Source organism: Alkalicoccus chagannorensis DSM 18086 (assembly GCF_000429725.1).
Lineage (GTDB): Bacteria > Bacillota > Bacilli > Bacillales > Salisediminibacteriaceae > Alkalicoccus > Alkalicoccus chagannorensis.
On record NZ_AUCK01000026.1, the window covers coordinates 1 to 55,043 of the forward strand.

At 49.4% G+C, this 55,043-nt stretch carries 56 protein-coding genes and 1 pseudogene; 39 read left to right on the plus strand and 18 right to left on the minus strand.

The features are described 5' to 3' along the window. Positions 1-264: pseudogene (locus G477_RS21465) on the plus strand (IS1634 family transposase); the annotation flags it as partial. Positions 265-449: 185 nt separating this feature from the next. Here G477_RS21465 and nfsA read toward each other — a convergent pair. The 3 genes from nfsA to G477_RS0111910 form a co-directional block, all read right to left on the minus strand. Further along, entirely contained in the window at positions 450-1,196 is a 747-nt protein-coding gene (gene nfsA / locus G477_RS0111890) for an oxygen-insensitive NADPH nitroreductase (protein ID WP_026698134.1), read from the minus strand. 817 nt (positions 1,197-2,013) lie between these two features. Beyond that, positions 2,014-2,697: an ATP-binding cassette domain-containing protein gene (locus tag G477_RS0111905; RefSeq protein ID WP_026698137.1), complete on the minus strand. Its 684-nt coding sequence runs from the start codon at positions 2,695-2,697 to the stop codon at positions 2,014-2,016. A gap of 13 nt (positions 2,698-2,710) precedes the next feature. Next, positions 2,711-3,367: a potassium channel family protein gene (locus G477_RS0111910; RefSeq protein ID WP_026698138.1), complete on the minus strand. Its 657-nt coding sequence runs from the start codon at positions 3,365-3,367 to the stop codon at positions 2,711-2,713. 199 nt (positions 3,368-3,566) lie between these two features. On the opposite strand from G477_RS0111910, the gene G477_RS0111915 reads away from it, so the two are divergent. From G477_RS0111915 to G477_RS0111930, 4 genes are all read left to right on the plus strand, one after another. Continuing rightward, complete coding sequence (locus G477_RS0111915) at positions 3,567-4,706, plus strand: mechanosensitive ion channel family protein (RefSeq protein WP_051287982.1); 1,140 nt, start codon at positions 3,567-3,569, stop codon at positions 4,704-4,706. After that, complete coding sequence (locus G477_RS0111920) at positions 4,657-5,703, plus strand: HD-GYP domain-containing protein (RefSeq protein WP_026698140.1); 1,047 nt, start codon at positions 4,657-4,659, stop codon at positions 5,701-5,703. Before G477_RS0111915 ends, G477_RS0111920 begins: the two co-directional genes overlap by 50 nt. Before the next feature lie 79 nt (positions 5,704-5,782). Further along, positions 5,783-6,496 carry a 2,3,4,5-tetrahydropyridine-2,6-dicarboxylate N-acetyltransferase gene (dapD, locus tag G477_RS0111925; protein ID WP_026698141.1) on the plus strand — a complete coding sequence of 238 codons (714 nt, stop codon included), beginning with the start codon at positions 5,783-5,785 and terminating at the stop codon, positions 6,494-6,496. A gap of 1 nt (position 6,497) precedes the next feature. Beyond that, on the plus strand, positions 6,498-7,652 hold the full coding sequence (locus G477_RS0111930; RefSeq protein WP_026698142.1) for an N-acetyldiaminopimelate deacetylase: 1,155 nt from the start codon (positions 6,498-6,500) through the stop codon (positions 7,650-7,652). A gap of 309 nt (positions 7,653-7,961) precedes the next feature. Here the strand turns inward: G477_RS0111930 and G477_RS0111940 are convergent, their stop codons facing one another. Then, a complete protein-coding gene (locus G477_RS0111940; protein WP_026698144.1) occupies positions 7,962-8,807 on the minus strand; it encodes a mechanosensitive ion channel family protein in 846 nt (281 codons plus the stop codon). 152 nt (positions 8,808-8,959) lie between these two features. Here G477_RS0111940 and G477_RS0111945 point away from each other — a divergent pair, with 152 nt between their 5' ends. Beyond that, positions 8,960-9,631, plus strand: a complete 672-nt coding sequence (locus tag G477_RS0111945; RefSeq protein ID WP_026698145.1) for a potassium channel family protein — start codon at positions 8,960-8,962, stop codon at positions 9,629-9,631. Between the two features lie 574 nt (positions 9,632-10,205). Here G477_RS0111945 and rnjA read toward each other — a convergent pair. The 3 genes from rnjA to def all read right to left on the minus strand — a co-directional run bounded on the left by rnjA (position 10,206) and on the right by def (position 12,995). Next, on the minus strand, positions 10,206-11,870 hold the full coding sequence (rnjA, locus tag G477_RS0111950) for a ribonuclease J1 (protein WP_026698146.1): 1,665 nt from the start codon (positions 11,868-11,870) through the stop codon (positions 10,206-10,208). After that, on the minus strand, positions 11,867-12,085 hold the full coding sequence (locus G477_RS0111955) for a DNA-dependent RNA polymerase subunit epsilon (protein WP_026698147.1): 219 nt from the start codon (positions 12,083-12,085) through the stop codon (positions 11,867-11,869). The genes rnjA and G477_RS0111955 overlap by 4 nt, the downstream gene beginning before the upstream one ends. A gap of 328 nt (positions 12,086-12,413) precedes the next feature. Beyond that, positions 12,414-12,995 (minus strand): peptide deformylase, encoded by a 582-nt coding sequence (def, locus tag G477_RS0111960; RefSeq protein ID WP_026698148.1) that lies wholly within the window; start codon positions 12,993-12,995, stop codon positions 12,414-12,416. A 168-nt stretch (positions 12,996-13,163) separates the two neighbouring features. Between def and G477_RS0111965 the strand changes: the two genes are divergently transcribed. The 9 genes from G477_RS0111965 to G477_RS19525 all read left to right on the plus strand — a co-directional run bounded on the left by G477_RS0111965 (position 13,164) and on the right by G477_RS19525 (position 23,372). Then, positions 13,164-13,805: a YkyA family protein gene (locus G477_RS0111965; protein ID WP_051287984.1), complete on the plus strand. Its 642-nt coding sequence runs from the start codon at positions 13,164-13,166 to the stop codon at positions 13,803-13,805. An 807-nt stretch (positions 13,806-14,612) separates the two neighbouring features. Then, entirely contained in the window at positions 14,613-15,704 is a 1,092-nt protein-coding gene (pdhA, locus tag G477_RS0111970; protein WP_026698150.1) for a pyruvate dehydrogenase (acetyl-transferring) E1 component subunit alpha, read from the plus strand. Between the two features lie 3 nt (positions 15,705-15,707). After that, positions 15,708-16,685: an alpha-ketoacid dehydrogenase subunit beta gene (locus G477_RS0111975; protein WP_026698151.1), complete on the plus strand. Its 978-nt coding sequence runs from the start codon at positions 15,708-15,710 to the stop codon at positions 16,683-16,685. Positions 16,686-16,748: 63 nt separating this feature from the next. After that, entirely contained in the window at positions 16,749-18,056 is a 1,308-nt protein-coding gene (locus G477_RS0111980) for a dihydrolipoamide acetyltransferase family protein (RefSeq protein ID WP_026698152.1), read from the plus strand. A gap of 3 nt (positions 18,057-18,059) precedes the next feature. Further along, positions 18,060-19,472 carry a dihydrolipoyl dehydrogenase gene (lpdA, locus tag G477_RS0111985; protein ID WP_026698153.1) on the plus strand — a complete coding sequence of 471 codons (1,413 nt, stop codon included), beginning with the start codon at positions 18,060-18,062 and terminating at the stop codon, positions 19,470-19,472. A gap of 248 nt (positions 19,473-19,720) precedes the next feature. Continuing rightward, on the plus strand, positions 19,721-20,632 hold the full coding sequence (locus G477_RS0111990) for a polysaccharide deacetylase family protein (protein ID WP_245575492.1): 912 nt from the start codon (positions 19,721-19,723) through the stop codon (positions 20,630-20,632). A gap of 110 nt (positions 20,633-20,742) precedes the next feature. Beyond that, complete coding sequence (locus G477_RS0111995) at positions 20,743-21,855, plus strand: M23 family metallopeptidase (protein WP_026698155.1); 1,113 nt, start codon at positions 20,743-20,745, stop codon at positions 21,853-21,855. 188 nt (positions 21,856-22,043) lie between these two features. Then, the gene (locus G477_RS0112000) at positions 22,044-22,487 is read left to right on the plus strand and encodes a hypothetical protein (protein ID WP_026698156.1); all 444 of its coding nucleotides are present in this window, start codon (positions 22,044-22,046) and stop codon (positions 22,485-22,487) included. Between the two features lie 558 nt (positions 22,488-23,045). After that, on the plus strand, positions 23,046-23,372 hold the full coding sequence (locus tag G477_RS19525) for a DUF3055 domain-containing protein (protein ID WP_051287985.1): 327 nt from the start codon (positions 23,046-23,048) through the stop codon (positions 23,370-23,372). 190 nt (positions 23,373-23,562) lie between these two features. On the opposite strand, the gene G477_RS0112010 is transcribed toward G477_RS19525, so the two are convergent. Next, positions 23,563-25,047, minus strand: coding sequence for an aminotransferase class I/II-fold pyridoxal phosphate-dependent enzyme (locus tag G477_RS0112010; protein WP_026698157.1), 1,485 nt, complete (start codon positions 25,045-25,047; stop codon positions 23,563-23,565). Positions 25,048-25,157: 110 nt separating this feature from the next. On the opposite strand from G477_RS0112010, the gene G477_RS0112015 reads away from it, so the two are divergent. Then, the gene (locus G477_RS0112015) at positions 25,158-25,433 is read left to right on the plus strand and encodes a UPF0223 family protein (protein ID WP_026698158.1); all 276 of its coding nucleotides are present in this window, start codon (positions 25,158-25,160) and stop codon (positions 25,431-25,433) included. 684 nt (positions 25,434-26,117) lie between these two features. On the opposite strand, the gene G477_RS0112020 is transcribed toward G477_RS0112015, so the two are convergent. Further along, a complete protein-coding gene (locus G477_RS0112020) occupies positions 26,118-26,762 on the minus strand; it encodes a YktB family protein (protein WP_026698159.1) in 645 nt (214 codons plus the stop codon). A 237-nt stretch (positions 26,763-26,999) separates the two neighbouring features. Here G477_RS0112020 and G477_RS0112025 point away from each other — a divergent pair, with 237 nt between their 5' ends. Together G477_RS0112025 and G477_RS0112030 are read left to right on the plus strand one after the other, a co-directional pair. Then, positions 27,000-27,188 (plus strand): hypothetical protein, encoded by a 189-nt coding sequence (locus G477_RS0112025; RefSeq protein WP_026698160.1) that lies wholly within the window; start codon positions 27,000-27,002, stop codon positions 27,186-27,188. 330 nt (positions 27,189-27,518) lie between these two features. Continuing rightward, entirely contained in the window at positions 27,519-28,295 is a 777-nt protein-coding gene (locus tag G477_RS0112030) for an inositol monophosphatase family protein (protein WP_026698161.1), read from the plus strand. A gap of 69 nt (positions 28,296-28,364) precedes the next feature. Here the strand turns inward: G477_RS0112030 and G477_RS0112035 are convergent, their stop codons facing one another. Beyond that, positions 28,365-28,556, minus strand: coding sequence for a DUF5325 family protein (locus tag G477_RS0112035; protein ID WP_026698162.1), 192 nt, complete (start codon positions 28,554-28,556; stop codon positions 28,365-28,367). Positions 28,557-28,749: 193 nt separating this feature from the next. On the opposite strand from G477_RS0112035, the gene G477_RS0112040 reads away from it, so the two are divergent. After that, a complete protein-coding gene (locus tag G477_RS0112040) occupies positions 28,750-29,094 on the plus strand; it encodes a YlaH-like family protein (protein ID WP_026698163.1) in 345 nt (114 codons plus the stop codon). A gap of 183 nt (positions 29,095-29,277) precedes the next feature. Here the strand turns inward: G477_RS0112040 and G477_RS0112045 are convergent, their stop codons facing one another. Further along, positions 29,278-29,490, minus strand: coding sequence for a YlaI family protein (locus G477_RS0112045; protein ID WP_035211965.1), 213 nt, complete (start codon positions 29,488-29,490; stop codon positions 29,278-29,280). Between the two features lie 682 nt (positions 29,491-30,172). On the opposite strand from G477_RS0112045, the gene G477_RS0112050 reads away from it, so the two are divergent. Continuing rightward, complete coding sequence (locus tag G477_RS0112050; protein WP_026698165.1) at positions 30,173-30,625, plus strand: pyridoxamine 5'-phosphate oxidase family protein; 453 nt, start codon at positions 30,173-30,175, stop codon at positions 30,623-30,625. Positions 30,626-30,649: 24 nt separating this feature from the next. After that, complete coding sequence (locus G477_RS0112055; RefSeq protein ID WP_026698166.1) at positions 30,650-31,969, plus strand: PhoH family protein; 1,320 nt, start codon at positions 30,650-30,652, stop codon at positions 31,967-31,969. 422 nt (positions 31,970-32,391) lie between these two features. On the opposite strand, the gene G477_RS0112065 is transcribed toward G477_RS0112055, so the two are convergent. Next, positions 32,392-32,898: a hypothetical protein gene (locus G477_RS0112065; protein WP_026698167.1), complete on the minus strand. Its 507-nt coding sequence runs from the start codon at positions 32,896-32,898 to the stop codon at positions 32,392-32,394. Positions 32,899-33,041: 143 nt separating this feature from the next. Between G477_RS0112065 and G477_RS0112070 the strand changes: the two genes are divergently transcribed. Both G477_RS0112070 and G477_RS0112080 read left to right on the plus strand, forming a co-directional pair. Next, positions 33,042-33,341 (plus strand): Fpa/YlaN family protein, encoded by a 300-nt coding sequence (locus G477_RS0112070; RefSeq protein ID WP_026698168.1) that lies wholly within the window; start codon positions 33,042-33,044, stop codon positions 33,339-33,341. A 643-nt stretch (positions 33,342-33,984) separates the two neighbouring features. After that, the gene (locus tag G477_RS0112080; protein WP_026698169.1) at positions 33,985-34,434 is read left to right on the plus strand and encodes a Dps family protein; all 450 of its coding nucleotides are present in this window, start codon (positions 33,985-33,987) and stop codon (positions 34,432-34,434) included. Between the two features lie 122 nt (positions 34,435-34,556). Here G477_RS0112080 and G477_RS0112085 read toward each other — a convergent pair whose 3' ends face one another. Next, complete coding sequence (locus tag G477_RS0112085) at positions 34,557-35,474, minus strand: COX15/CtaA family protein (RefSeq protein ID WP_026698170.1); 918 nt, start codon at positions 35,472-35,474, stop codon at positions 34,557-34,559. A gap of 349 nt (positions 35,475-35,823) precedes the next feature. On the opposite strand from G477_RS0112085, the gene cyoE reads away from it, so the two are divergent. From cyoE to G477_RS0112110, 5 genes are read left to right on the plus strand one after another with little or no spacing between them, the layout of a single operon-like run. Beyond that, a complete protein-coding gene (gene cyoE, locus G477_RS0112090; protein WP_026698171.1) occupies positions 35,824-36,762 on the plus strand; it encodes a heme o synthase in 939 nt (312 codons plus the stop codon). 32 nt (positions 36,763-36,794) lie between these two features. Continuing rightward, entirely contained in the window at positions 36,795-37,838 is a 1,044-nt protein-coding gene (gene coxB / locus G477_RS0112095) for a cytochrome c oxidase subunit II (RefSeq protein WP_026698172.1), read from the plus strand. Positions 37,839-37,864: 26 nt separating this feature from the next. Beyond that, complete coding sequence (gene ctaD, locus G477_RS0112100) at positions 37,865-39,700, plus strand: cytochrome c oxidase subunit I (RefSeq protein ID WP_026698173.1); 1,836 nt, start codon at positions 37,865-37,867, stop codon at positions 39,698-39,700. After that, on the plus strand, positions 39,700-40,320 hold the full coding sequence (locus tag G477_RS0112105) for a cytochrome (ubi)quinol oxidase subunit III (RefSeq protein WP_035211967.1): 621 nt from the start codon (positions 39,700-39,702) through the stop codon (positions 40,318-40,320). Before ctaD ends, G477_RS0112105 begins: the two co-directional genes overlap by 1 nt. Before the next feature lie 4 nt (positions 40,321-40,324). Then, positions 40,325-40,669, plus strand: a complete 345-nt coding sequence (locus G477_RS0112110) for a cytochrome C oxidase subunit IV family protein (protein WP_051287987.1) — start codon at positions 40,325-40,327, stop codon at positions 40,667-40,669. A 428-nt stretch (positions 40,670-41,097) separates the two neighbouring features. Here the strand turns inward: G477_RS0112110 and ytvI are convergent, their stop codons facing one another. Together ytvI and G477_RS0112120 are read right to left on the minus strand one after the other, a co-directional pair. Beyond that, entirely contained in the window at positions 41,098-42,153 is a 1,056-nt protein-coding gene (gene ytvI, locus G477_RS0112115; protein WP_026698176.1) for a sporulation integral membrane protein YtvI, read from the minus strand. Positions 42,154-42,238: 85 nt separating this feature from the next. After that, positions 42,239-42,595 carry a YugN family protein gene (locus tag G477_RS0112120; RefSeq protein WP_026698177.1) on the minus strand — a complete coding sequence of 119 codons (357 nt, stop codon included), beginning with the start codon at positions 42,593-42,595 and terminating at the stop codon, positions 42,239-42,241. A 230-nt stretch (positions 42,596-42,825) separates the two neighbouring features. Here G477_RS0112120 and G477_RS0112125 point away from each other — a divergent pair, with 230 nt between their 5' ends. From G477_RS0112125 to G477_RS0112145, 5 genes are all read left to right on the plus strand, one after another. Continuing rightward, entirely contained in the window at positions 42,826-43,269 is a 444-nt protein-coding gene (locus G477_RS0112125) for a YlbF/YmcA family competence regulator (protein WP_026698178.1), read from the plus strand. Positions 43,270-43,284: 15 nt separating this feature from the next. After that, positions 43,285-43,563, plus strand: a complete 279-nt coding sequence (locus tag G477_RS0112130; RefSeq protein ID WP_026698179.1) for a YlbG family protein — start codon at positions 43,285-43,287, stop codon at positions 43,561-43,563. Between the two features lie 175 nt (positions 43,564-43,738). Further along, entirely contained in the window at positions 43,739-44,284 is a 546-nt protein-coding gene (gene rsmD / locus G477_RS0112135; protein WP_026698180.1) for a 16S rRNA (guanine(966)-N(2))-methyltransferase RsmD, read from the plus strand. After that, on the plus strand, positions 44,277-44,762 hold the full coding sequence (gene coaD / locus G477_RS0112140) for a pantetheine-phosphate adenylyltransferase (RefSeq protein WP_026698181.1): 486 nt from the start codon (positions 44,277-44,279) through the stop codon (positions 44,760-44,762). The genes rsmD and coaD overlap by 8 nt, the downstream gene beginning before the upstream one ends. A gap of 85 nt (positions 44,763-44,847) precedes the next feature. Continuing rightward, positions 44,848-45,870, plus strand: a complete 1,023-nt coding sequence (locus G477_RS0112145) for a SepM family pheromone-processing serine protease (protein WP_245575502.1) — start codon at positions 44,848-44,850, stop codon at positions 45,868-45,870. A 932-nt stretch (positions 45,871-46,802) separates the two neighbouring features. Here G477_RS0112145 and G477_RS0112155 read toward each other — a convergent pair. Beyond that, the gene (locus G477_RS0112155) at positions 46,803-47,993 is read right to left on the minus strand and encodes a nucleotidyltransferase (protein WP_026698184.1); all 1,191 of its coding nucleotides are present in this window, start codon (positions 47,991-47,993) and stop codon (positions 46,803-46,805) included. A 155-nt stretch (positions 47,994-48,148) separates the two neighbouring features. Here G477_RS0112155 and G477_RS0112160 point away from each other — a divergent pair, with 155 nt between their 5' ends. From G477_RS0112160 to G477_RS19530, 3 genes are all read left to right on the plus strand, one after another. Continuing rightward, positions 48,149-48,661 carry a YceD family protein gene (locus G477_RS0112160; protein WP_026698185.1) on the plus strand — a complete coding sequence of 171 codons (513 nt, stop codon included), beginning with the start codon at positions 48,149-48,151 and terminating at the stop codon, positions 48,659-48,661. A gap of 20 nt (positions 48,662-48,681) precedes the next feature. Then, a complete protein-coding gene (rpmF, locus tag G477_RS20965) occupies positions 48,682-48,855 on the plus strand; it encodes a 50S ribosomal protein L32 (RefSeq protein WP_156897346.1) in 174 nt (57 codons plus the stop codon). 549 nt (positions 48,856-49,404) lie between these two features. Then, positions 49,405-50,139 carry an enoyl-CoA hydratase/isomerase family protein gene (locus G477_RS19530; protein ID WP_051287990.1) on the plus strand — a complete coding sequence of 245 codons (735 nt, stop codon included), beginning with the start codon at positions 49,405-49,407 and terminating at the stop codon, positions 50,137-50,139. A gap of 70 nt (positions 50,140-50,209) precedes the next feature. Here the strand turns inward: G477_RS19530 and G477_RS0112175 are convergent, their stop codons facing one another. Then, the gene (locus tag G477_RS0112175; protein ID WP_026698187.1) at positions 50,210-50,683 is read right to left on the minus strand and encodes an N-acetyltransferase; all 474 of its coding nucleotides are present in this window, start codon (positions 50,681-50,683) and stop codon (positions 50,210-50,212) included. 181 nt (positions 50,684-50,864) lie between these two features. Between G477_RS0112175 and G477_RS0112180 the strand changes: the two genes are divergently transcribed. The 3 genes from G477_RS0112180 to bshC all read left to right on the plus strand — a co-directional run bounded on the left by G477_RS0112180 (position 50,865) and on the right by bshC (position 53,769). Beyond that, positions 50,865-51,722 carry a 2-dehydropantoate 2-reductase gene (locus G477_RS0112180; RefSeq protein ID WP_026698188.1) on the plus strand — a complete coding sequence of 286 codons (858 nt, stop codon included), beginning with the start codon at positions 50,865-50,867 and terminating at the stop codon, positions 51,720-51,722. Further along, positions 51,715-52,086, plus strand: coding sequence for a DUF3397 domain-containing protein (locus tag G477_RS0112185; RefSeq protein WP_026698189.1), 372 nt, complete (start codon positions 51,715-51,717; stop codon positions 52,084-52,086). Before G477_RS0112180 ends, G477_RS0112185 begins: the two co-directional genes overlap by 8 nt. 72 nt (positions 52,087-52,158) lie before the next feature. After that, positions 52,159-53,769 carry a bacillithiol biosynthesis cysteine-adding enzyme BshC gene (gene bshC, locus G477_RS0112190; RefSeq protein ID WP_026698190.1) on the plus strand — a complete coding sequence of 537 codons (1,611 nt, stop codon included), beginning with the start codon at positions 52,159-52,161 and terminating at the stop codon, positions 53,767-53,769. A gap of 902 nt (positions 53,770-54,671) precedes the next feature. On the opposite strand, the gene G477_RS19535 is transcribed toward bshC, so the two are convergent. Beyond that, positions 54,672-55,043, minus strand: a 372-nt coding sequence (locus tag G477_RS19535) for a transposase (protein WP_245575499.1), incomplete at its 5' end; no start/stop codon positions are given.

Here is a 55,043-nt window from a genome sequence, read left to right on the forward strand (position 1 = left end):
GTGTGCTACCTGGCCCTCGTATTACAACGACTGCTGGAACATCGATTGAAACAAGCGGGTGTGGAGGATTCCACCGCAAGCATTCAAGAAGCAGTTCGAAGTGCAACCTTTTCCCAACTCTCGATGAACAACAGCGAAATGTATATTAAACATGAGCCAGATCCCTTATTTCATCAAGCATGTAACGTTCTTGGCCTTCCTACACTTCCGACCTACGGTCGAGTAAACCAAAAATCGCATGCATATATACAACCGAAAAAATAAAATGATCTCCTCAATCGCTTGTCTACCAAGGGTTTGAGGAGATTTTTGCCGTTTGAAACTGCTAAAGTCAGGAAAAAAAGTCGTGCATACAACGAAGCCTGTCAGGCAGATCACTGCCTGGCAGGCTTCGTATGTGTACAGCGCTCAGGTGAAAGACAGGGTTCCGCCTATATGGCCTGCGTTCATTAAAGGTTGATGAAGCCTCTTTCTTCCAGGTATGACTTCATGTGCTCTCGTTTCACAGAGGAGAGCATGCCGGTGATCTGGGAAGTCCACGTATCCGCCCGGCTGCCGCCGGTGCGCTGTTCATAATAAGCTGAGACGACAGCATTGTATTCCTTCAGTGATGCTCTGTGCGCATCATCTTCCGGATAGCCGTTTTCGAAATAGATCCCCCCTTTTGGAAGGCGCGGCTTCTTGTCCGAATGATTTTCCGGATAGCCGACACACAGACCGAATACAGGCATAACATGGTCGGGCAGTCCTAACACATCACTGACGGCCTGGATGTTGTTACGAATGCCGCCTATGTAACAAATGCCCAGTCCCATGGATTCGGCAGCGAGCGCGCAGTTTTGAGCTGCAAGCGTAGCGTCGGTCAGTCCGACAATGAATTTTTCCGTCGAACGGACGGCGTCATCGACAGAAACGTCCTCTATTTCACCGGCGATTTTGTGCCGGTGGAAATCAGCGCAGAAGACAAAAAAATGGCCGTTTTCTGCGACGTACGGTTGGTTACCTGCAAGCGCGGCCAGTTCCTGTTTCATCGCATCGTCGGTAACCCCGATGATGGAATACGCCTGGACGTAGCTGGAGGTAGAGGCAGCCTGGGCTGCTTCGACGAGCGTGGTGATGGTCTCCTCGTTTAGTGGTTCGCTGCTGAAACTCCGGATGGAGCGGTGCTCGAGCATGGTTTTAATCGTTTCATTCATCAATGACAACCCCTTTCCAAAACATATTATACCAGAGGAAGTGTCCGTTCTGTTACACTTGCGCATTGTTCTTTCAATATCGGAAGCTCCTTGTCATAATGAGAGTAAGAGAAAGTAAAGGAAGGAGAGATCGTGGGTGTTAAAGAAGACGATTTTATCGATTCTGCTCGTGATGACTGCCGGACTGGTTGTTACTTTCAGCGTTTTGTCAGTCCTTGCCGTGATCGAAGCGCTTTAGAAGATGAAAGGAAAAGCCGATGATGCCGAAAAAGAAAGTGGAAACGTGTCGCGGCTCTTCGTCCGCCGATGTCTGCTCATAGAAGCATAGAGGATCGATTGGAGGAATCCAGGCTGCAGCTCTTGAGCCGGCTCCGATTTTAGACCCGCTGCCGGGAGAATCAGGCGCGGGTTTTTTGAGGTATAGGAATGGATAAGTTTTCATGCAGGAAGACCGCAGCTTCATGCGCTGCGCGGAAAGAAAACCTCTTTCTTCCCTCGAAAAGCTAGCGGCGCACGCCGTTCCGACCAAAAGGCGCTTGACGCTTTTTGGTCGGTGGCAGAGGGGCAGCCGGTTTATCATCGCAGACGTACGAAGAGCCTGCTCTTACAGGAAGAGCAGGCTCTTCGGCTTTCGGAAGACGCTATGCTTTCTTTTTCTTCTAAGAATGAAGGGAAGGGAGTACATAAGCTGGTAAAGGTTCTCAGCATGTGAGCCATGGTTGTTAACAGCACGGAGCATGGTATTTCGTTCAGCCGTTTCATCCTTGCGGTGCTGCCTCGTACCGGCGCTCGAACGTGCTGGAGATCAGGGGGGGGATCACTCCCCCTCTTCCTGAAATACCTTTCCTGATTCCACGATCCGTTGTTCTTTTATTTCCAACAGCCTGTCCATCAGTCCGGCACAGGAAGCATCGTTCGAGGCGAAGACAAGTGCGGCATCATGATGCCTGGCAGCGGCAATAATGTGTTCAATCAAAAACCGACGCTGCTCTGGTGTCAGGTCGCTGCCTGGGGCATCCAGCAGCATGAGCCGGGGTTCTTCCAGCAGAATTTTCGCCGCAACTGCACGGAGTTGAGCCTCCCGGTCGAGTCCGGCAATCTCGTCGGTTCGTTCGTCGCCGGTAAAATGCAGGTCATCCAGGACTCGTTCAATTCGGGAAGCATCTGGAGCGGATGGACCGAAGCTCAAGTTCTCACGCACGGACATTTCCGTATTTAAAGCGGCTTCATCATTCACAAAGCCGATGTGATTCCTTCTCCAGGATGCTCGATCCGCCAATTGCATTGTATCCTCACCAAGGACCGTCACACTGCCTTTGTTCGGCGGCGTCATGGCGGCGGTCATGCGCAGTGCAGTCGATCTGCCGCTGCGGACTGGGCCCGACAGCTGCACGATTTCACCTTGATTCACCCGCCAGTCAGCCTGATAAAATAACGTGCGCATGCCATCTTCGGTTTTGAATTTCTTTTCTACGTTGAGCCAGTGTACAGCATAGACCACGTAAAAAACCTCCTTACAGTTCGGATTCTCTGAACCTGCGCAGATCTTTTTTATTGCCAATCATGATAAGGATATCTCCTTCTTTAATGGGTTCAGAAGGATCGGGGGTCACGTCGACTTTGCCGAGCTGTTTAATCGCAATAATGGTACAGTCGTACTTGGACCGCGGGTCGAGCGTAATTAAGGTTTCTCCGGCCACTTTTTTCGTCGCAAGCATCTCTATGATGCTGTAGTCAGCAGACAGATCGATATAATCAAGGACGGTATCCGAAGTCAAATAGGCAGCAATTCTGCTTCCCATTTCTTTTTCCGGATGGAAAACACGATCTGCGCCAATTTTATCAAGTACTTTATGATGGTAGTTGTTCTGTGCCTTTACCCAGACGTTCGGTACGTTATGGTCTTTGATGTGAAGCGTTGTGAGGATACTAGCCTGAATATCGTCCCCTATAGCGATAATAACGTGGTCAAAGTTCCGTATGCCAATTTGTTCGAGCAGTGCTTCGTCCGTGCCATTGCCGCAGAATGTCTGCGTTGCAAATTCTTTTACTGCAGCGAGTTTTTTTTCATCGACATCCACTGCCGCAACTTCGTGTCCCATGTGGTACAATTCTTTACATATGCTTGAGCCGAACCGGCCGAGTCCTATAATTGCAAATTGTTTTTTCATAGTCAGTACCTTTCTTCCTCTCTTCCTCCTGGAAGGTTGTCCGCAAAAGTATAGCATTAGTGCTGAACATCAATCAAGACAGCAGATGGTTTACGGGGAGAAGCTGACGGTAACAATGAAAACAGCAGGGGGGCGCAGTCCGGAAGCTGCATCGAAAGAGAAACTCTCTGCTTGATTGAGAAGATAGGTGGTGTGACGAATGATTGAAGAAGTACCTGACATTATCGACGACATACAAGAGACCGTGACATGGGCGGATATCGGTATCGGCATCGGGATCTTTCTTGTCTTCCTGGTATTCAGAAAACTGTTTACGAACTATGTGTTTAAATTTATTTTAGCGTTGTCCCGGAAAGCACCTGTAGATACGCTGACGAATGTGCTGCTCGCGTTTGAGCGGCCGCTCCGATCGTTCTTTGTTTTTCTCGGGTTGTTCATTGCCTTTGTTTATTTTCCGATGGATGGCCTCTATCAGGAAACGGCAACGAGAATTTTCCGGACGCTGGTCATCTTCCATGCAGCCTGGGGGCTTTTTAACTTATCCGCAGCAACTTCTGCTGTCTTTACGCAGCTCGGAAGAAAATTCAGTATTGAATTTGATGATATTCTTCTTCCGTTCGTCTCCAAGCTCGTCCGCTTTGCGATTGTCGTCATGGCACTGAGTATCATCGCTTCCGAGTGGGATTACAATGTCAGCGGCTTTGTCGCCGGACTCGGGCTCGGCGGGCTTGCCTTTGCACTTGCAGCCCAGGAATCATTGAGCAATTTCTTCGGCGGCGTCGTCATTATCACGGAAAAGCCGTTTACTCTCGGAGATTGGATTCAGACCCCATCCGTAGAAGGGTTTGTCGAGGATATCTCGTTTCGTTCGACGAAAGTCCGCACTTTCGCGGATTCCGTTGTAATTGTCCCGAACTCCACGCTGGCAAATGAGCCAATTGAAAACTGGACAAAGATGGAGAAGAGGCAGATCAGCTTTAACCTTGCTCTGGAGTATGGAACGCCGAGACAGAAGCTTCAGCGCTGTGTCGAGCAGTTAAATGCAGAACTCACTTCAGATGACCGGATCGATCAGGATCTGATCATCGTCAGGTTCAGTGAATTCAACAGCAGCAGCCTCGATATCTTTCTGTATTTCTTCACCATTCCGACAGGCTGGGTGGAATACATGAAAATCAAAGAAGAGTTTAACTTCCGGGTGCTGGAGATCCTGGAAGAGGAAGGGGTGAACATGGCGTTTCCAACGCAGACGATTCATCTATCCAAGCAGGAGAGAGGTGGTGACGCGGATGATCTACAAAGCAGTGAAAAACCTCGAGCAGGGGCAGAAACTCGGTAAAAGCATCTTTGCCGAAGATGGAAGAATCTTACTCAACAAAGGAGTCACGCTGACGATTGGGATGCTGACTAAGCTGCGGAGTATGGGTGTGACGGCTGTATTCATCGAAGACGGCGCTTTTGACGACATCGTCATGGAAGAAGTGGTGTCGGATACGACGAAGCGGCAGACGATGAAGAGTGTTGCGAATGCCGTTCAATACATCCAGCAGGACAAGCCGATCAATGGACAGGAAATCGGCGGGGCAGTTGATATGATTATCGAAGAGGTGCTCGGCAGCTCCGATGTTCTCTACAACATGACAGATATCCGAACGGAAGATAATGAACTTTTTGTTCATTTGACTCAGGTATGCATCCTCTCCACCCTGATCGGTGTGCAGCTGCGTATTTCAAGAGAGCGTGTGAAAGATCTTGCAGTCGGTGCGCTGCTTCATGATGCCGGCAAAGTCATCCACTCTGGAGCCCAGCGGAATCTTCCCGCGGGATACAAAGGCGATGAAGAGGAACTGCAGCACCATGCCTGGAAAGGATTTAATCTTCTCCGCAGATCCGCGGATATCAGTACGCTCTCGGCGCACATCGCTCTTGCCCACCACGAAGCTGTCGATGGCAGCGGGAGTCCCCGTGGCATGAAAGGGGACGATATTCACGCACTCGCTAAAATTGTAGCTGTCACCAATGAGTACGACCGGCTGGTGTCCGGCCACAGGGAAGAGACGATGTTTCCCCATGAAGCCTGCGAATACATTATGAGCCGGACGAACTCGAAATACGATCATCACATCGTCTGGCAGTTCCTCCGCTGTGTCGCCTTTTATCCAAACGGTACCCAGGTCAGGCTTTCCGACGGCAGGATTGGGGTGGTGACCGGGCAGCACAAAGGACTTCCACAGCGGCCGATTGTCCGTTGTTACGAGTCGGACGAAAATGCTTCCTTCCAGGAAGTAGATCTGGCCGAGGCAACGACGACCTTTATCAGCCGAGTATTTGACTGAGCGTAACCGTTGCATTTTCGTTCCCGCAATTCTATGATAAAATAGGCAATTGAGCGAACAATTTAGGAGGTAATTACACATGAAACAGATGGACGCAAACGAAATAATCCAGTACATTTCCGACGCAGAAAAATCAACACCGGTAAAAGTACATATCAAAGGAGACCTGGACGGGATCGACTTTGGTGAAAATACAAAATCATTCATTCAAAACGGCACGGGCGTTTTGTTTGGCGAATGGGCAGACATTGAACCGGTGCTTGAGCAGCACGCGGACCGGATCAACGACCATGTCGTGGAAAACGACCGGCGCAATTCAGCGATTCCGCTTCTCGATATGAAAAACATCCGAGCGCGCATTGAGCCGGGTGCCTTGATCCGCGAGCAGGTGGAAATTGGAGATTCGGCCGTTATTATGATGGGTGCCTCCATCAATATCGGCTCTGTCGTAGGAGACGGAACGATGATTGACATGAACGCAGTACTAGGCGGTCGTGCTACCGTCGGGAAGAACTGCCACATTGGAGCAGGTGCTGTTCTCGCTGGTGTCATTGAGCCGCCGTCTGCTAAGCCGGTGACCGTGGAAGACGGCGTTGTGATTGGCGCGAACGCTGTTGTGCTCGAAGGCGTAACTGTAGGCGAAGGTGCAGTTATCGCAGCTGGAGCGATCGTGACGGAAGACGTCCCTGCCAATTCCGTAGCAGCAGGAACGCCGGCACGTGTCATCAAGCAAATTGATGACCAGACAAAAGGGAAAACGGAAATCAAGCAGGAACTTCGGAAGCTGAAGTAAGATGAATACGACAATCAACGGGAAGCGCCTGGTGGATATCCGCCGGGCGCTTCATCAAATACCCGAGTCGGGATTTACAGAGCATAAAACTCAGGCTTTTCTGCTTGAGGAGATCCGGGCGCTGAACTCGTCGTTCGTGGAAATCCAGACATGGAAAACTGGGATTCTCGTCCTTGTCCGTGGACGGACAGGGGAAAAAACAATCGGCTGGCGCAGCGATATGGACGGTCTGCCGATGAAAGAGGAGACAGGTCTGCCGTTTTCCTCCGGCCACGAAGGGATGATGCATGCCTGCGGTCACGACCTGCATATGACACTAGGACTTGCAGCGCTGACCCACTTCGCCGCCCATCAGCCGGAACAAAACCTGCTGTTTCTCTTTCAGCCGGCGGAAGAAGGGCCTGGAGGGGCGGAGCCGATGCTGCAGTCGGAAGCATTCCGCCAGTGGCGTCCTGATGAGATATATGCGCTTCATATCGCACCGGAACTGCCAGTCGGCACAGCAGCAACGAAGCCGGGAATTCTTTTTGCAAACACGAGTGAACTGTTTGTCGACTTCTACGGGAAGGGCGGGCATGCTGCTTATCCGCATAAGACGGAGGACATGGTCGTCGCTGTCAGCCATTTCGTGAATCAGCTGCAGACCATCACTGCGAGAAATGTTCCGCCGCTGGATGCCGCTGTAGTGACCATCGGAAAACTGGAAGCTGGAACGAAGCAGAATGTGATCGCTGGACATGCGAGAGCGGAAGGAACGATCCGTACGTTGTCCACAGCTTCCATGCAGGAAATAAAAACAAGAATTGAAAAGATGACCAAGGGCATCGAATCTTCGTTTTCCTGTCGAGCTGAGATCGATTATGGCGCCAACTACTGTCAGGTGTATAACAATGAGCAGCTGACGTCCGCCTTTACTGAATCGGCCCGTCAATCGCAGCATGTGACATTTCAGGCATGCGATAAAGCGATGACCGGAGAAGATTTCGGGTATTTTCTGGAGGGAATTCCCGGCCTCATGTTCTGGCTTGGGGTAGGGAGTGAAGCCGGACTTCACTCGCCGGAACTGCAGCCGGATGAAGGGGCGCTGGAACCCGGTGTTGCTTTTCTGATTGAATGGCTGAGCGGGCGGAGTCGATCAGCTTCTGAAGAAGCATAGACGGCTGCGCCGGGCGAGGAATGAGAGGCCGTTCCTGCAGTTCGTTCTGGTCACGATCCGGGACGCATGCGTCCAGCAGCAGGAAAAACGAGGCTGGAACACCATAGCCGTAAATGAACGAGACCCTCACCAACAGCATGGTGAGGGTCTTCTGCATCGTAGCAGGATACCTTCCCGCGTTACGTGAGGTCGGCGACGTCCTGACAAAACCGGAGGCATCCTTTCGATTGTTCGAGAAATCATTGATCGCGACTCTACTTCATTGGAACGTTTTTGTCTCCTTTTTCCTGCGGGAGGAATGAGGAAAGATCAGGCTTCTACATTTTTGGTCATATAAACTTGATGCGGGTAAGGAATTTCAATTCCGTTTGCATCAAGAGCTTCTTTAATCGCCTTGCGGAATTCCCGTTCGACGCTCCACTGCTCCATGTTCTCGGTCTGGGCCAGCACACGGATAACGACATCGCTGTCCCCGAATGCCTGGACGCCGACGACATCCGGCCCTTCTTTAATTTTCGTGCCAAAGTTTTCTGCGGCACCGCTGCATGCATCCTGGATGACTTTCACTGCTTCATCAATGTTTTCATCATAGGAGATGCCGATGTCCACCAGAGCCCTCATGTTGGAGCGTGAGTGGTTGCTGAGACTGCCGATCTCCCGGTTCGGAATATAATGGACCGTTCCGTCAAATCCTCTCAGGCGGGTAGTGCGGAGACCGACCTCTTCCACGATGCCGTCCATACCGGCAGCCGTGATGTATTCATCGACATCCATTTGTTTCTCGAGAAGAATAAAGAATCCTGTAACGACATCGCTCACCAGTCCCTGTGCACCGAAACCAACGGCGAGACCGATGATGCCGGCACCAGCGATGAGCGCCGAGACGTTATAGTTGAAAATTCCTGCGATAAAGGTGATCAGGATAAAAATAAGCAGGTAGGAAAAAATGTTGGTTGCCAGCTTTTCCAATGTTTTGGTTCTGCTGGGTGCCATGTTCTTCTGTTCTCCCATTTTCCGAAAACTGGAGGAGATGAATTTCTTCCCAATCGCGCGGGCAATAAAGAAAACGATGAAAATTCCAATGAGTTGTGTGATAATGGTGACCGCGTTCGTGGCGATAACCGACCAGTTGATTGGTGCGATCCATTCTGGCATGACTGTCAAAACCCCTTCCACAAAAGTGTACGCTACGTATTCTATCACAAAGGCGTTTGGAATTGGAACAACAGGAATTGAAACATAGCAGTTCTTTCGATATGATAGGTTTGGTTAGGAAAGGGGGCAGGCAGCCTCGCTGCTGAATATACATGAAAAAACAATTTGCGGTTATTGGACTCGGCCGTTTTGGCGGCAGTATCTGCCGAGAGCTGAATGAACTTGGTATGGAAGTGCTGGCTATCGATATACATGAAGAAAAAGTGAATGAGTATGCGTCGGTGGCCACTCATGCGGCCGTCGCTGACACGACGGATGAAAACACGCTTCGGAGTCTCGGCATCCGTAATTTCGACCACGTGATTGTCGCAATCGGCGATAACATTCAGGCCAGCATTTTAACGACACTGATGCTTGGAGAAGTGGGCGTTCCGCATATAACAGTGAAAGCTCAGAATGACTATCATGAGAAGGTACTGAATAAAATTGGGGCTCACAAGGTTGTACATCCGGAGCGGGATATGGGGATCCGCATTGCGCACAACATCGTGTCGAAAAACGTGCTCGACTATCTGGAGCTTTCAGACGAATACAGCATCGTGGAGCTGATTGCAGGAAGAAGAGTCGATGGGCATTCCCTCATTGATCTGGATATTCGTGCACAGTACGGCTGTAATATCATGGCTGTTAAACGGGAAGAAGAAATCGATGTATCCCCGAAAGCAGATGAAAGTCTGCAGTCAGGCGACATTTTGATTGTCATCGGCGCAGACCGGGATATCACGCGCATGGAACAGGAACTATTCAACGATGACTCGGATTAACGCCGCGGCTGCTGCCGCAGCATCCTCCCGCGGACAAATACGAGGATGAACCAGAAGAAATAATCAGAAAGACGGTGCCCGCGCAGTCAGCTGTCGGGCACCGCTTTTATGTGATAAGGATGGATATGTTCTCATCAAGGGAAACGGCGGTACACGCCGTCCCGAACAAAAGGCGCTCTGGAGAAATCAAGACCGTACGCTCTCTGTCAGGGGTTGATCCTCAATAGACAAGCCCGTGGGAAAAGCAGGGGCTGAAGATGCCCCGTCGCTGTAGTTGCGACGATTAGCTGAAGCCTTGCCCGCGGCAAGCGGTTGTTCATTGGAAGAATCAACCCCCCTCATACAGAAAGCCCTCACCGACATGGTAAGGGCTTCTTTCTATACTGGTTTTTGTCCCAGCCTCCTCTTTCGGTTCTTCTTGATGACACGAGAACAGAGAAAGCTGTCAAGAAGGAACAGCGCGTGTAAGACGCAGAGAAGGACAGGACCTTCTCTGCAGGCGGCAGCACGTCATGCACCGCTCCGGACCGTGTGTCCGGTGAAAATGCAGCCTGGCTGCTCCTGTAAAGAGACGTTACACTTCCATGATAATCGGAAGGATCATTGGCTTCCGCTTCGTTTTTTCGTAGAGAAACGGTCCGAGTGTATCAGAAATGGAATTCTTAATTTCTGACCACTGCGTCGTTTTAGAGCCCATCATCTGCTGAAGGTGGCCGTGCAGCTTCCGCTGTGCTTCGTTGATCAGGTCGCTAGATTCTCTCATATAGACGAAACCTCGTGAGATGATATCCGGACCGGACGCCACTTTGTATTCTTTCAGGTTCAGACTCACGACGACAACAACCAGACCTTCTTCGGAAAGGATACGGCGGTCGCGGAGCACGATGTTTCCGATATCACCGATACCACTGCCGTCCACATATACCGATCCACCAGGCACTTTACCGGCTGGAGCAGCTTCTTCTTTGTCCATCGCAAGAACGTCGCCGATATCCATGACGAAGCAGTTTTCTTCCGGGACACCGCATTCCTGTGCCATGTCTGCGTGCATTTTCAACATGCGGTATTCCCCGTGTATCGGCATGAAGTATTTCGGTTTCATGAGACGCAGCATCAGTTTCTGCTCTTCCTGGCTTCCATGTCCGGAAGTATGGATGTCGTTTAGAGATCCATGAATCACTTCTGCACCTGCGCGGAAAAGCTGGTTGATGATTTTGCTGACGCTGAGCGTGTTCCCAGGGATCGGAGAAGAAGAAAAGACAACGGTATCTCCAGGGATAATCTGAATCTGACGGTGCGTTCCGTGTGCGATTCTGGAGAGAGCCGCCATAGGTTCTCCCTGACTTCCCGTACATAAAATCAGTACTTGGTCAGCGGGCAGCTTATTCAGCTGGGAAGCGTCGACGAAGGTGCTGTCCGGTGCTTTGATGTAGCCGAGTTCCCGTCCAATCGTGATGGCGGATTCCATGCTTCTGCCGAAAACAGCCACTTTCCGTCGGTATTTCACCGCAGATTCGACAGCCTGCTGGAGACGGTAAATGTTCGATGCGAAAGTTGCAAAGATGATGCGACCATCCACTTTTCGGAAAATAGACTCAATACTTTCGCCGACTTTCCGCTCGGACATGGTGAAGCCGGGTACTTCGGCGTTCGTGCTGTCGGAAAGCAGTGCAAGCACGCCTTCTTCGCCGATTTTCGCCATTTTAGATAAGTTAGCCGGTTCGCCGACAGGGGTGAAATCGAACTTGAAATCACCAGTCTGTACAATATTTCCGGATGGTGTTTTTACGACAACACCGTAGGAATCCGGGATACTGTGGGTTGTCTGAAAGAAGGAGACGGAAGTTTTCTGAAACTTAACGACCGTATCCTCGTTGATTTCGTGCAGTTTGGCTGAACGAAGCAGCCCGTGCTCATCCAGCTTGTTCCGGATCAGCGCCAGTGCCAGTTTCCCGGCATAAATCGGCACATTCATCGTTTTTAGAAGATACGGAACCCCGCCGATGTGGTCTTCATGTCCGTGAGTAATGAATACTCCGCGGATTTTATCGGCATTTTTGACGAGGTAGGTGTAATCCGGGATGACATAGTCAATCCCGAGCAGTTCATCTTCCGGAAATTTAATACCGGAATCGATGACGATAATTTCGTCCTGGAACTGTACTGCATACATGTTTTTGCCGATTTCTCCAAGGCCCCCCAGAGCAAATACGGCAACCTGATGATTTTTTACTTTCATTGATCAAGCTGCTCCACTTCAAAATCATCATTGTTGTTCTTTTCATACGACAAGGCATCGTCAGAGAGGGGGGTTACATACTCAATGTTGTAATCTCTGTTTTTTAATCCTTTTCGCACTTCTTCTTCGGTTTCTGCTTCTACATACATGGCATTTGTGCGTTCACGCACAGGGACTTCGCCGAGCGTGTCCTGGTAATAGACTTTAAAAATCAAGCAGATCCACTCCTTTGTTTTTAGTAGAATTGATTGTTGCGTACAGGTTGTAAAAGTCCGTCTGTATTTCAATTCCGCTGTATACGTCTGGGTTGACACTGGAACAGATACACATGACGATGTGCTTCCGGCAGACTGTTCCTCGTATAAACAGCTTCGTTGAAATCCGATCTCTCCACCTTTTCCATATTTTAAACCTTCCCTGCCCTCAATTCAAGGACCAGCTGTCACTTGGTGTGGTAGAAAGCCAAAATACAGGCGGGATGTGGTACAAAAAAAGACGCCTGCCTGAGGTCGGGCGGCGTCTGAATAAACGTTTTCGGGCGGTTTAAATGACCATCTCTTTTTCGCTTCTTGCAACAACCGCCCTGGAAGGAAGCGGGGCTTTGAGTTCGTCTTCAAGGGAATCAATCCGGTCGTAGAACATAATTCCGTCCAGGTGGTCGATTTCATGCTGGACAACAATGGCTTCGTACCCGCGGAAACGGAGAACGACTTCTTCGCCGAAACGGTCGAATGCCTTTACTTTAATTCTCGCATACCGTGGGACAATCCCTTCTACCGATCGATCCACAGAGAGGCATCCTTCACCGGATTCGAGGTACGCTGTTTCCTGGGAATGCGAAGCGATTTTTGGATTAATCAGGGCAAACTCCCGGGCGAATCCATCTTCATCTGCCGTCCGCACAGCAATCATGCGTTTACTGATGTTGATCTGCGGTGCGGCAAGTCCTACACCGGAACGCAGGCCGAGCGCTTCTGCCTGCTCCGGATCCTGACTGTTTCTTAAGAATTCCATCATGTCATCCAGAATAGACACATCCACCTCACTCGGCGGCAGGCTGATTTCGGATGCTTCTTTTCTCAGATTGGGATGACCCTCCCGTATAATATCCTGCATAGTAATCATAGCTGTACTCCTTTCCTGACATCATCTATTCTAGTATAAACATTCAAAAGGTGAAACGCTATAATCGTGAGAATCTTTCCATCATAGTAAGCACCGGCAGATTTATCTTGTAATATTACTGGAATTAAGGTAGTTTTGTAGTGATTGATATTTAGAGGAGGAACTATGTTGAAAAAGTGGATGATACCTTCAGCAGCATTGTTTATTCTGGCTGCCTGTAATGATGAGAATATCGGCGAACTAGTATTTGAAGACTGGGAAGCAGCAGTGGAAATAGAGCAGGAGATCAGCACGATTCAGGAACCATTGTCCGAACGGGAGCAGCAGGAGTCAGAGTGGTACCAGGAAATGCTCGAGCTTTCAGAAGTAGAGGAAATCGAGCCGCTTTCTGAAGAGGCAGTTACGTCAGCTGAAGAGCGTCGAGATTTGATGGAGGAAGAGCAGCAGATTATCGAAACATCTTATGATCAATTTCACGAATCATCAGAACATGTGGATCAAATGGAAGAAGAAAAGCAGCAGGCAGCAGACCGGGTGTTTGAGGCCATGGAAGAACGATATGAGGCCTATCAGGACCTGCACGATCAATACATAACGTCGATCGATGAAGACATCACTTTGTATGAAATGATCGCTTCGGAATCTGTTGAGATCGAAGAACTGCAGGAACAGCACGATACGGTTAATGAGATGTACAGCATGATTGCAGATAAAAACAACGCCTTCAATGATGCGACAGAAGAATTCAACGAAGAAAAAACGAATTTCTACAGCACAGCTGATCTGAACGTGGTCGACGAGGAGGAATAAGAGCCTCGCCGCCCAGGCCATGAACGATCTGCTGAACGACCTGCACGAACCGGCGATCTAATGAGTGGATCGCCGGTTCGTGTTTTTTCATGACAACATCCATTCTTCCGATAGTGGGGGGAGGCGGCTCTTCCTTGTAACTTCGGTTCTAAAATAAATCTGGGGCAGAGGTTCCTTTCCGTGGCATCTTTTCTTCCGTTTCAGGCGGACGCCTGCTCTCCACTTTCCTCGCATTGCGATGAGAGTGGAGGGCGGCGCTTGATCCCTCTGGCGTCGCCGCCCTCCATACTGAAAAGGTGTCGTTTTGTTTTTTTGAGAGAATCCTAAGTGCGCCATTTGAAAAATGTCTGAGCATGCCTGAGCCTGTCTAACATATGGATGAGAACCGTAACGTCCGACGCCAACTGTAACGACCAGGAGGCGCTCGGCCTTTTTTGCATCATTGGAGCATAAGCACACAGGGGAATTTACAGCGGGGTGCATATAATCTGGAAGGAAAGGGTAGGAGGAATAGAGGTGTTCTGTGAAGCAGGAAAATGAGTGATACAGACGATCATGAGATAATGATACAGGGACATAGGGTTGTGAAATGCTGTACAACTGTTCATGGGAGATTTGAGTAATACAGCCTGTCAAAAGCGTTGACTAAAACTCTGACTTTCGTGTAAACTTGAGGTTGTGAGCAGGATGTTGTATTAGTGTTATTGATTTAATTCGTGTTACAGGCAGGTGTGGTTCAGTTGCTGCTCCGCGCAGACAGAACATGAACTGTACTTGTTTAAATTATATGGATGAGGTGAATCTTTCATGGAAAAAACGAAAGAGCTGCAACAAGTGGAAGAAAAATTCCAGACTTTTCAGATTCTTGATGAGCAGGGAAAGATCGTCAACGAAGATGCAATGCCGGAGCTCAGCGATGAACAGCTGAAAGAGATGATGACGCGCATGGTGTATACCCGTATCTGGGATCAGCGTGCAATTTCTCTTAACCGCCAGGGTCGTCTCGGCTTCTACGCACCGGTTGCCGGTCAGGAAGCTTCGATGATTGGATCCCAGTTTGCTCTGGATAAGAAGGACTGGATTCTTCCAGGCTATCGTGATATTCCACAGATTTATTATCATGGCCTGCCACTGCATCAGGCATTCCTATGGTCCCGCGGACATTTTCAGGGAGGACAGATTCCTGAAGGCGTACGCGTCATGATGCCGCAGATCATCATCGGTGCCCAGATCACACAGACGGCCGGCACAGCGATGGGCCTGAAAAAAGACGGCGAGCAGCAGGTCGCGGTAACGTATACCGGCGACGGCGGTGCTTCCCAGGGTGACTTCTACGAGGGCATGAACTTTGCTGGAGCGTACAACCTCCCGGCAGTCTTTATCGTACAGAACAACCGCTTTGCGATTTCCGTTCCCGTTGAGAAGCAGTCCGCTGCAGCGACCATCGCACAGAAAGCTGTTGCCGCCGGTATTCACGGTGAGCAGGTCGATGGCATGGATATTCTTGCTGTCTATGCTGCAACGAAAGAAGCACGCGACCGCGGCATCGAAGGAAATGGACCGTCCCTCCTTGAGTTCATGACGTACCGCTACGGTCCGCATACGATGGCTGGTGACGATCCAACACGATACAGAACTTCAGAAGAAGACGACGAGTGGGAGAAAAAAGATCCACTTGTACGTTTCCGTAAATTCCTCGAGGAGAAAAACCTCTGGACGGAAGAAGAAGAAGAAAAAATCGTAGAGCAGGCAAAAGAAGACATTAAGGCGTCCATTAAAGATGCAGATGCTGCTCCAAAACAGAAAGTAACCGATCTTATTGACATCACGTACGCCGATGCAATGCCGGAGACCCTGCAGGAACAGCGAAGCGAATTTGAAGAAAAGGAGTCGAAGTAAGCTATGGCCCAGATGACGATGATCCAAGCCATCACGGATGGCATGCGCAGTGAATTGAAAAACGATGAAAAAGTACTCGTCTACGGAGAAGACGTTGGTCTAAACGGCGGTGTCTTTCGTGCAACGGACGGTCTGCAGAAAGAATTCGGGGAAGAGCGTGTATTTGATACGCCGCTTGCAGAGTCAGCTATCGGCGGTCTGGCACATGGACTGAGCCTTACCGGCTACCGTTCTGTCATGGAGCTTCAGTTTTTCGGGTTCGTTTTCGAAGCGTTTGATTCCATCGCCGGCCAGATGGCCCGGCTGCACCACCGTTCCGGCGGCGTCTACAACGCACCGGTAACAATCCGTTCCCCGTTCGGCGGCGGAGTAAAGACACCGGAAATGCACGCAGACAGCCTGGAAGGGCTTATGGCACAGACTCCTGGTCTGAAAGTCGTTATTCCTTCCACTCCATACGATGCGAAGGGACTGCTGATCTCGGCGATCCGCGAGAATGATCCCGTCGTATTCCTGGAGCACATGAAGCTGTACCGTTCTTTCCGTGAAGAGGTTCCGGAAGAAGACTACTCCATCCCGCTCGGCAAGGCAGACATTAAGCGCGAAGGATCGGATATCACACTGATTGCCTATGGTGCGATGGTTCATACATGCCTGAAAGCTGCAGAGCAGCTCGAAAAAGAGGACATTTCAGCCGAAGTGATTGATCTGCGGACCGTCAGCCCGCTGGATGTTGAAACAATCATCACATCTGTTGAAAAAACGAACCGTGCCGTTATGGTGCAGGAAGCACAAAAGCAGGCTGGTATCGCATCCAACGTAGTAGCGGAAATCAACGACCGCGCTATTCTGAGCCTGGAAGCGCCGGTCGGACGAGTGACTGCTGCAGATACCGTCTTCCCATTTGCTGCTGCAGAAGACACGTGGCTGCCGAATGAAAAAGATGTAGCGGCGAAAGCAAAAGAGATTATTAACTTTTAATAATAGAGGAGGGGTTCCCTCCTCTTTCCTGCACGTACTTATATAAGAAATGGAGGCTTCAATATGGCGTATGAATTTAAACTCCCTGATATCGGGGAAGGGATCCACGAAGGTGAGATCGTTAAGTGGGAAGTGAAAGAAGGCGACGAGGTTAAAGAAGATGACATCCTCTGTGAAGTACAGAACGACAAAGCAGTTGTGGAGATTCCTTCCCCAGTTGAAGGGACGATCAAAAAACTTCATGTGGATGAAGGTACCGTCACGACTGTCGGTGAGGTAATCATTACTTTTGAAACCGATCAGGAGCCGCCGGAAGAAGAAGGTGGAGAGGAAGAAGCCGAAGAACAGGAAGAAAAAGAAGCCGAAGAACCGGCATCTGAAACACCTGCATCCACTGAACAGCCGGCCGCTGCAGAAAGCAGTCAGACAGAAGATGACGACGACTCGCGCGTCATTGCGATGCCTTCCGTACGGAAGTATGCGCGTGAGAAAGATGTGAATATCAAACAGGTAAAAGGATCCGGCAAAAACGGACGCGTTCTCCGCGAAGATGTCGATGCTTTTGCATCCGGCGAGCAGACGAGCGAAGCACCTGCAGCTGCTGCAGAAAGCGGAGCAGCTGAAAAGCAGGAAGGCAAGCCAGTTGCTGCCTACGAGCCAGCGGATGAAGCGATGGAAACAAGAGAGAAGCTTTCCGGCATGCGTAAAGCGATCTCCAAAGCGATGGTCAATTCCAAGCATACAGCTCCTCACGTGACGCTGATGGATGAAATTGATGTGTCCGCTCTTGTTGCCCACCGAAAGCAGTTCAAGCCGGTCGCAGAAGAAAAAGGCATCAAGCTCACGTATCTTCCTTACGTTGTCAAGGCGCTTACAAGCGCTGTACGTGAATACCCGATGCTGAATACGTCTCTTGATGACGCGACAGAGGAAATCGTCCACAAGCATTACTACAACATCGGTATCGCTGCGGACACGGAAAAAGGTCTTCTCGTTCCAGTCGTGAAGAATACCGAGCGAAAGTCGATCTTCTCGATTTCCGACGAAATTAACGAACTGGCAGGAAAAGCACGCGACGGCAAACTTGCTTCGGAAGAAATGAAAGGTGCATCCATCACGATCACCAACATCGGCTCCGCCGGCGGCCAGTGGTTTACTCCAGTTATCAACCATCCGGAAGTTGCGATTCTCGGCCTCGGCCGTATTGCAGAGAAAGCGGTTGTGAAAGATGGTGAAGTCGTTGTAGCGCCAGTTTTAGCCTTGTCTTTAAGCTTCGACCATCGTATCATTGATGGTGCAACGGCACAGCACGCCATGAACCACATTAAGCGCCTGTTGAACGATCCACAATTACTCGTCATGGAGGGATAACACATGGTAGTAGGAGATTTTCCAGAAGAAGTTGATACGCTCGTCATCGGGTCAGGTCCCGGGGGGTATGTAGCGGCTATCCGTGCAGCGCAGCTCGGTCAGAAAGTAACCATCGTAGAAAAAGAAAACATGGGCGGAGTCTGCCTGAACGTCGGCTGCATTCCGTCAAAAGCGCTGATCGAAGCGGGTCACCGTTATGACAATGCGAACAATTCATCCGACATGGGTATTACCGTCGATAAAGTCAACCTTGATTTCTCCAAAGTGCAGGAATGGAAAGCATCCGTTGTCGAGAAGTTGACAGGCGGTGTAGAAGGACTGCTCAAAGGAAATGAAGTTGATATCGTAAGAGGCGAAGCGTACTTCGTCGACGATACAACCGTAAAGATCATGGATGAAAAGTCTTCCCAGTCATACAAGTTTAAAAATTGTATTGTTGCTACCGGCTCCTCGCCGATTGAACTTCCTAACTTTAAGTTCAAAGAGGGTAAAGTAGTCTCCTCCACGGGAGCACTTGCACTCAAGGAAGTTCCAGAGAAGCTGGTCGTTATCGGCGGCGGTTACATCGGCGTTGAACTCGGAGCTGCTTACGCCAATCTCGGATCAGAAGTGACGATTCTTGAAGGCACGAAGCAGATTCTGCCGAGCTTCGAAAAGCAGATGACGCAGCTCGTGACGAAGCGGCTTAAGAGTCACAACGTCACTATTAAAACAGAAGCTTTTGCAAAAGAAATGGAAGAAACAGAAAACGGCGTTAAAGTAAAAGCCGAAGTAAAAGGGGAAATGGAAGAGTTTGAAGCAGATGTTCTGCTCGTCACAGTGGGCCGCTCCCCGAACACGGATGAGCTTGGTCTGGAACAGGCAGGCATCGAACTCGACGATAAAGGGCTTGTTAAAATCGACAAGCAGTGCCGTACTTCTGCAGGGAACATCTATGCGATCGGTGACATCGTACAGGGTCCTGCTCTGGCGCATAAAGCTTCCTATGAGGCGAAGATCGCTGCGGAAGTTATTTCCGGTGAACCATCGGAAATCGACTACACGGCAATCCCTGAAGTTGTCTTCTCTGGACCTGAACTGGCTCAGGTCGGTTACACAGAACAGCAGGCGAAAGATGCTGGTTATGAAGTAACCGCTGCCAAGTTCCCATTCCAGGCGAATGGCCGCGCGCTGTCGCTGAATGAATCGGAAGGCTTCATGAAGATGGTTACCCGAAAGTCTGATGGTCTCGTCATCGGCGTGCAGATTGCCGGTCACAATGCCTCTGATATGATCTCAGAAGCATGTGTTGCCATCGAAGCGGGAATGACAGCAGAGGATCTGGCTCTTACGATTCATGCTCACCCATCTCTCGGGGAGATTACGATGGAAACCGCGGAAGTTGCCCTCGGGATGCCGGTTCATATCGTCAAGTAACGAACGATCAACCTGTTATCAATATTGGCTTACAGCATCCCGTCAGACTATTCTGGCGGGATGCTGTATTGTGCGCCGGCAGCGGACATGATGCACATCGCAGTGCGCAGACAGGGGTGAAAAGCAGCGAGAAGTTGAAATTCTTTCACGTATTCCTAATACCTTCCATATATTTTCATTTCCCGCTGTGTTAAAATCGGGGAGGAGCTGAGTAATGCTCCACCCAACTTCTGAGGAAAAGAGTGAAGATGATGAAACGTACATATATGCTGACGGCTTGTGTGCTTCTTTTTGCAGCAGCCTGTTCAAATAACGAGGACAACAACAATGAATCCAGTGCAGAAGAGACTGGAGCTGCAGGCAACGCAGATGCCGCGGAGGAAAACTCGTCAGAGACGAATGAGGCAGAGGAAGACACAGAGAATGAAGAAGGAAACCGTGCAGATGCCCCTGACGACGAGAACGGGCAAAATGAACAGCACGAGGATAACAATGGCGCGAATGAAGAAAATGCTGTTGAGGAAGAAGAAGAACCGGGCTATTACAGCATACAGGGGGACAGCTCACTGGCGCCAGTCGATGATGAAGCGGAAGAGCAGGCAGTTCTGATCACTATAGATGATGCGCCGGACCAATACGGAGTGGCGATGGCTGAAAAGCTGGATGAGCTCGATGTCCCCGCCATTTTCTTTGTTAATGGGCACTTTATCAACGATGAGGAAGGCGCCCGCCAGCTGGAGGAGATACACGAGCTTGGGTTTGAAATCGGAAACCATACGATGACCCACCCGAACCTCTCTGATATTCCACAGGGCGATGTTGAATCCGAAATCATCGAACTCAGTGATATGATTGAAGAGATCACAGGCGATCGACCTCGTTTCTTCCGGGCTCCGTTCGGCGTCAATACGGACTTCTCTGATGAGGTGATCGAGTCGGAAGGCATGCAGCGGATGAATTGGACCTATGGCTATGATTTTGATGCTGATTACATGGAAAAAGAAGCGCTTGAAGAAATTATGGTTGAGACAGAACTGCTGCGCCCAGGGGCGAATCTGCTGATGCATGACCGCGACTTTACGTATGAAGCGCTGGATGTCATGATCGAGGGACTCGAGGATAAAGGATACGAATTTATTGACCCGGACCATATTGAATAAAGAAGCAGGAGCTGCTCGCTGCGACGAGATCCTGTGTTCATAAGAAAGGAGGGCCGGGCTGCAGAACGCTTAACATACGAAAGAGTGCTGACAGCCGGGTATAGACACCGATGAAAAAAACCTACACACTCACTGGCCTGCTTCTTCTGCTTACTGCCTGTGCTGACAACAATGACGACAGCGATGCAGAAGAAAGTCAGTCCGCTGGCAATGGTGCAGCTGAGGGAACAGAAGAGAATGAAACGGCAGATGAACAGAACGAAGAAGAGGAAGCAGAGACGGTCGAGCTCCATCAGCTGGAGGAGCACGAGGGTGATTACGTACTTGCTTCAGATATCGTAGAACTTACCGGCGGTGAGATGGAAGAAGATGCGATCCACCGGAGTATGAGGATGGACATTGATGACCGGCATTTTTATTTTGTTGAAGAAGTCCCGGTCATGGAGATCAATGGTATATACCAGCCTTATGATGATGTTCTCGTCGCTTTTCATGAAGAAGAGCCGTATTTGACGGACACGTTCGTTGAACGAGGGCTGGATACGGAAACAGAAGCCGAAGACGGTGAGCTCCATATGTATTGGGACGAAGAACCTGAATGGGAAGAGATCGGCAGTGATGTCGACATTCATGATAAAACCCCTGTCGACATGGTGGAATTCCTGTCGTTTATGGAGAGACCGATTGAAGGTGCATCGGTCAGTACGGTGGAGAGTCATCTTCCTGGGGCACCGCGAGATTATAGAAACGGGGTCCATGAAGGAATCGACTATTATGATTATGCCTCTGGAGTGGAGATAACAACCGATACAGAAATCTACGGGATGGCGGAAGGCACGGTCGTCCGTGTCGATCATGATTTTGAGGAGTATCCTAGCCACGAGGTACGGGATGCAGACCTGGAAAAATCAGCAGAAGTCGGATTCACTCCTGAATATATCTTTGACCGGCTTCGGGGACAGCAGGTATGGGTCCAGTATGAAGATGGCATCATGATCCGCTTTGCGCACCTGGATGACATTCCAGAAGAACTGGAGCTCGGACAGCAGGTGGATGCAGATACCGCGATTGGATATGTCGGTAATACCGGAACGAGCGATTCGTTAAACGACGGTGACGGCGGACTTCATCTGCATAAAGACATTCTTGTCAGTGGAGAACTGTTCTGGGAACCTTATACACTTGAAGAAACAGCAGCCATTCTTTATGATCTATGGCCATAATGTGAAGGAAATGGAAAAGATCTGCGTGCATCGATGCACGCAGATCTTTTTCGTGTGCCAAACTTTTGTCTCGTTTTTTTCTTATACGATAATTTATATGCTGATGTGACAAAAGACGACAAGCATTGAATGCAAGATGTGTTACGATAACCGCATACTAAACAGGGTGAGAACAGGTGGTGGATACCATGAAAAAATCAGATTTTCTCGATGATATGAGACTGGAAGTAGGATTGGCTTATGATTATGCAGAGAGCCGGGAAGATTTTATGGTCAAAGTTCTACAGACGCTGTATCATTCGGGAGGACAGGAAATGTCTCTGACCATACATAAATGGGAAGGCGGCAGAAAAAGGCTGTTTTACGCGCTTGGCATGAACAGACTGACAAAAAAACAAGAAACGTTAGGGAATGGCTTTTTCTTTCCCGGCTCAAGCAGAATGGTTACGTATACGAGCTGTCATGGAAGCCATGCGTTATTTCTGCCGGTTTTTAGTGAGCGTGAGGAGCTCCAGTATGTCATTACGATGAAACTGATCGACAGTGCGTATAAAGTTACGAGACAGGATATGATTTTTGTGCAGGAACTTCTGCAGTTTATACAGGCAAAGCAGTCGACGTTTTCTTCTTAAAACGCCGGCTGCTTTTTTCGGTTTTCATTCCCATGTTGAACAAGCTCAGGCGTACTCAGACCCTTTTCAAATGGCACCGATGATTCTCTTGGAAAAGAATAAACAAAAACGAACCCTTTCCAGGAGGGAAGGGCGGCGATGCCAGAGGGATCAAGCGCCGTCCGAACATCCTCCCCGCAGCGCGAGGATCGTTGCGGGCAGCGCCCCTTGGCAGGCGTCCGCTTGAAATGGAAGAAAAGATGCTACGGAAATGAACCTCTACCCCAACAATTATTTTAGAACTGTTTTTTCGGGACAGGGGACGTGGACTTCGACGAATGCGCAGGAAGAATGTAATCCAGTCTGTCCCTTAACAAAACGTACAGCGGGCCCTCCCCTGCGGTCAGAAGACGCTTGATACGTTTGATCTGTGGACTGCTCGTTCACTGACAATGATGGCTCTTTCCTGGCGAATGGAAGAGGGAGCGGCTGCAGCATTTCGCAGAAGAAGGATTTCACCTGAGTAGATTGTAAAATAATCTGAATTTTCGTATAATGTAAGGAAAGGAGGGGATGTTGATGCCGATGTACAGGGAGTTATACAATGAACATGAGAAAGCAGATGTCCAGTTTGTCGGAGTAGATATTACAGGAGAACGATACGATTTTGCTGTCCTGCACACAAGCATGTTTTTTGGGAAGGTGCTGATTATCTGCATGCATACAGGGCGTCAGGCTTTGTTGGAGTACCATCACCTGCACGACATTTCGAACCTCTCAGGCATGCTGAAAGTGGACGATGAGGAAGACATGGAAATTTTGGCAGAATATCTGCGTGAAGCTTTGAAACCGTTTACGCCAATGCCGCCTGCCGCTGCAGCAGGTGGACATACCGCTTCAAGGTGATAAGAGGGACAGCCGGGAGCTATGGAGGTTGTTTCAAAGAATCGTCAGAGAAATAAATATGCTTCCGATGATCCTCAATGGATCCTCGGAAGCATTTCACTGTGTATGTGGCTGAAGACGATGGTTAGCGGAAGGAAACTTCCTTTCGCTTCAACCATAAGCAGCTTGTGGCGCTGACATCGCTTAATGTCTATGTTATTGCTTTTCTTTCTTGAATCACACGGATTTTCTCCAGCGTTTCGTCCTCAGGTCCCTGAACGGGGAGACCGGATTGGATGTTTTTCTCAATATAGTCCAGGTTCTGTTGTTCGATCATTTCCCCTGGAATGAAAATGGGGATACCCGGGGGATAGATCATAATAAATTCAGCGCTGATTCTGCCGGCAGCCTGGCTTAATGGAACAGTCTCCGTATCCGCATAAAACGCATCTCTCGGGGAGTAGGATAGAATCGGAATGTTTGGAACTTCGACCGGAGTGTCGTTGTCTTTCCACGTGCCGGAAGCAGCATATGCACGGCTCAGCTCTGCAAGTGCCTCGATCAGAAGGTTGATCGATTCTGTGCTGTCACCCGGCGTTATCAAAAACAGCACGTTGTAAAGATCGGAGAGCTCCACTTCAATCCGGCAGTTTCTGCGGAGGAAAACTTCGGCTTCATGACCGGTAATATGAAGATCCTTTACCGATACCGTCACTTTCGTCACATCGTAATCGTAGCAGGATGTACTGTTTAAAATGTCGCTTCCCGGCACATAGAGGCCTGGGATGCGGGAAACTTCTTTCCGGAGAATCTCAGCCAGTCTGATTGTTTCATCGAGTATGTCTCTGCCGGATACCGCAAGATGTCTTCGCGCCGCATCCAGCGAAGCCAGCAGGATATAGGAAGTAGATGTCGTCGTCAGCATGCTCATGACGGCCTGCACTTTTTTCGTAGACACAAGGTTTCCCTGCACGTTAAGTATGGAGCTCTGGGTGAGAGAGCCACCTAGTTTATGAACGCTTGTAGCAGCGAGGTCGGCACCCGCCTGCATCGCGGAGAGCGGCAGTTGTTCATGAAAGTGAATGTGGACTCCGTGTGCTTCATCTACAAGCACCGGCATCCCTGCCTCGTGGGCAGTTTCCACGATGCCCTGCAGATCGGCGGCATACCCAAAATACGTAGGATTAATGACGAGCAGTCCTTTTGCATCGGGATGGCTCTTTACGGCTCTCGCTGCAGCCTGGCGTGTAATTCCGTGGGAGATACCGAGGTTCTCGTCAATGTCTGGGTGAATGAAAATCGGTGTAGCGCCTGAGAAGACGACCGCCGACATAATCGATTTATGTACATTCCGCGGGACAATCAGCTTATCTCCCGGCGAGCACACGGACATGATCATCGTCATAATGGCACCGCTCGTTCCCTGAACGGAGAAGAACGTGTAGTCTGCCCCGAAGGCATCGGCTGCTGTGAGCTGAGCTTCGTGAATAATCCCTGCAGGGTGGTGAAGGTCGTCAAGCGGTTCAATATTGATGAGATCGATATCCAGTGCCTGCTGACCGAGGAAGCTGCGGAATGCATGATCCATGCCTCTTCCTTTTTTATGTCCAGGTATGTGGAAGGGCAGTCTGTTCTCCGCCGCGTAAGCTTTCAATCCGTCGAATAGCGGTGTGTCATGCTGGTTGCGTGTAAACATGGTATCCCTCGAATTCTTTTCAGTATAAAAATGTTTTGTTAAGATAAAGTCAGCATGATGGAAGTATAGCAGATTACGTTTTGTTTTGCATAGAACAGGAGGATAAAGGTATGTCAAAGGATGTATATTTTCCAATTTCCATGGATTGGTCTAAAGAAGAAGTAGTGCACGTTGTTCAGTTTTTTGAAGGTGTAGACCAAGTGTATAACAAGGGGATGGAGCGCGAAACGTTTTTGACGCTTTACAGGCACTTTAAGGAGGTTGTCCCTTCCAAGGCGGAAGAAAAGCAGCATTTCAAAGAATACGAAGAGCAGACCGGTCAATCTGCCTATCATGCTGTCAAAGCTGCAAGAGAAGCGGATCCGGGGACGAAAATCAAGAAATAGCGGCGGCAGCCGTTGAACAGAAAACCAGGCTGAGACAAAATCGTTCTCCAGCGCGTAAAAAACGCTTTCGATCATCCATGTGGGGTTGTCGAAAGCGTTTTGTGTTAAAGAAACAATAACGAATCTGTCTCATGGCCGTAAACGCTCTCACATTCACGGCCTTAAGGCAGATCCCAGTTCCTCTTTCACCTTGGCTCTGCCTCTCATCGACATTCTGGTGATTTGAACATAAGGATGCCTCCGGTCTAGTTATGACTTGGTCGTTCTAACTTAACGTGAAGGCATTCTTTTTTAAAAGTATAGGAATGTATAAATTTTTGTACAAGAGGACGGCAGTTTCATGCGCTGCACGGGAAGAGAGAAGACCTGTTTCTTCCCTCGAAAAGCTTGCGGCAAACGCCGTTCCGACCAAAAGCCGCTTTGCGCTTTTGTTCTGGAGAAATCAAAACCGTACGGTCTCTGGGCTGATCTTGAAAAGACAAGAGACGCGGGAAAAGCAAGGGCTGAAGATGCCCCGTCGCCGTTTTGCGGCGGTCAGCTGAAGCCTTGCCCGCGGTAAGCGCTTGTCATTGGTAGGATCAACCCCCTCATACAGAAAGCCCTCACCAAAAGTGGTAAGGGCTTCCTTTTTATTCTCGTTTTGTCCCAGCCTCGGTTTCGTTTAGGAACGTTTACGCTGCAGGATTATACTTTTTGTTCGTACACGTCCATGCTCTTTTCGTACAGCGGGAGCACGGTATCGAACACTTTTTCAATTTCCTGAACGAAGGCATCACCGTCGCGCAGGAGGTCCTCACTGTAGCAGAACGTTTTACCACAGAGAAGTTCTGCCTTTTTTACATCCTGAAGCCGTTGAAACAGGCGGGTATAGTCTTCATTAGAGAGCTCGTCTCCACTGACCGTGTCCGGCTTCGTGTGATCCTCGCTCCATTCGTAATGCTCAGGTATCATGCTTTTCACCGATTCAGCGTCTTCCAGCAGAGTTCTGCCGAGCTCTCCTTTTACCGGCGATTCATAGATAACGGCAAACCAGACGAAGACGTGGGAGCCGAACAGACCTATCTGAAAATGAGGGAGTTTTTTGTATCCCCGGTTGCTGCTGCAGAAAGCGACCCAGGTGTCATCTGGAGGATTCACTTTCCGCCTTGCATGTTTGGCGACATGATAGTACATGTCTCTGCCGGTTTTCTCTGAAAGCACATCTTTGAAATGTTCTCCAAGCTCTTCCAGTTTCGGCCGGATCGTCATTTTTAATGCTTCCATCCGCTCGTCCAGTCCGTCTACCGCAAACACATCAAAGTCCTCTTCCGTAAATCCTGAAAACTTCATGAATCCACCATCCCTTCATTAGTAATGATTTACATTGTAGCAGAGCCCATGAGAGAAACAAAATAAATAGGTTTAGATATGACGATTTTGTGGAAAATTAAGAATAAGAACAATAAATAGTTGCAAAATTCCGATAAATACTCTAACCTAGGAATAACTCATTTCAATCAAGACAGAGAACAGTTGAAAGAGTAACAAAAATAATCCGACGTATATCGGAAAAAAGGGGTGCGAAACATGGAGAAGGTCATTCAAACACTGAAAAGAAAAGACGGGGAGCGTCGTATCCCGGTACTTAAGCTCGAGATTGATTATGAGCTTCAAACGCTTTTCGATGCGATTCAGGCGGAAGAACAAGAACAAGTGGAAGAAAGCAAAGGCAGGTTGGAAGAACTCCGTGGAGAGTGGCTTCGCCTCGAAGCATAACACCGCTGCCTGAACGTTCCGTCCGAAGCGTGTAATTTCATAAAGTTCCCCTTCATGGCCGCATGGTACATGAAGGGATTTTTACGGGGTTTTTGACCTTCTCCCCGCACCGCCGCGGTATTCGCGGCGGTTTTTTACTTGATTGGAGATCATCTCTTTTCACTTAGGGAGACAGCAGTTTCCTCTTCCGTCCGGGCAGAATGGACAGGTTCAAGCATCTGCAGCACACGTGGATTCGACCGACAGGCGCTGCGCGCTTCCTGGTTTGTCAAAACGGAGGAGCTTATGGTATAAGTGAATACATGACGTCACGGAAAAGGAAGTGAGAGCATGGATGAATCACTGAGACAGGCGGCTCTTCAATATATTTCGGAAGCAGCGGCGTATATACGAACGGAAATGAAGAAAGGCTACGATGTTGATACGAAAGCGAATAAAGACGATCTTGTCACGACCGTCGATAAAAATGTGGAAACGATGTTCCAGGAAAAGCTCGCTCAGGACTTCCCAGAGCACCGTCTCATGGGGGAGGAAGGTTCCTTTGAGAATATTCATGATTTGGACGGGACAGTCTGGATCCTGGACCCTATCGATGGGACCGTGAATTTCGTGCATATGGGAACAGGCTTCGCCGTGTCGCTCGGCATCTTTCAAGACGGAGAACCGGTTTTTGGCGTTGTATACGATGTCATGAACGACGAATTATTCACTGCGGTCGCGGGAGAAGGAGCTTACCTGAATGGCCATGCGCTTCCAAATGTTCCGGACAGAACCTTGAGCGGCTCGCTGATCAGCTTTAATACTGGATGGGTCATTCATAATGAAAAATACCGTGAGCTTGTCGATAAAGTAAGAGGGACACGCTCTTACGGTTCAGCAGCATTGGAACTCGCGTATGTAGCTGCAGGTAGAATCGATGCGTACCTCAGCCTGAGGCTTGCGCCATGGGATGTAGCCGGAGGCTCTATCCTTGTACAGGAAGCCAGAGGCCTAGTGACCAACTTGAATGGCGAGAAGCTGGACTTTCTTCATAAAGATTCGCTGTTCGCTGCAGCTCCGACCGTGTACCGGGACATCACCAATCACTTGAACGGCCACAGCAGCTGACAAAAAAAGGGGTCTCCGCAGCTTCACTGAAGCAGGAAGACCCCTTTTTCTTCACGTCGAACGGTGTGTTCAGGCACTCGACTTTTCCGCTTCCATGATGCGTCTTTTACGCCGGAAGCCAAGAAAAAGAGAAAGCCCGAGGATGCCACCGAACAGCGCAAAAAGCAGCAGGCTCATTTGAGCGAAGGCTATGCCGAGTCCCATCATGCCGAAAGTGCCGCATACAGCCAGTAAAAAGAAAATGATATCAAACGATCTCATACAGTCACGCTCCTTTATACCCTTCTATCATACGTGATTCCTGTGTATTTGAAAAGGTGAAAAGGACGGGCCGAAACAAGCTGCTTCCCGGAAGGCGTTCACTTTTTTGACATAGTTCGGAGCGGCCGGGGGAGGTAAAGCGCCGTTCGCTGTGTTAGCATAGGAGTAAGTTTAAATTGAAGGAGAATGTAGGATGATATTTACTGTCCAGCCGTCACCTGATACGGAATTCAACGTATCTCCAATGGCTGAATTTCTCGGTGGGGCCGATGCGGAAAACTTTTTGTTTGTCTTTTTTGCCCTCTTTATTATTATCAATCTATTAAGTGTCATCGTATTTAACCTAGGTTTTGCCCGGAAACTCCCCCCGCTGAAGAACGCGATCGTCTACTCGGTTATGTTTTTCGGCAACTTCTTTCTCACGTTTCTGGCGTTGTTTATGCCCATCGCAGAATCTCTCGTCATTGCCGCCGTTGTACTTGGTGTCTACAAGCTTCAGCTGAGACGTCATCAGGCGGAGGAAGGACAGTCGGATTAACGTTGGGCTGGCTGAGCTGATGCTGCCTTGCAGGAAGAACGAGCAGGACCGGCCCCCGTTCAAGGGAGTCTGTCTGCTTTCAGTATGATGAAACAAAGCCCGCCGGAAGGACGTCCTTCCGGCGGGCTTTGTTTCATCAGCGGTGCTTATAGATCTTCATACAGCAAACGCTGGCAGAGCGGTTTAAATATAAGGATCTTTTTCTTCTTCGCTATGAGGACGGCGCATGTGAAATTGGCCTCCCGCTTTTCGTTCTTCTGTCTTTTTTCCTATTCTCTCCCGACAGCTGTCGCACATGTAGGTGTGGATCGGCCGGTTTCGCAGTTTTTTCGCTTCGGGGGTGTCGCTGTTCAGAGATTCAATCTTTTCGCATAATACGCATTTTACACGCAACATCATCACCTGCTTTCTATCGCTGCCTGCTATTATAACATGATAAAAACGAATCCGTCCGTTAAAAATAGTCCACGCTGCTTGATATCAGCGTCCAGGCACCCTCCCTTTCCCCTGAGCATCCTTTCTTAAAGTCAGGGAGCCCGCGCATGTGAACTGGAGATGGCTTCGTAAGGACCCCTGCTGAATCTTCCTTCACAGAAACCGGACGACTTTAAAGCGTATCTTCAATGCACTGTGGACACTCAGAAGGTCTTTCTCTCCAATGGCATCGGATTCGCCGAATGCTGCTCTGGAAAATAGGAGAAGTTACTGCTTTTCGACGTGGCCGGGCAGAAGGCGGCGGAGCAGTGAGGGGCTTCCAGCGGCGAGGAAACGCAGGAGCAGAACATCGCTTCTTTTCCGAAGGAGGGGACAGCTTCGGAAAGTGTCTACGGTGCGGAAGGTACAGCATGTCATCTCTGCACGTATTCTTTACCCCCGACGTATGAAACAATGCTCCGTCTGAACCGATCGACGCCTTCCGGAGCGTTTTCTTCTGAAAGAAACCGGACAGTGAAAACATTTCGAAAATAAAATAATCCGGGTTGTAAAAGAGGAATCTGACCCTTAATGTAGAATATACTATATATAGATTTCTATACGGTTTTTTGTAGAGATCAATGATTTGAAGGAGGCGGTTCCATTGGGAAACAGAGTTGAACATCTGCTGACCGATGACTTGATGCATACACTGCAGGAAGAGCATTATGTGACGATCTCTTCCATTGATGCAGAGACGGGAGCCCCAAGTGTAAATGCGATATCCTGGATCTATGCCGATTCCGGCAAACTGCTGCGGATGGCTGTCGATCCACGGTCCTCACTTGTAAAGAATATTAAAAAGAACCCGCTGGTGGCTGTAACCCTTATTGCAGGCGGATCGACCTACGCGGTCAATGGGAAAGCAGAGGTTTCTGCAGCACGAATGAATGAAGTTCCTTTAAAGCTTTCAAAGATTGAACTGCAGGTCCACGAAGTCAGAGATGTCATGTTCTATGGTGCAAGACTGACGGCAGAACCGAAATTTGAAAAAACGTACGATCAGGAGGCTGCAGAAAAGCTGGACCAGCAGGTCATGGATGCTTTAAAGCAGTAGACACTCAAGAAGGGTGTGGTACCTTTGATCAAAGCATATATACTCGACACTAACGTCCTGCTGCATGATCCGTTATCTGTCTATTCTTTCGCAGATAACCATGTTGTAATACCGGCAGTTGTACTCGAAGAGCTGGATAGCAAAAAAAGACTCACGGATGAAATTGGTCGTAATGCAAGGGAAGTCGGTCGTATTCTGGACCAGCTCAGGCAGACGGGGAAGCTGCATGAAGGTGTGACGCTTCCGAACGGCGGCTGGCTGACGGTGGAGCTGAATCACCGTTCCACAGAGCAGCTTGAGCAGTATGGACTGGAGAGGTCGAATGACAACCGCATACTCGCTGTAGGTTTGAATCTGCTGGAGGAGGCAAGCTCACCTGAAGCTGTTACGCTGGTCAGCAAGGATGCATTACTTCGTGTGAAAGCTGATGCAGTCGGGCTGCACGCTGAGGACTTTCTTTCGGATCGTGTCGCCCAATATGACAACATGTACAGAGGCTACAGTGAAGAATGGCTCGAGAGCGGTCTGATGGATCAGCTCTATGAGAAGAAATTCCTTACTATTGAAGACACTGGTACAACGGAGGTAAATCCGCATCATTTTTATATATTTAAAGACAACAGCCACCATAATCGCTCCGCCCTGGCCAAAGCGGACGAACAGGGAAAGAAGCTCGAATTGTTCCCTGGAGAGGCGGATAGTATCTGGGGGATCCGCCCCCGTAATGTACAGCAGAAAATGGCGGTGGAACTGCTGACGAGAAAAGATATTCCGCTGGTGACCCTGGCGGGCAAGGCCGGGACTGGGAAGACGCTCCTGTCGCTTGCGTGCGGACTCTATCAGACAGAAGATCTGGGCGAGTATAACAAGCTCCTCGTAGCGAGGCCGGTAGTTCCAGTCGGGAAAGACATCGGCTACCTCCCCGGCGAAAAGGACGAAAAGCTTCGTCCCTGGATGCAGCCGATTTATGACAACTTGGAGTATTTGTTTAATACGAAAAAGGACCAGGAACTTGAAAATATTCTGGCAGGAATGTCTTCGGTTCAGGTAGAGGCCCTCACGTATATCCGCGGAAGAAGCATCCCGGATCAATATATTATTATTGATGAAGCACAGAACTTAACGAAGCATGAAGTGAAAACTATCATCACGAGGGTAGGGGAAGGTAGTAAAATTGTATTGATGGGTGACCCGAAACAAATCGACCATCCTTATCTGGATGAATACACGAATGGCCTTTCCTACGTGATCGAGAGAATGAAGCATCAGAGCGTGTCCGGTCACATGAAATTCGAAAAAGGAGAGCGGTCCAACCTCGCTCAACTCGCTGCGGATCTGCTTTAATAGAAAGGGCCGTTCAAGTGCTTTGTTGATCTGGAGAAAGCCAGCAGCTTGATAAAACGGAACTGGAGGAAGATTCTACCCTTCTCGTCCTGCTGCAGTGGGAGGAGGAACACCACTGCGGCAGCAGCCGAAAGCTGCATAGTTTCCTAGCGGCATTTCCTCAAAACAGAACCGGAAAAGAAAGAAAAACTGCTCCTTTGGTTTCAACACCTGGGAGCAGTTTCTTTTAGTAAAGCTCTGTAAAAGCTTGTTGATGTTATTTGATGAAAGCAGCGATAGGCGACGACGCTCAAGGGATAAGCGCAGTCCGAAAATCCTCCTTCGCCTCGCGAAGGATCGTGGAGGACAACCCCCTGAGCAAGCGTCCGCCGAAAGCGGATGAAATCACCACGAACGATAACATAGCCTTTAGTAAAAAAGCGTTATTTTTCTTTTAACAGCGTAAAACCTTTCACTCTCGTTACAGGAGAGGTTCTGTTGGAGCCGTCACGGTAGTAAAAGTGAAGGGGACCATCTTCTTTCAAGGGAGACCCTTTATGAGAAAAGGCCGCGATTCCTTCCATTGCCTCTTCCAGCGGGAGAATAATATCCTCTTCAGGCTGGTCCTGAACCAGGTGTACATAGGCCGCATCAGGCTCTGGTTCAGCATTATGAAAAAAAGGCTTCAGACCGATCCCGAGAGATTTCTCCGTTAAATCCTTTTTGCTGATCGTTACTTTGTTCTGATTGGACTGCGGGCCTGCCCCCTGCATCCTCTGCTCGTCAAATGCTTTTCCCATAGCGGAGAAATCCCGCTCCTTCTGGGACGATTCCGGTTGATCAAAGACGGTATCCATATCGAGCCGCCGCTCATCGAAGATCCAGACTCCCGGATCAATCATCACTGGGTGCTTCACTGCCCCATTGATCTGCACTATCATCTCATCCATCGTGTCAGCCTCCTTTTCTCCTTCAGTATAGTATTCGTGAAGCCGTCTGTCATCATTTACAGCAGTTGCATTTTACGCTTATAACCGATAAGATAGCATTAAAGCGCCGGGTGAGGTGCACCTGTAAGAATGGAGGGGTCTGCGTGTCTACAGAAATCCTGTCCGAACAAAGCGAAAAAGCCTATGCCCTTCTTAAAGAAGATGCAGATAAAATCATTAAATTGATCGAAGTGCAGATGACTAATCTGACGATGCCTCAGTGCCCTCTCTATGAAGAGGTGCTCGACACTCAGATGTTCGGATTATCGAGAGAAATAGATTTTGCTATCCGGCTCAACCTTGTTTCTGAGACGGAAGGAAGACAGCTGCTTACGAACCTGGAACAGCAGGTGTCCGCACTTCACGACGCCACGATGCGTGCCGGAGAGAGCAGGAGCCAATAAAAGAACCGCCGGGATCAACTCCCGACGGTTCTTTTTTGGTTCGTACGAAAGCGAAGGATATCATAGCAGGATGAAGGAGGCTTCGAGCAGTGTGCGGAACGAAAGACCTTTTTTTCTGGTTCTAAAATATATGTTGGGGTGTGGAAACAACATCTACGCCGATTTCCTTCGTTTTCGGCGGGCGTTTGCCAAGGGGCTTGCCCTCAACTATCATTCGCGGATCGAATGAGGATTTTCGGACTGTGCTCCTGCGGTTACTCGTCGCAAGAAAACACTCGCCGATCCCTCTGGCGTCGCCGCCTGTCACTTACGGAAACACTCGCATTTGAGTTTGTTTATCGTTTTTTTAACATACCCTATTTGAGGGATTATCTTTAGATACTAGGGTGGTTACCCCAACAATTGACGTAGATACCCCTTTTCTTACCTTCGACAGCCGCACCTTCAAGCTGTTCCAGCTGAGAAGTGATTCAGGCTTTTAGCAAATGGAAAGATGTCAGTGAAAAAGAACAACAGTTTGTCAGAAGCAGGAAGGGAATCCTGATCAGCCGCTTTCTTCTCCTCTCCTGCAGATGTTTAATTACATCGAGAAGGGGAATTGGTTTGGTGTACCCAATTTTCAATTACAGGAGTGAGTATGATTATGGCACACAAACAGACGACAGAAATTCTAAACAGACAAGTAGCGAACTGGAATGTAATGTTTGTTAAGCTTCATAACTACCACTGGTATGTTTCCGGACCGAACTTTTTCACGCTTCACGAGAAGTTCGAGGAAATGTATGATGAAGCCGCAGAGCATATTGATGAGCTGGCTGAGAGACTGCTGGCACTGAAAGGAAAACCAGTTGCCTCGATGAAAGTATACCTGGAAACTTCTACGATCAGTGAAGCAGATGGAGAAAATACGGCCGAGCAGATGGTGGAACAGCTCGTTTCGGATCTGACTGCGATTTCCGATGAGCTGAAAAATGATATCGAAACACTGGAAGACGACGCCGATGATGAAGCAACGGCCGACATGCTTATTGAAATCCGCCAGTCCGTAGAGAAGCATAATTGGATGCTGCGGGCATTTCTCGGCAAACGGTAACAGATATCGCAAAGGCAGAAGAGTTTTTTTCTGCTGCATGAAAACATCCCGCCGGAAACATCCGGCGGGATTTATTAAACACGAGGAAGGTCGGACGAAGTCTGCCGGCTTCTTCACACGCATCAGCGCTTTACATACCGCCTGCCTTTTTTGGCACGATACGCAATCAGTGTCATATACGAAAGGGATGCAAACAGGAGACTGACGATAACAGCATGAGACATGGTGGCATAGAGAGTAAAGCCGGTGAAAATAACGACTGCACCACTGATCACCTGTGCTGTAATGAGAATAAAGCTGATCACACCGCTGTAGAGGAGCGGCTTATTGAACCGGTAGTTGCGGATCGTTTGAATAAACAGAATCAGCAGCGTAACGAAGAGCATCCCTGCAGCAAAACGGTGACCCATCTGGAAGAGTACTCTTCCTTCCAATGGAGGGAAAAGCTGTCCATTGCAGAGCGGCCATCCGGCACATGCACCCCCGGAACCGGAATGTTTTACGAAAGCTCCAGTGTATACAACCGCGTAGGTGTAAAGAAGGTTGAAAATGATCAATCCCCTGTAGCCAGTTGTAATAGTCGGAGCCAGCAGGGAAGAGGGTTTGCCGTCTTCAAAGGCCAGAACAGTTAATAAAAAGACGCTGGCAAATGATATGAGGGAGAAGCCGAAGTGCAGTGCCATCACTGCATCAGACGATCCCCAGACCACGGCTGCAGCTCCGAGCAGTCCCTGGAAGATAATAAAGATAACGGCCAGTGAAGCGAATATTTTCGTTTCCTTCAGGTGGGACAGGCGTCGCCAGCTCCAGACTGCATGCGCAATGACCATGATCCCGAGAACACCGGATACAACTCGGTGCGTATACTCGATCATCGTTTCAATCGTCGGACTTTCCGGTATAACCTGTCCGTAGCAAAGCGGCCATTCCGGACCGCAGGCATCCCCTGATCCGGTCTGCGTCACGAGTGCTCCCTGTATAAGGACGAGCAGCATGCCCAGGCTGGTTATTATCCCGTAAAATTTCAGCGTTTTATGCATCAAAACCATACCCCTTTTGAAAATTATGCTAATATAAAGAATCGCTGCATGCCAGTTCATTTTATCACGTTTTCATTGGTGCTTCCTTTATGATATAGCAAATCCCGAATGAAAAAATCAATTTCACGTGATTGTCACATATCATAAAAGTGTCAAAGGAAGTAAGAAAAAATGTGATGAAAAACGCAGGGTGTTCCTTTATAATATGAATGAGCGGTGCAAACTGTCGTCTTTTTTGCTGTGCGCGGGAAAGAAAGAGTCATTTTCAGAGGATAATGTCTTCTCCTCGGCTCTGAACGGCATCATGCATGCAGCATAACTGATGATCGACACAGGGGGTGAAAGAAACATGAGTAAACTGAATACAATATCTTCAGCAGAAACATCGTTGACGGATGTTCATACAGAAAAAGAATCAGAAGTGTCTGTGAGCTGGAGAGATTATGTGACTATTTCGAAAACCGGAATAGTGATGTCCAATCTTATAACGACGTTTGCAGGGCTGTTTTTGGCTGCGTATTATACCGAAGCCGCGCTTGCCTTCGTTCTGCTTACAGGTTTCTTCGCGCTAACCGGTTCGGCTCTGATTATCGCAGGTGGCTGTGCGCTCAATAACTACATTGACCGCGACATTGACCACAAAATGGAACGGACGAAAGACCGGCCGACGGTAAGCGGTGTTCTGTCTGGAAAACAGACGCTCACGTACGGACTTGCTGCATCGATTGCAGGAACTGCACTGCTGGCAGCGGCTTCTCCGATGGCTGCTTTTATCGGAGTCATTGGTCTCTTTATTTACGTTGTTCTTTATTCTATGTGGACAAAGCGGACAACCACGCTGAACACCATTGTAGGTAGTTTCGCGGGTGCAGTACCGCCGCTGATCGGTTGGGCGGCAGTAGATCCCGGGCTTCATCCCTATGCCTGGTCTCTCTTTCTGATAATGTTCATCTGGCAGCCGCCGCATTTTCTCGCACTGGCGATGAGAAGAGTAGAGGAGTACCGTGAGGCTGGAATCCCAATGCTTCCCGTAGTCGCCGGCTTTGAGGTGACGAAGAGGCAGATCATCTGGTATGTAGCGGCATTGATTCCCGTATCCCTGCTCATAGCTGATTTCGGTGTAGTCTACACTATTGCAGCCCTGATTCTAGGGTTTGGCTGGCTGATTTACGGCTTGAAGGGCCTGAGGGCAGAAGATGACAAAAAATGGGCGACCGGTATGTTTATCTATTCTCTGAACTACCTCACCATTTTGTTTGCATTGATGGTTATTGTTCATATGTTTTAAAAAACAAAAAAGAAAGTGGGGTTTCCGACACGATGAAGCATTTCATGCGACTCCTTCCATTTTCGCTGATCCTGTTACTGGCAGGATGCGGGATGGAAAACTTATCCGCTCTCGATCCACGTGGTCCTGTAGCCGAAATGCAGTTCGATCTGATCATGCTCTCTACATATGTCATGATCTTCGTGATGGTCGTTGTATTTTCCATCTACATCTACGTTCTGCTGCGCTTCCGTGAACGTCCTGGTGATACGCACATTCCTGAGCAGGTCCACGGTAACCGTGCCCTGGAATTTATCTGGACGACGATCCCAATTCTACTGCTCTTGATCCTTGCGATCCCGAACGTGATGGATACGTTCACACTTGCAGACACTAGTGCTCCAACCGAGGGTGAAGGTGTAGAAGAGGAAGAAGAAGACGTTTTGAATGTCGAAGTTCACGCGCACCAGTTCTGGTGGGAATTCATCTATCCGGACCATGATATCAACGCAGGTCAGGAAATGTACATTCCTACAGACACACGGGTGAACGTCGAACTGCACGCGAGCGATGTCATCCATTCCTTCTGGGTGCCGGCACTCGCTGGTAAAATGGACAACGTTCCCGGCATTGAAAATGAAATGTGGTTTGAAGCACCGGATGAAGGCGTTTACTTCGGTAAATGTACGGAAATCTGTGGTGCGTCACACTGGCTCATGGACTTTAAAGTGATCGCCGTAGACGAAGGGACGTTCAGCGTGTGGGCAGAAAACATGGCTGAACCGGATCCGGAAATCGTCGAAGGTGAAGGCGAAGTAGCTGCTCAGGGCCGTGAAGTTTTTGAAGGCAACTGCATCAACTGTCACGCTGTCGGTGATGAAGGCGGCGCGCAGGGGCCGAACATGACGAACTACGGAGAACGGGAAGTGGTAGCTGGATTCCTCGATTATACAGAAGAGAATCTCTACGACTGGATCCGTGATCCTGATGCATTGAAGCCAGACAATGAAATGCCCGGCTTTGACGAAAGCGCCATTTCTGACGATGAAATGGATGCGCTGATTGAATATATCGGTCAGCAGCGAGTACTGGATTAACTATCAGATAAAGGAGGTTATCTCACGTGTCAAACAGCAGTACGTCGAAAAAAAGCGTACTCTGGGACTGGCTGACAACGGTCGACCATAAGAAGATCGGTATCATGTACTTCTTCGGCGGCCTTTTCTTCTTCACAATAGCCGGGCTGGAAGCGATGCTTATGCGTATCCAGCTTATGTTCCCGGAAATGAGCTTTTTACATGAACAAACGTATAATGAAGTACTTACGATGCACGGAACCACGATGCTGTTTCTTGCAGCGATGCCGTTATTCTTCGCTTTTATGAACTTTGTCGTTCCACTGCAGATCGGTGCACGGGATGTTGCTTTCCCGTTCATCAACTCACTAGGGTTCTGGCTGTTCCTGTTTGGTGGACTTCTACTGAACCTCAGCTGGTTCACTGGTGGAGCCCCGGACGCAGGGTGGACGGCTTATGCACCGCTCTCGACAACATCAGCAGGGCACGGGCTCGATTATTACATCATGGGCTTGCAGGTCAGTGGTGCCGGAACCTTAATGTCGGGTATTAACTTTCTTGTAACAATCGTGAACATGCGTGCACCGGGTATGAGCATGATGAGAATGCCGCTGTTCACCTGGACTACATTTGTAACGTCCATGCTGATCCTCTTTGCTTTCCCGGCACTGACTGTAGGTCTGCTTCTGCTGATGATGGACCGTATATTCGGAGGAGCTTTCTTCGATGTTGCAATGGGTGGTAATGTTGTGATTTATCAGCACTTATTCTGGATCTTCGGCCACCCGGAAGTATATATTCTGATTCTGCCGGCTTTCGGTATCTTCTCTGAGGTTATATCGACCTTTGCGAAGAAACGTCTTTTCGGCTACTCCGCGATGGTGTTTGCAACCATGATCATCGGTTTTCTTGGTTTCATGGTTTGGGCGCACCACATGTTCACAGTTGGTATGGGTCCTATCGCCAACGCCATCTTTGCCGTAGCAACCATGGCAATTGCAGTACCTACTGGAATCAAGATATTCAACTGGCTGTTAACCCTCTGGGGCGGAAGAATCCGCTTTACGGTAGCGAATCTCTTTGCACTGGCCTTCATTCCATCCTTTGTTATGGGTGGTGTCACCGGGGTACAGCTGGCAATGAGTGCTGCTGACTATCAGTTCCACGACACGTATTTCGTAGTAGCACACTTCCACTACGTGATTATTGGTGGTTCTGTATTCGGTATCTTCTCTGCTACATTCTACTGGTGGCCGAAGATGTTTGGGTACCGTCTCAGTGAATCCCTCGGCCGCTGGTTCTTCTGGCTGTTCCTGATCGGTTTCCATCTGACATTCTTTGTCCAGCACTTCCTTGGACTGATCGGTATGCCTCGTCGTGTGGCATCCTACCTCGACGGACAGGGATTAAATGAAATGAACTTTATCAGCTCTATGGGTGCATTCATGATGGCATTTGCCTTTATTCTTCTTGTCATTAACGTATTCGTATCCAGAAAGAATACAGATGATGTGCAGGATCCGTGGGATGGTCGAACACTTGAGTGGGCAACCACATCACCGGTTCAGGAGTATAACTTTGCTCAGACACCGCTTGTACGTGAACTCGATGCATTCTGGCATGAAAAGCAGTTCGGTGATGGACGAATGAAGGCTGCAGAACCACTGGATGATATCCACATGCCAAATGGGTCGATTCTGCCTATCATCATCACAACCGGGCTGACAGTAGCAAGTTTCGGCGTTATCTATTCGACGTGGTCTATCATCATCCTTGGTCTTCTGATCAACTTCGGAGCGATGTTTGTCCGCTCGATTAAGGAAGATCACGGCTATCACATTCCAGTATCGGAAATTAAGCGCGAACAGGGGGAGGGTAAATAATGGCAGATCAACATGCAGCAGCCAACCAGCCCCTGCCGGCAAATCCGGAAAAAGCGACGCTGGAAGGCCGTAATAAGTATCTCGGTTTCTGGTTCTTCCTTGGTGGTGAGACAGTCTTGTTCGGCTCCCTTTTCGGTGCATACCTCGGTTTAAGAGGTAGTACGGAAGGGGCGCCCGGACCAGATGAACTGTTCCACCTGGACCTTGTTTTTATCATGACAATGATTCTATTGACGAGTAGTTTGACAAGTGTGTTCGCCGTTATTAATTTAAAACGCGGCCATTTCAAAAAACTGCTTGTCTGGATGTGGGCGACTGTGGCACTTGGTGCCGCCTTCCTGTCCTTTGAGATTTATGAGTTTTACGAATACTATCATCAGGGACTCGGCTTCACGGTAAGTGCCTTTGCCTCTTCCTTCTATACGCTCGTAGGAACGCACGGTGCACACGTTGCTTTTGGTGTTGCCTGGATCACGACACTGCTGATCCGATACCGTAAATCCGGTATCACGCTGTCCAATGCACCGAAGTTTTATACAGCTGTGCTGTACTGGCACTTTATCGACGTTGTATGGGTGTTTATCTTTACGGTAGTATATCTTCTTGGAGTAGGAGGTTGATCGCATGTCCCACGTAGATCCGAGTGCGCCGCTGGAGGGTAAGCCCTCCAAGGCGACAGAACGGAAGCTGAAAAACGAGGCAAGAACCCAGATTGTATCGTTTGTGTTTATGATTTTCATCACGTCTACAGCCTTCCTGACGGTGGCAAGTGATGTGATTCCAACCCACTTTGCGATTCCTTTCATCCTCATGCTTGCCGGTGTGCAGGTCGTTATGCAGCTGTACTATTTCATGCACATGAACGCGAAAGGCAACGGCTGGATAAACGTGATGCTCTGGAGTGGCATGTTCGTGGCCGCTCTGACTGTTGCAGCGCTCACGGTAATCATTGGAGAAACAAAATTTTAAACAGATGCCGGGATCGAAATAATCTCGTCAAAAAAAATGGTGTCCGTTATCGTCAATCGATAACGGACACCATTTTGCTTTAAAAAGAGGCATAGGTGCTGCAGACAAAGATGAGAGCCGTGCGGGAGTGCCCGGCTGCAATGTGCAAGGAAAAAGGGTTGTATAATGGATGATAGGGTAGGGATTCATTCCCATGGTATCTTTTCTTCTGTTTCAGGCGGACGCTTGCCCTCAACGATCCTCGCGTTGCGAACAGGATGTTCGGACGGTGCTTGATCTCTCTGGCGCCGCCCCTCTTCACCACTGATAAGATTTTGTTTTTGTTTTTTAAAAGAGAATCCTAGGTGCCATTTGAAAAGCGTCTGAGCATGCCTGAGCCTAATTCACCCCAACATGTGAATGGGAACCGAAAAGAGCTGCCGTCTCGTTTATATTTTGAAGTTCATCTTGATTAAGCCGGCTTCCCTTGCGCTCGAGAACAAAATCACAAGCAGCGGGCCGAGAATAAACCCGACTGCGCCGAGCAGCATCAGTCCGATGTAGAGAGAGATGAGGGTCGCAATCGGAGAAAGGCCGATGTGGTGACCCATGACTTTCGGCTCGACGGTTCTCCGAATAGTAAGCAGAATCGCCGCAAGTATGCCGAGCTGTACAGCCATGGCTGTATCTCCCATAAACAGGACGACAATGGCCCATGGAGCAAGAATCGCAATGGAACCGATAATCGGGATGAAGTCGATCAGCCAGATCAAGACAGACATGATGAGGGCCACTTCTGGAGCAATGAATAATAAAGAAACGAACGTTACGATGAAGATAATGATGCTTACCAGAAACTGTGCCTTGAAAAACCCTAAAATGACCGAAGACAACCGGGAGGACATGAATCTTACTTTTTCCGCTGTCTCCGGCTTGAAATAAGAAAAGGTTTTGTCCCGGAGCCGGGGCAGATCGAGCAGGAATAAATAAAGAGCAATCAAAAAGACAAGCAGAGACACAATGTACGACGGGATGCTCATGACGACATCTGTTGCCGCCCCCAAAATGTCCCAGTCCTGCAGCACCTCCCGCTGACGAAACAGCCACTGCGTTACTTCTTCATCCAGCGTATCCACGATATCTTCAGACATATGGTCAAACTGCTGACGCAGCGTATCCAGCAGGTTCATCCAGGCAAGGTTAATTTCGTTAATCATGTTCGGCAGGTTCTCAATAAACTGGTTCACCTGTATGAGCGCCCGGGTCAGAGCAAAGTAGGCGAGCAGCGATAGAACGGAGACAAAGCTGACAAACACAATAAAAACGGCCATGCTCCGAGATAACCTGAAACGAAAAACAAGGGATTTAACAGCCGGCGAAAGAAACAGGGCTGTGATGAATGCCAGAATTAAAGGAACTGAGACCGGCAGTATAAAATAAATAACGGCCAGAGCTGCCAGAATGGCGAGGCCGATTCCTATGTATTTTCTCCATTGATTTGACAATGCCGGGCTCCTTTCCGTCAGTAGATTGGCAGAAAAAAACTTTCGATCTTATCCAGGAACGCGAAAAGATCGAAAGTCAGTTTCTTCAGCCGATTGCATCTTCCTTAATTTTTTCGCGGATGCTTTCAATCTTCTTCATGCACTTATCCACTATACGGTCCGGGAATACTTCATCATACTCCACTCCGTGAGGGTAATAGTGCTTACCAACATACGGATTCATCATGCGTACTTTGGCACTGTCCTTTGGGATCTCACCTTCGTGGACATGAGCCGGTACCCGGAAATAGTACGTTTCCTTCCGCACCTCATCCACGATCTTATAATCATATGTGATGCGTTCGTAATCCCACTGGCAGTCAAAACCTTCGCTCTGCATAATCTCGTCTAAATCGGCGAAATTAATCAACGTTTCATTCAGTGCTGATTGTTCAAACTTCATACAGGTTCCTCCTCGCTGCAATGTAACTTGTCCACTATTTATCTTATTATGAATCGGGGTCAGTTGCAACGCAGAAGCAGTGATTTCCCTGTTTTGTTTCCATAGTGTCAACGCACCGTCACAATCAGGCAGAAAATCCAGGTGCGAGAAGATATTATCACCTCCTGCAGGAGATCAGCTTTTCCGACCGGGGTAGTGCATGCTATAATGACAGTGGAGGTGAGGTCTACATGATGACAATGACCGACATATCCCTCGTGCAGACGGCTCAGGATATGAGCGAAAAAATCACATCATCTGAATTATTTCAGGAGTATATAGAAGCCAAGCTGGAAGTACAGCAGAATACGGACCTTCAGAGAAGGCTGCAGGAATTTCAGCAGCTGAAGGAACAGTATGATGAGGTGCAGCGATTCGGGAAATATCATCCCGAATTCAAGGAGATCACGAAGCGGGTCCGGGAATACAAACGAGAGCTCGATACCGACCCCGTCGTTGCTTCGTTTAAAGAAAAAGAGAAAGAACTGCATGAAATGCTGAGTGAAATCAGCCAGATGTTTGCCGGTGAGGTTTCCCCCAATATTAAAGTTCCGACTGGGAACCCGTTTTTCGACGCCCAGCAGTCTTCCTGCAGCGGCGGCTGTGGTTCAGGCGGAAGCTGCGGATGCAGCTGATAAGGAGGAATATGGATGATTGGCACAAAGCGTGTCGGCCTGGCGGTCTATATTAAATCACTAAAACAGGTGAAACAGCTGAAGCAGTACGGCCATGTGCATTACGCTTCGAGAAAAATGAAGTACGTGATCCTGTACTGTAACGTAGCTGATGCAGAAAGAATAGCTGCATCTCTCGAGAAAATGCCGTACGTCAAAGAAGTAAAAATGTCTATGAGACCCTGGGTGAAAACCGAGTATGAAGGCTTTGTTCCGAAAGAGGAAAAGAAGGCCGATTACAAGATGGGCTTGTAGCACCGTCATTTATGGGAGCCGCTGAAGCAGGTGGAGTTCTTTTTGAGCGGCATGAAAGCAGAACATAAACGGAATAACCGCGCCGGAAGTGTGTCATCTTCCGGCGCGTTTTGTCCGGAATGAGGGCCGTACGGAACCGCGGCGCTCTTCACGATAAACAAAGAGGTGCAGAATTATGAGGATTATCAGCGGCAGTTGCAGAGGCCGTCCGGTGAAAGCGGTAGCCGGTATGAAAACGAGGCCGACGACAGACAAAGTCAGAGAGGCTCTTTTCCATCGAATCGGTCCTTATTTCGATGGAGGGAGTATGCTTGATTTATACAGCGGCAGTGGTGCTGTTGGGCTGGAGGCTTTATCAAGAGGGATGGACCATGCCGTATTTGTTGATGAAGCACAGGCGGCAGTCAAGACGATCCGGGCGAACGTGAAAAGTTTGAATATGGCGGAATCAGCCGAAATCTACCGGACAGATGCAGCAAAAGCTGTCCGGGCTTCGGCAAGAAAAAACCGTCAATTTGACATCATTTTTATGGATCCTCCTTATGCCGACCAGCAGGTCAATACGATGCTGGAGCTGATCTGGGGAGAGCAAATTCTGAAAGCGGACGGTCTCGTGATCGCAGAAACATCCTCGGATGCTGTCTTACAGGACAGCGGTGCCGTGTATTATTATGGAGGGACAAAAATCACGATTTGGGAGGCAGATGAGATCTATGGTTAAAGCAGTCGTACCGGGAAGTTTTGATCCCATTACGAATGGTCATATCGATATTATTGAGCGGGGCTCGTCTCTTTTTGATGAAGTGATTGTTGCCGTTCTTCACAACAGCCGCAAGAACCCCCTATTCTCACTGGAGGAAAAACAGGAGATGATCTGGGAATCGGTCGCGCATCTATCGAACGTCCGGTCGGAGGTATTTGATGGCCTGCTGGCAGATTTTGCTGCCAATCAAGGAGCGTCCGTCCTGTTGAAAGGGCTTCGTTCCATGACTGATTTCGATTACGAAACACCGATGGCGGTGATGAATAATAAAATGCACAATGAACTGGAAACGGTATTCCTTTATTCGAAACCGGAATTCGCCCATATCAGCTCCAGTATTGTGAAAGAAACAGCCAGGTTTCACTCGCTGCCCCCGGGCCAGGTTCCCGATTCGGTGGAGAAGCGCCTGCTGCAGAAATTCAGCAGGGCGGATTAGAAGCCAGGATCCCTCTTGAATGATACAATGCAGGAAAAGCTAATCAGAGGTGTTTTCAATGGAAGAGCAAGCAAGCCGAAGGCGGATGCCCTGGGTGAAGTGGGTCGTTCTCCTTGCTGTCCTGCTGGCACTGCAGTTTGTCCAGCTCCCTTACTATTTTTCGATGCCGGGAGATGCGGCTGAATTAACGAATATGATTGAAGTGGAAGACAGACAGGAATATGAAGGAAGCTTTGCGCTGACAACCATCCGGATGGGACAGGCAAACCCTGTGAACTATATTTGGGCTCTCTTCAGTGATCAGCGTGATCTCATGCATGAAAATGAAGTGCGTCCGGAAGGTGAAACGGATGAGATGTACCAGCACAGGCAGGCGATGCTGATGACATCGTCGCAGGAGCAGGCGATCATAACAGCGTACGAAGCCGCTGGACACACTGCTGAATTTGAAGAGCATGGTGTATTCGTCACCTCGATCATTGAAGGCATGGATATCGAAGGGAAGCTGCTCCCCGGCGACCGGATCACCGGACTCGATGGAGAGAATGTAAGCAACCTGGATGAGATGTTTGCCGTGCTTGAAGAGCGTGACATTGGAGACACGGTGACAGTCCAATTCGAGAGAGACGAGGCGGAGGACACCGTCGAAGTAGAAATGCAGGAATTTCCTGAAGATCTCGGAGCTGACCCAGGCGAAGGTGGACTTGGCGTCTCCAACCCTGTGAATGACCGGGAGTTAATCCGTGATCCGGATGTCGATATAGACGCCGATCAAATCGGCGGTCCTTCCGCGGGGCTGATGTTTGCACTTGAAATATACAATCAGCTTACCGAAGAAGATATCACCGGCGGATACCGCGTTGCCGGTACCGGCTCGATCGATGATAATGGTCAGGTCGGGCGCATCGGAGGAGTCAAACAGAAGGTGTATGCAGCTGATGATGATAATATCGATGTTTTCTTCGTTCCTGTAGAAGAGGGCGAGGCGGATTCGAATTATGAGATTGCCGTGGAAACGGCGGAGCGCATAGGCACGGATATGCAGGTGGAAGCAGTAGGCACATTCCAGGAAGCTCTCGACATTCTTGATGACCTTCGGGAAACGTGATAGAGCATTCACGCTGCGTAGCAGCCCATGTCCCTTTCCCAGCGGAGGAATGCCTGGAAGGGGCGGGGACAATTTCGTGCTCCAGTACGTGAAAAACGCTTTCGATAATCCAGTATGGATTGTCGAGAGCGTTTTATTTGTAAGTTCTGTTCAAGCTAGTTGTTGTTATTTTATGAAAGCAGCGATAGGCGGCGACGCTCAAGGGATAAGCGCAATCCGAACATCCTCCTTTGCATCGCGAAGGATCGTGGAGGACAAGCCTCTGAGCTAGCGTCCGTCGAAAGCGGATGAAATCAACAACGAACGATAACACAGCCTATTTGTAAGGTGTAAGAATGCTGATGTTCTCAGCGAAGGAGACGATGGCTTTGCGTATTGCGGGAAGAAAGAAGATCGCTTGCTTTCCTTCAACAGTCTGCGGTACACGCCTTTCCGACGAAAAGGCGCTCTGCGCTTTTGGTCGTCACAATCATGAGACACACACATGGAAGTGAGCTTGCTCAGGTTTACTGCCATGCGTGCAAACCCTGTTTCACCTTGACGCTGCCTCTCACCGACATGCTGGTGAAACGCTAATTCGCCTTCAGACACCCAAACCCTGCATGCACGTCGGTTTTACGACGACCGCCGACGGCGCCTGTTTCTGCTTCCGAGAGCAGTGGGCGGATATACTCTTTTGGATTTCCAATCTTTCCATATCGTACACTTTCGATAATTTCCTTTTTCCGCTTTGGAGCAGCCGACCCGAATTGCACCATACGTTCAGTTCTCTCCTTCGTTCAGCCTGAATGTTCATTCAACTCCCGGTCGATCGCTTCGATGGGGACACCTCGTGGAAAGGTATTTTTGTCCGTTCGGTTAGAGGAAATCATTGCCGCCTTGAGGTTCTAACCTCATAGAGCACGAGCGGGAAGGTTCTGGATTTTGGGAACTCAATCATACACTCTGACGGTCTCTTCATAAACGCTCTTTCTTGAAACGGCAGGGAGTGCGAGCTTATGAACCGCCGCAGCTTTTAAGGAGAGCGCACTCATCCCGTTACGCTGTTCTTTTGCCATTGTGTACACCGGCAGAGTGCTCTGCAGATGACGAAGACGTTCTCTTCCCCGTTTATTCATGCCGAATACCCGGATGCTGTCTACACCGTACTCAAGGCAAGCTTCAACAGCGTTCTGCTTCCAGCCAAGCAGAACGGCAACAGCGAGCCGCTGCAGCCGTGTACGTGTATAGCGCTTCGATTTTACAGCCCGGAAGAATTGTTCCGCATTCGCCTGATGACGGTGTTTGTACATCACGGATTCTAATCCTTCGACACATCCGAAGATCTCTTTGATGCCGTCTGGTTCCAGTAATTCCAGCTGGTGCTGCAGGAAAGGATAATACGCCTCCCACGTGTGAATCAGCCCGTCCGAATCAAGGAAGCCGGTCAGCTTCTCCCAGGAACGAGCTGGCAGGTAGGGGGAGACTTCCGCTGCATCCTTGCCTTCGTTAATACTTCGTCTGATTGCTGTCGCGCTGGCAATTCGACTGGCTGTACGCAGGTGTTCCTCGTGGTAGGAGGCTTCGATACGGGGGATTGTATGCATCGTGATGCCGAATCTGCGTGCAGCTTTTACATACTGCAGGCCGAGTGCATTGTTCGGCTGCTGCATGTCCGTCATTCCATCAGGGGGATTCATCGAGGCAACCGCCTTTTCGTAACTCCTGGGAAAGCTGCTGCCTTTCTTCAATTGATCAGTCAGGCGCTCTTCCAAAGCTTTCTCATTCTCCTCGAGCCAAGAGCATGCATCATAAAAAGGCTGAACGATTCCATGCTCACTTCCAAAGCAGATATCTGTGACGCCGAGTTCATGAAGCACTTGTACAGCACCTTCAGCGAAAATAGCAGCGTTTTGAACCGCAAACACCGCCGGTAGTTCGACAACAAGGTCTATGCCGCAGGATAAAGCCGTCTCCGTACGCTCCCATGCGGGCATGACCGCCGGCTCTCCACGCTGTAAAAACGGACCGCTCATCACAGCGACCGTGCAGTCGGGCTGCACAAGCTCCTGTGCCTGCTGGACATGATACAGATGACCGTTATGGAATGGATTGTATTCAACGATGAGACCTAATACACGCAATACCGACACCTCTCTCTTGACAAAATTCCTTCTGAAAGTATATCATAGCTGTTCAGTATTGCAGTGGCTGCAGGCAGAGAATAATGTAAAGAGATTACCTTGACATTTAAAAAACCGGGCGATATAATTACATTTGTTGTCTTGAGGTGAATATAATGAAATGGTCGATACAGCAGCTTCTCGGCTTTCGCGGCGAGGAGTTGTCTCTTGATGAATCGGTCGATGTCTCAGAGGTCAGGAATGCAGACCGTGAGATTCGTGAAATTTCAAGCGTACACGTAAAAGGAAGCGGCTCTGTTACGAGAGAGCTCGCTACGTTCACACTCCACATCAGTGGAACAATGACGCTTCCCTGTGCACGTACGCTCAATGATGTCGAATATCCTTTCTCCATCGATGCAGTTGAAGCATTTCAGCTGTCTGAATGGGCCACCTTCGATGAGGATGAAGACGTTCACGAATTAACTAGTAACACGGTCGATCTGATGCCTTACGTAAGGGAGCGGATCCTCTTGGAAAAGCCGCTCCGCGTCTTCAGTGATAAGCCGGAAGGACCTGCTCCTGAATCCGGATCAGGCTGGGAGCTGCAGGCTGAGCAGCATGACCAGCCGGAAGAAAAAGTGGATCCGAGAATGGCGAAGCTGAAACAGTTATTTAATGATGAATGATCTTCAAGGAGGTGGGACTGTTGGCAGTACCTTTTCGTAAAACGAGTAAAACCCGCAAAAACAAGCGCCGGACACACAAAAAGCTGCGTGTACCGGGTATGGTAGAGTGTCCTGACTGCGGAGAGATGAAGCTCTCTCACCGTGTGTGCAAAGCATGCGGATCTTACAAAGGACGCGATGTAGCAAGCAAGTAATAAAAAGCCTGATGCCGATAGACGGTATCAGGCTTTTTATATTAGGATAAAGATAGAGACCTTCTCCGCCTGCCTCCCAGACTAGAAAATGGGGTTTCGAAAAATGCCTGGATGAGTTTGCTTCGTTGAAATAATGGCGCCGGAAAACAGCTGTCCTTTTTCTTTTCGGAAAGCTCAGTGTTATTTGATGAAAGCAGCGATAGGCGGCGACGCTCAATGGACATCCACCGGAGCAAGCGTCCGCCGAAAGCGGATGAAATCACAACGAACGATAACACAGCCTTCGGAAAGAATACGAACGTAGTAAACCGGCTGCCGCCTGAGGAAGACGGATATCAAAAGATCCTGCGGCGACGTCGTCATGTACTAGGAAGCAGGGGCTTCCTCTTCGGCAGTCCAAGCTGCAGCGGCGAACAAGCACTGCTTGATCTATCAACTTACACGAGACGCGTTTTTTTTCGCTCTGTAGATGAAGATATAGGAAGAAGCCGCGCATCGGACGGTATGGTATGATGAAGAAATGGAGCATCGATGTCAGGGGGAAGACGTATGCCTGTACTGGAACGAGATCGGGTGAACAGCGTGGAGTATTGGATGCTGAACCGGCCGCATGTAAAAAATGCCGTCAACATAGAGCTCATGAAAGAGCTCCAGGAGGCGCTGATGGATGTGGAGAGGCATCCCCCTCAGCAGCTTCTTGTTTACGGCGCAGGAAATACTTTCTGCAGTGGAGGCGATGTGAAAGCTTTCCGCGGCCTCCAGACGAGCCGGGAGGCACTAGGGATGCTGCTCCCCATGAACCGCGTACTCCAGCAGATCCGCGCACTCGACTTTCCTGTTACAGCCTACATAGAAGGGACTGCGGCCGGTGGAGGAGCAGAGCTTGCCGTCTGCTGTGACTATATCGCCGCACACCCTGATGCAGCACTGGGCTTTATCCAGGGCAGCATTGGGCTGACGACCGGCTGGGGCGGGGAGACCTGTCTATTGTCAAAGGTTGATGCAGAAGCAGCGGAACAGGCACTGGCGAGTGCAGCGCTTTACCCTGCTGATGTCTGGAACCGCTCCGGACTGATTGACACCTGGGCACGTTCACCGGAAGAGGCGGCGCGGAATGTCGAAAGCCTGATCCAGTGCAGGTCGGGACGGCGTCTTCCGGCTCCGTCGGATGAGGTGTTCAGCCGGATGGAGCAGGAAGCCTACCGGTGCGCAGAAAGGTGGGCTTCAAAGGAACATCACGATGCTGTTGCTTCCTTCATTGAAAGAAGAAGGGAAGAGCGTTAATCCACATGTACAGAAAAAAACAGCCGCCGTATGAAATCTCATACAGGCAGCTGTTTCTATCAATGGATGATCAAGTTTTCTGTTCAGAAACGCCTTTTGGAAACCATACATACGGATTTTCGCCGCGGTCCCGTGTTTCGTCGTACGTCAGCGGTTCAAATCCCTGCTTCTGCCAGAAGTCGTCGGATCGCTGTCTTGCATTTGTTTTCAGCGGAAGCCCGTGGGACTTCGCGAAGTTGACCATGGCATTGCCGATTCCCTTTCCCTGAAAGCCGGGCAGTACTTCCAGCTTCCACAGTTCCAGATAATCCTGTGGAGGGTCAAAGTATCGGTCGAACTGGCTGTCAATCCGGTACAGGCTCATTCTGCCGACGAGCTTGTCTCCGAAATAAATGCCATAAAAAGGAGATTCACTGTCGTTTTCAACAATGTTGTCCTGCAGGTCTTCTTTCATGGAAAGTTCCTGTATGCCATACTCCCGGAAGTTTTCAAAATGCTCGAGCGTTTTGAAATTGATTTTCAACGGTACTACTTCGTGTTCCATTGACTGTCCCTCCACTTTCGTAACTGTATTGTGCCTTTGTAAGCGCTGTACTCATTATAGCTCAAATTGCTGCAGGATGAAAGCGATGGCAGAAGCAGCTGACGTGCCCTGCGTGAACGCATGCGGTCCATGACAGGGCAGTAGGAACGAAAACCATGGTGATAAAAAGGAGGAAACAAGCATGAATATTGGTATAGCTGGTGGTGGCTCCCTTGGTCTGCTTTATGGATTTTATGCGGCTGCTGCGGGTCATCGCGTCTGGTTTAAAACGAAAACGGAAGAGCAGGCAGCCGAAATCCGGAAGCACGGCGTGAAAATGGGAACCAGCACCGTGCAGGCGGATGCGGGCACAGGCCGTTTTCCAGATAACACGGACGGCATCATCAATGCGGTAAAGCAATATCATCTGCCGGAGCTGCTGGCGGAAGGACTGCCGGATGTTCCAGTGCTTTTTCTACAGAATGGCATGGGGGACGAGCATCTGATCGACACCATGGTGCAGACGCCGGTCATGGGTGTCAGCACACATGGGGCGGTGCGGACCGGCTTGAACATCGTCCGCCACACGGGCCATGGATGTACGTATTTTGCCGAAGAGGCCGGTGCGTACCCTGTCATCCAGTCACTTCAGGCTCTTGATGATCACTTCCCGGTTGTGCTGACAGAGGATCTTGACAGGATACGCAAGAAAAAACTGGCTGCTAATGCTGTTATTAATCCACTGACAGTGCTGACGGGGGAAAAAAACGGCAGTATTCTCGAGCAGCAGGAAATGTTTGACCGGGCGCGGCTGCTGTATCAGGAGGCGGCGGATGCACTGGAGCTTCCTATGCAGGACTGGAGCTTTATTGAAGAGGTACTGGAGAGCACACGCGAAAATTATTCTTCCATGCTCGTCGACTATATGGAAAAACGGCCGCTGGAAATCGAGGAAATCAATGGAGCAGTCCTACGGTTGGCGGAAGCTTCTGGCAGATCTGCGGAGGAGCATCGAGCAGTGATGAAAGAAGTGATAGAGAAGGTGAACAAGCATGGGTGAGGTGGATCTGTTGTTTCTTGCGGCAGCTTCTTTGATGCCGGCTGTCGTATTTGTTCTCGTCTATGTAGTGTTAAAAAAGCTGCGCGTGTCCAAAAACAGAGCGATGCAGGTCAGTGCCGATGTCACCGTTCCCTTTTTGATTGCAGCGACTCTTCTAATAGGCGGCCACATCTGGCAGACAGGCTCGGTTGGATGGGCCGTGCTGCTTTATACCGCTACGCTCATCCTCTTTCTCCTCCTCCATTGGAAAACGGCGGAAGAAGTGCAGATGTGGAAAGCGGTCCGTCAGGCGTGGCGGTTTCAGTTTTTGATTTATGCACTGCTTGTCGCAGGTTTGGCAGTGGTCGGTTTTTTCTGGGCATGAGCGGATTCGTTTCTGAACAGCGCGCTCTCTGCTATGATATGGAAAGGAAAATGACAGAAAGGTTGGCTGACGATGAAGCTCACATGCAGACCGCTGTTTGACACGGACAGCTTCGCAGGAAAATACATGAACAAGGATGCGGATGTAACCAGATTCTATGATTACGAATGGGATGATGAGGAAAGCCGACTGGAGGATATCGATCAAACCACCTATCCACGCAGGGAACTGTCTGAAGCACTGACAGCCTATCAGATAAAACATGGCGGGTCCCCGCAGTCGCTGGATCATGCCAGGGCGCTCGCACATGAGCAGGCTGCAGTAGTTGTCGGAGGGCAGCAGGCCGGCCTGCTTACCGGTCCTGCTTACACCATACATAAAGCCGTCTCGATCATTCTGGAGGCAGAGCGTCTCCAGCAGAAGTGGGACCGGCCCTTCATTCCGATGTTCTGGATTGCAGGGGAAGATCATGATGTGGACGAAATCAACAACACGTTTGTTCACCATCGGCAGGAGCTGGCCCGGGAAAAGATATTTGGCCGCAATGACAAACGGACGCCGGCTTCTGAACGCTACATTAAGCAGTCGGAAGCGGACGCAGCGATCGACGCGCTCCTTGCCCACATCAACGAGACGCAGTGGACTGCGCGTCTGCGGGAAGAGCTGCGGTCGATGACCGAGGAGCCTCTTACATACAGCAGCTGGTGTGCGAAGGTGATGCTCTATTTGTTTGCTGACAGCGGGCTTGTTGTCATGGACGCACATCATCCTGATGTAAGAAAACTGGAGCAGGAAACTTTTCTCACTATGCTCGACCGGAGCAGTGCCATCCAAGAGTCCGTGCAGCAGGCGGCGGCCGAATTTGAAAAGGGCGGATATGAAAACCCGGTGAATCTCGATAAAGAGAACATGCACCTGTTTATCCACCACCAGGATGAACGATTTCTGCTTTACAATGAAGGAAATACGATCAAAGAAAAGAATGGCTCCCGTTCGTGGGATTATGAAGCTTTTTTTACACAGGCGCAAAAGGGAGATTTCCAGTTCAGTAATAACGTGATTACCCGTCCGGTTATGCAGGATATCCTGCTTCCCGTGCACACATTTATCGCAGGAGCCGGCGAATTGAAATACTGGGGGCTCCTGCAGGGGGCATTTCATGCTATGAACCACCACATGCCTCTGGTTCGGCCCCGCGATTCCTTTACTTGGATATCGAGGAAAACGAAAAAAACGATGATGGATTATCAGCTGACGCCGGAGCAGGCTGCCGACGAGACGACAGCGCACCTGCAGGAGCAGCTGAAACAGCAGTGGAAAGCGGCAGATGAATCGGCAGCAGCAGAGAAAGCAGAGCGCCTGATGCGGGAAGCGCTCAAGCCTCTCAGTGAAGTGCTCCAGGATGACCGGCAGCTTCATGACACGTACAACAAGAAAGCGGCTGCACTGATTGACGCGTATCGTCAGGATGTCACGAAAGCAGTGGATGCGAGAGTGCACGTGGACACCGTCCGGCTGGAATCGCTTGAAACCGAACTCCGTCCTGGTAATGCCAAACAGGAACGTGTACTGAATATTCTTCCTTTTCTCAATGTGTACGGACCAGATCTGATTGAGGGGCTCCTGAGACGGCTGCGGGATAAAGACACGAACACGCCCCGGGACTGGTTTATCTATCTGTAGCTTCCCGTTCACCCGAGGGGAGGACACGCATCTTCTGAGAATCGGGCTGTCCGTTGAACCGTCCAGGTTGAGTGGGCCACTGCACGAATGAAAAATAGATGAATAAAAGCAGCGTAAACCGACGATCAACGGGATGAAGATCGTCGGTTTTTTTAAAGTATAGGCGCTGTTAAAGCCTAGTGTTGTTATAACAAAAGTACGCCTGCGGCTCTTTTTTCTTCGCTTGCCGCGGAGACATCCTTCCGCTTTCCCTCCCTTACGTCCGGGAGGATCTTCACGCTTTCTTTATCCGCAGGCGTCTCGAAAAATAGCCTGGGCCTGCTCCGTTTCATAAAAGTTTCTTTTCTTTCAGAAGGACGCAGCGAAGACCGGCGGGCGGACGCCTGTGGAAGCTGGAGATTTCCTCCACGGCAAGCCTGCCGAGTTGCAGCAGCGTTTTCTGTCATTATCAACAATAAACAAGAACAGAGTTAAAGTATAAGAATGAATAAGTTTTCATACAGGGGGACGACGGCTTCATGCGCTGCACGGGAAGAAACAAAAACATCTTCTTCCCTCAAAAGGCTTGCAGCGCTTCCGCACGCCGTTCCGACCAAAAGGCGCTTTGCGCTTTTGTTCAAGTATAAGAATGTATCAGTTCTCATAAAGGGTGACGGTGTAGCCAGCTGCTCGGGAAGTAGGAAGAACCCATGCTTCTCTCAAAGAGCCTGCGGTACACGCCGTTCGCAAGAAAAGGTTCTCTGCGCTTTCGTGCTGGTGAAATCAAGACCGTACGGTTTCTATCACGGGTTTTCCTGAAAAGACAAACACGCGGAAAAAGCAAGGGCTGAATATGCCCCGTCGCTGTAGTGGCGACGATCAGCCGAAGCCTTGCCCGCGGCAAGTGATTGTCATTGGAAGGATCAACCCCTCTCATACAGAAAGAGGCTGGGACAAAAAGTTCTAGCTAAGTAAAAACGCTTCCGATTATCCAAAATGGATAATCGTAAGCGTTTTGTTTGTACATTCGAATAACGCAGGCGACTCATGGCAGTGAACTTCCTTAAGTTCACTGCCATGAGTGCAAATCCCATTTCTTGTTTCACCTTGTCTTTGCCTCTCACCGACATTCTGGTGAAACGCAAATTCGCCTTCAGAAACCCAAAAACTGGTTCTACGTCGGTTTTACGCCGCCCGTAAATTGCTCCAGTTTCTTCTTCCGAAAGCAGTTGACGAATATTCTCTTTTTGCTTCTCCCATTTTTCATTGAGATAAACCTTGCGGTTTTTTCCTTC

Coding starts and splice junctions, on each gene's coding strand:
- nfsA (WP_026698134.1), bottom strand. CDS start 1,196: ATGAATGAAACGATTAAAACCATGCTCGAGCACCGCTCCATCCGGAGT.
- G477_RS0111910 (WP_026698138.1), bottom strand. CDS start 3,367: ATGAAAAAACAATTTGCAATTATAGGACTCGGCCGGTTCGGCTCAAGC.
- G477_RS0111915 (WP_051287982.1), top strand. CDS start 3,567: ATGATTGAAGAAGTACCTGACATTATCGACGACATACAAGAGACCGTG.
- G477_RS0111920 (WP_026698140.1), top strand. CDS start 4,657: ATGATCTACAAAGCAGTGAAAAACCTCGAGCAGGGGCAGAAACTCGGT.
- dapD (WP_026698141.1), top strand. CDS start 5,783: ATGAAACAGATGGACGCAAACGAAATAATCCAGTACATTTCCGACGCA.
- G477_RS0111930 (WP_026698142.1), top strand. CDS start 6,498: ATGAATACGACAATCAACGGGAAGCGCCTGGTGGATATCCGCCGGGCG.
- G477_RS0111940 (WP_026698144.1), bottom strand. CDS start 8,807: ATGCCAGAATGGATCGCACCAATCAACTGGTCGGTTATCGCCACGAAC.
- G477_RS0111945 (WP_026698145.1), top strand. CDS start 8,960: ATGAAAAAACAATTTGCGGTTATTGGACTCGGCCGTTTTGGCGGCAGT.
- rnjA (WP_026698146.1), bottom strand. CDS start 11,870: ATGAAAGTAAAAAATCATCAGGTTGCCGTATTTGCTCTGGGGGGCCTT.
- def (WP_026698148.1), bottom strand. CDS start 12,995: ATGATTACTATGCAGGATATTATACGGGAGGGTCATCCCAATCTGAGA.
- pdhA (WP_026698150.1), top strand. CDS start 14,613: ATGGAAAAAACGAAAGAGCTGCAACAAGTGGAAGAAAAATTCCAGACT.
- G477_RS0111975 (WP_026698151.1), top strand. CDS start 15,708: ATGGCCCAGATGACGATGATCCAAGCCATCACGGATGGCATGCGCAGT.
- G477_RS0111980 (WP_026698152.1), top strand. CDS start 16,749: ATGGCGTATGAATTTAAACTCCCTGATATCGGGGAAGGGATCCACGAA.
- lpdA (WP_026698153.1), top strand. CDS start 18,060: ATGGTAGTAGGAGATTTTCCAGAAGAAGTTGATACGCTCGTCATCGGG.
- G477_RS0111990 (WP_245575492.1), top strand. CDS start 19,721: ATGATGAAACGTACATATATGCTGACGGCTTGTGTGCTTCTTTTTGCA.
- G477_RS0111995 (WP_026698155.1), top strand. CDS start 20,743: ATGAAAAAAACCTACACACTCACTGGCCTGCTTCTTCTGCTTACTGCC.
- G477_RS0112000 (WP_026698156.1), top strand. CDS start 22,044: ATGAAAAAATCAGATTTTCTCGATGATATGAGACTGGAAGTAGGATTG.
- G477_RS19525 (WP_051287985.1), top strand. CDS start 23,046: ATGCCGATGTACAGGGAGTTATACAATGAACATGAGAAAGCAGATGTC.
- G477_RS0112010 (WP_026698157.1), bottom strand. CDS start 25,047: ATGTTTACACGCAACCAGCATGACACACCGCTATTCGACGGATTGAAA.
- G477_RS0112015 (WP_026698158.1), top strand. CDS start 25,158: ATGTCAAAGGATGTATATTTTCCAATTTCCATGGATTGGTCTAAAGAA.
- G477_RS0112020 (WP_026698159.1), bottom strand. CDS start 26,762: ATGAAGTTTTCAGGATTTACGGAAGAGGACTTTGATGTGTTTGCGGTA.
- G477_RS0112025 (WP_026698160.1), top strand. CDS start 27,000: ATGGAGAAGGTCATTCAAACACTGAAAAGAAAAGACGGGGAGCGTCGT.
- G477_RS0112030 (WP_026698161.1), top strand. CDS start 27,519: ATGGATGAATCACTGAGACAGGCGGCTCTTCAATATATTTCGGAAGCA.
- G477_RS0112035 (WP_026698162.1), bottom strand. CDS start 28,556: ATGAGATCGTTTGATATCATTTTCTTTTTACTGGCTGTATGCGGCACT.
- G477_RS0112040 (WP_026698163.1), top strand. CDS start 28,750: ATGATATTTACTGTCCAGCCGTCACCTGATACGGAATTCAACGTATCT.
- G477_RS0112045 (WP_035211965.1), bottom strand. CDS start 29,490: ATGTTGCGTGTAAAATGCGTATTATGCGAAAAGATTGAATCTCTGAAC.
- G477_RS0112065 (WP_026698167.1), bottom strand. CDS start 32,898: ATGGATGAGATGATAGTGCAGATCAATGGGGCAGTGAAGCACCCAGTG.
- G477_RS0112080 (WP_026698169.1), top strand. CDS start 33,985: ATGGCACACAAACAGACGACAGAAATTCTAAACAGACAAGTAGCGAAC.
- G477_RS0112085 (WP_026698170.1), bottom strand. CDS start 35,474: ATGCATAAAACGCTGAAATTTTACGGGATAATAACCAGCCTGGGCATG.
- cyoE (WP_026698171.1), top strand. CDS start 35,824: ATGAGTAAACTGAATACAATATCTTCAGCAGAAACATCGTTGACGGAT.
- coxB (WP_026698172.1), top strand. CDS start 36,795: ATGAAGCATTTCATGCGACTCCTTCCATTTTCGCTGATCCTGTTACTG.
- G477_RS0112105 (WP_035211967.1), top strand. CDS start 39,700: ATGGCAGATCAACATGCAGCAGCCAACCAGCCCCTGCCGGCAAATCCG.
- G477_RS0112110 (WP_051287987.1), top strand. CDS start 40,325: ATGTCCCACGTAGATCCGAGTGCGCCGCTGGAGGGTAAGCCCTCCAAG.
- G477_RS0112120 (WP_026698177.1), bottom strand. CDS start 42,595: ATGAAGTTTGAACAATCAGCACTGAATGAAACGTTGATTAATTTCGCC.
- G477_RS0112125 (WP_026698178.1), top strand. CDS start 42,826: ATGATGACAATGACCGACATATCCCTCGTGCAGACGGCTCAGGATATG.
- G477_RS0112130 (WP_026698179.1), top strand. CDS start 43,285: ATGATTGGCACAAAGCGTGTCGGCCTGGCGGTCTATATTAAATCACTA.
- rsmD (WP_026698180.1), top strand. CDS start 43,739: ATGAGGATTATCAGCGGCAGTTGCAGAGGCCGTCCGGTGAAAGCGGTA.
- coaD (WP_026698181.1), top strand. CDS start 44,277: ATGGTTAAAGCAGTCGTACCGGGAAGTTTTGATCCCATTACGAATGGT.
- G477_RS0112145 (WP_245575502.1), top strand. CDS start 44,848: ATGCCCTGGGTGAAGTGGGTCGTTCTCCTTGCTGTCCTGCTGGCACTG.
- G477_RS0112160 (WP_026698185.1), top strand. CDS start 48,149: ATGAAATGGTCGATACAGCAGCTTCTCGGCTTTCGCGGCGAGGAGTTG.
- G477_RS19530 (WP_051287990.1), top strand. CDS start 49,405: ATGCCTGTACTGGAACGAGATCGGGTGAACAGCGTGGAGTATTGGATG.
- G477_RS0112175 (WP_026698187.1), bottom strand. CDS start 50,683: ATGGAACACGAAGTAGTACCGTTGAAAATCAATTTCAAAACGCTCGAG.
- G477_RS0112180 (WP_026698188.1), top strand. CDS start 50,865: ATGAATATTGGTATAGCTGGTGGTGGCTCCCTTGGTCTGCTTTATGGA.
- G477_RS0112185 (WP_026698189.1), top strand. CDS start 51,715: ATGGGTGAGGTGGATCTGTTGTTTCTTGCGGCAGCTTCTTTGATGCCG.
- bshC (WP_026698190.1), top strand. CDS start 52,159: ATGAAGCTCACATGCAGACCGCTGTTTGACACGGACAGCTTCGCAGGA.